Annotated in this window: 58 protein-coding genes and 2 pseudogenes (1 of these 60 running past the window's edge); 32 read left to right on the top strand and 28 right to left on the bottom strand. The window is 68.6% G+C overall.

The features are described from left to right. The 4 genes from EV644_RS39365 to EV644_RS39350 all read left to right on the top strand — a co-directional run. Positions 1-389, top strand: the 3' portion of a protein-coding gene (locus tag EV644_RS39365) for a DUF2267 domain-containing protein (protein WP_199240279.1). Its footprint begins 67 nt before the window's first position; 389 of the gene's 456 nt are visible here — the last part of the coding sequence; the start codon falls outside the window, past its left edge; it ends in the stop codon at positions 387-389. Positions 390-636: 247 nt separating this feature from the next. Next, the gene (locus EV644_RS39360) at positions 637-843 is read left to right on the top strand and encodes a hypothetical protein (RefSeq protein ID WP_132196000.1); all 207 of its coding nucleotides are present in this window, start codon (positions 637-639) and stop codon (positions 841-843) included. 77 nt (positions 844-920) lie between these two features. Next, positions 921-2267 (top strand): nicotinate phosphoribosyltransferase, encoded by a 1347-nt coding sequence (locus EV644_RS39355; RefSeq protein WP_199240278.1) that lies wholly within the window; start codon positions 921-923, stop codon positions 2265-2267. A 329-nt stretch (positions 2268-2596) separates the two neighbouring features. Beyond that, positions 2597-2887 carry a hypothetical protein gene (locus tag EV644_RS39350; protein WP_132195998.1) on the top strand — a complete coding sequence of 97 codons (291 nt, stop codon included), beginning with the start codon at positions 2597-2599 and terminating at the stop codon, positions 2885-2887. 80 nt (positions 2888-2967) lie between these two features. Here EV644_RS39350 and EV644_RS39345 read toward each other — a convergent pair whose 3' ends face one another. From EV644_RS39345 to EV644_RS39335, 3 genes are all read right to left on the bottom strand, one after another. Beyond that, the gene (locus EV644_RS39345; protein WP_132195996.1) at positions 2968-3159 is read right to left on the bottom strand and encodes a hypothetical protein; all 192 of its coding nucleotides are present in this window, start codon (positions 3157-3159) and stop codon (positions 2968-2970) included. After that, entirely contained in the window at positions 3156-4634 is a 1479-nt protein-coding gene (locus tag EV644_RS39340; protein ID WP_132195994.1) for an HAD family hydrolase, read from the bottom strand. The genes EV644_RS39345 and EV644_RS39340 overlap by 4 nt, the downstream gene beginning before the upstream one ends. Positions 4635-5353: 719 nt before the next feature. Next, positions 5354-5785: an archease gene (locus EV644_RS39335; RefSeq protein WP_241999348.1), complete on the bottom strand. Its 432-nt coding sequence runs from the start codon at positions 5783-5785 to the stop codon at positions 5354-5356. A 312-nt stretch (positions 5786-6097) separates the two neighbouring features. Between EV644_RS39335 and EV644_RS46910 the strand changes: the two genes are divergently transcribed. From EV644_RS46910 to EV644_RS39325, 4 genes and pseudogenes are all read left to right on the top strand, one after another. Beyond that, a complete protein-coding gene (locus tag EV644_RS46910; RefSeq protein WP_241999355.1) occupies positions 6098-6376 on the top strand; it encodes an RtcB family protein in 279 nt (92 codons plus the stop codon). Beyond that, on the top strand, positions 6282-6851 hold the full coding sequence (locus EV644_RS47370) for an RtcB family protein (RefSeq protein WP_255511456.1): 570 nt from the start codon (positions 6282-6284) through the stop codon (positions 6849-6851). The genes EV644_RS46910 and EV644_RS47370 overlap by 95 nt, the downstream gene beginning before the upstream one ends. Positions 6852-6861: 10 nt before the next feature. Beyond that, complete coding sequence (locus tag EV644_RS47365) at positions 6862-7515, top strand: RtcB family protein (RefSeq protein WP_255511455.1); 654 nt, start codon at positions 6862-6864, stop codon at positions 7513-7515. A 152-nt stretch (positions 7516-7667) separates the two neighbouring features. Further along, a pseudogene (locus tag EV644_RS39325) lies at positions 7668-8003 on the top strand (CBS domain-containing protein); the annotation flags it as partial. A 92-nt stretch (positions 8004-8095) separates the two neighbouring features. Here the strand turns inward: EV644_RS39325 and EV644_RS39320 are convergent. The 9 genes from EV644_RS39320 to EV644_RS39285 form a co-directional block, all read right to left on the bottom strand. Beyond that, complete coding sequence (locus tag EV644_RS39320; RefSeq protein WP_132195992.1) at positions 8096-9433, bottom strand: phosphoribosyltransferase family protein; 1338 nt, start codon at positions 9431-9433, stop codon at positions 8096-8098. A gap of 145 nt (positions 9434-9578) precedes the next feature. Next, positions 9579-9875, bottom strand: a complete 297-nt coding sequence (locus EV644_RS45730) for a sigma 54 modulation/S30EA ribosomal C-terminal domain-containing protein (protein WP_199240276.1) — start codon at positions 9873-9875, stop codon at positions 9579-9581. After that, a complete protein-coding gene (locus tag EV644_RS45725; RefSeq protein WP_199240274.1) occupies positions 9872-10414 on the bottom strand; it encodes an HPF/RaiA family ribosome-associated protein in 543 nt (180 codons plus the stop codon). Before EV644_RS45725 ends, EV644_RS45730 begins: the two co-directional genes overlap by 4 nt. Positions 10415-10735: 321 nt before the next feature. Beyond that, a complete protein-coding gene (locus EV644_RS39310; RefSeq protein WP_132195990.1) occupies positions 10736-11239 on the bottom strand; it encodes a flavodoxin domain-containing protein in 504 nt (167 codons plus the stop codon). Between the two features lie 21 nt (positions 11240-11260). Further along, entirely contained in the window at positions 11261-12169 is a 909-nt protein-coding gene (locus EV644_RS39305) for a universal stress protein (RefSeq protein WP_132195988.1), read from the bottom strand. Then, positions 12166-12642 (bottom strand): GyrI-like domain-containing protein, encoded by a 477-nt coding sequence (locus EV644_RS39300; protein WP_132195986.1) that lies wholly within the window; start codon positions 12640-12642, stop codon positions 12166-12168. The genes EV644_RS39305 and EV644_RS39300 overlap by 4 nt, the downstream gene beginning before the upstream one ends. 14 nt (positions 12643-12656) lie before the next feature. Continuing rightward, positions 12657-13532: a universal stress protein gene (locus tag EV644_RS39295; RefSeq protein WP_132195984.1), complete on the bottom strand. Its 876-nt coding sequence runs from the start codon at positions 13530-13532 to the stop codon at positions 12657-12659. 115 nt (positions 13533-13647) lie between these two features. Continuing rightward, a complete protein-coding gene (locus tag EV644_RS39290) occupies positions 13648-14448 on the bottom strand; it encodes an ABC transporter permease subunit (protein ID WP_132195982.1) in 801 nt (266 codons plus the stop codon). Positions 14449-14453: 5 nt separating this feature from the next. Then, positions 14454-15344, bottom strand: a complete 891-nt coding sequence (locus EV644_RS39285; protein WP_132195980.1) for an ABC transporter ATP-binding protein — start codon at positions 15342-15344, stop codon at positions 14454-14456. Positions 15345-15698: 354 nt separating this feature from the next. On the opposite strand from EV644_RS39285, the gene EV644_RS39280 reads away from it, so the two are divergent. From EV644_RS39280 to EV644_RS39270, 3 genes are all read left to right on the top strand, one after another. Continuing rightward, positions 15699-17654, top strand: coding sequence for a multicopper oxidase family protein (locus EV644_RS39280; protein WP_199240273.1), 1956 nt, complete (start codon positions 15699-15701; stop codon positions 17652-17654). Between the two features lie 195 nt (positions 17655-17849). Next, complete coding sequence (locus EV644_RS39275; RefSeq protein ID WP_132195978.1) at positions 17850-18440, top strand: 2-oxoacid:acceptor oxidoreductase family protein; 591 nt, start codon at positions 17850-17852, stop codon at positions 18438-18440. Next, complete coding sequence (locus tag EV644_RS39270; protein ID WP_158293068.1) at positions 18424-18963, top strand: hypothetical protein; 540 nt, start codon at positions 18424-18426, stop codon at positions 18961-18963. The genes EV644_RS39275 and EV644_RS39270 overlap by 17 nt, the downstream gene beginning before the upstream one ends. Here EV644_RS39270 and EV644_RS39265 read toward each other — a convergent pair. The 3 genes from EV644_RS39265 to EV644_RS39255 all read right to left on the bottom strand — a co-directional run bounded on the left by EV644_RS39265 (position 18956) and on the right by EV644_RS39255 (position 21387). After that, the gene (locus EV644_RS39265) at positions 18956-19576 is read right to left on the bottom strand and encodes a glycerophosphodiester phosphodiesterase (RefSeq protein ID WP_199240268.1); all 621 of its coding nucleotides are present in this window, start codon (positions 19574-19576) and stop codon (positions 18956-18958) included. The genes EV644_RS39270 and EV644_RS39265 overlap by 8 nt on opposite strands. Further along, positions 19573-20478 carry a lysylphosphatidylglycerol synthase domain-containing protein gene (locus EV644_RS39260; RefSeq protein WP_132195974.1) on the bottom strand — a complete coding sequence of 302 codons (906 nt, stop codon included), beginning with the start codon at positions 20476-20478 and terminating at the stop codon, positions 19573-19575. The genes EV644_RS39265 and EV644_RS39260 overlap by 4 nt, the downstream gene beginning before the upstream one ends. 84 nt (positions 20479-20562) lie before the next feature. Further along, positions 20563-21387 (bottom strand): phosphatase PAP2 family protein, encoded by an 825-nt coding sequence (locus EV644_RS39255; protein WP_132195972.1) that lies wholly within the window; start codon positions 21385-21387, stop codon positions 20563-20565. A gap of 154 nt (positions 21388-21541) precedes the next feature. Here EV644_RS39255 and EV644_RS39250 point away from each other — a divergent pair, with 154 nt between their 5' ends. From EV644_RS39250 to EV644_RS39240, 3 genes are all read left to right on the top strand, one after another. Further along, on the top strand, positions 21542-21925 hold the full coding sequence (locus EV644_RS39250; RefSeq protein WP_132195970.1) for a VOC family protein: 384 nt from the start codon (positions 21542-21544) through the stop codon (positions 21923-21925). Positions 21926-22188: 263 nt separating this feature from the next. Continuing rightward, on the top strand, positions 22189-22566 hold the full coding sequence (locus EV644_RS39245) for a hypothetical protein (protein WP_132195968.1): 378 nt from the start codon (positions 22189-22191) through the stop codon (positions 22564-22566). Positions 22567-22570: 4 nt separating this feature from the next. Then, positions 22571-23752 (top strand): acyltransferase family protein, encoded by a 1182-nt coding sequence (locus EV644_RS39240; RefSeq protein ID WP_132195966.1) that lies wholly within the window; start codon positions 22571-22573, stop codon positions 23750-23752. A 127-nt stretch (positions 23753-23879) separates the two neighbouring features. Here the strand turns inward: EV644_RS39240 and EV644_RS39235 are convergent, their stop codons facing one another. Together EV644_RS39235 and EV644_RS39230 are read right to left on the bottom strand one after the other, a co-directional pair. Continuing rightward, entirely contained in the window at positions 23880-24752 is an 873-nt protein-coding gene (locus tag EV644_RS39235) for a universal stress protein (RefSeq protein ID WP_132195964.1), read from the bottom strand. A gap of 281 nt (positions 24753-25033) precedes the next feature. Next, on the bottom strand, positions 25034-25570 hold the full coding sequence (locus EV644_RS39230; protein WP_132195962.1) for a flavodoxin domain-containing protein: 537 nt from the start codon (positions 25568-25570) through the stop codon (positions 25034-25036). A 151-nt stretch (positions 25571-25721) separates the two neighbouring features. Here EV644_RS39230 and EV644_RS39225 point away from each other — a divergent pair, with 151 nt between their 5' ends. The 7 genes from EV644_RS39225 (at position 25722) to EV644_RS39195 (ending at position 34770) form a co-directional block, all read left to right on the top strand. Further along, positions 25722-28472, top strand: a complete 2751-nt coding sequence (locus EV644_RS39225; protein WP_132195960.1) for a bifunctional acetate--CoA ligase family protein/GNAT family N-acetyltransferase — start codon at positions 25722-25724, stop codon at positions 28470-28472. A gap of 24 nt (positions 28473-28496) precedes the next feature. After that, on the top strand, positions 28497-29561 hold the full coding sequence (locus EV644_RS39220; RefSeq protein ID WP_132195958.1) for a zinc-dependent alcohol dehydrogenase family protein: 1065 nt from the start codon (positions 28497-28499) through the stop codon (positions 29559-29561). Continuing rightward, positions 29558-30586, top strand: a complete 1029-nt coding sequence (locus EV644_RS39215; RefSeq protein WP_132195956.1) for an Acg family FMN-binding oxidoreductase — start codon at positions 29558-29560, stop codon at positions 30584-30586. Before EV644_RS39220 ends, EV644_RS39215 begins: the two co-directional genes overlap by 4 nt. Before the next feature lie 58 nt (positions 30587-30644). Continuing rightward, positions 30645-31214 (top strand): Rv1733c family protein, encoded by a 570-nt coding sequence (locus EV644_RS39210; RefSeq protein WP_132333457.1) that lies wholly within the window; start codon positions 30645-30647, stop codon positions 31212-31214. A gap of 391 nt (positions 31215-31605) precedes the next feature. Then, positions 31606-32529: a universal stress protein gene (locus EV644_RS39205; protein ID WP_132195952.1), complete on the top strand. Its 924-nt coding sequence runs from the start codon at positions 31606-31608 to the stop codon at positions 32527-32529. Position 32530: 1 nt separating this feature from the next. Beyond that, a complete protein-coding gene (locus EV644_RS39200) occupies positions 32531-34207 on the top strand; it encodes a SulP family inorganic anion transporter (RefSeq protein WP_132195950.1) in 1677 nt (558 codons plus the stop codon). A gap of 2 nt (positions 34208-34209) precedes the next feature. Continuing rightward, a complete protein-coding gene (locus EV644_RS39195) occupies positions 34210-34770 on the top strand; it encodes a flavodoxin family protein (protein ID WP_199240267.1) in 561 nt (186 codons plus the stop codon). Positions 34771-34871: 101 nt separating this feature from the next. Here EV644_RS39195 and EV644_RS47360 read toward each other — a convergent pair whose 3' ends face one another. Both EV644_RS47360 and EV644_RS39185 read right to left on the bottom strand, forming a co-directional pair. After that, positions 34872-35609: a glycosyl hydrolase family 65 domain-containing protein gene (locus EV644_RS47360; RefSeq protein WP_255511457.1), complete on the bottom strand. Its 738-nt coding sequence runs from the start codon at positions 35607-35609 to the stop codon at positions 34872-34874. A 127-nt stretch (positions 35610-35736) separates the two neighbouring features. Then, a pseudogene (locus tag EV644_RS39185) lies at positions 35737-37272 on the bottom strand (glycoside hydrolase family 65 protein); the annotation flags it as partial. A gap of 158 nt (positions 37273-37430) precedes the next feature. On the opposite strand from EV644_RS39185, the gene EV644_RS39180 reads away from it, so the two are divergent. Next, positions 37431-38303 carry a hypothetical protein gene (locus tag EV644_RS39180; protein ID WP_132195944.1) on the top strand — a complete coding sequence of 291 codons (873 nt, stop codon included), beginning with the start codon at positions 37431-37433 and terminating at the stop codon, positions 38301-38303. Between the two features lie 61 nt (positions 38304-38364). Then, the gene (locus EV644_RS39175; RefSeq protein WP_132195942.1) at positions 38365-38640 is read left to right on the top strand and encodes a DUF1876 domain-containing protein; all 276 of its coding nucleotides are present in this window, start codon (positions 38365-38367) and stop codon (positions 38638-38640) included. A gap of 49 nt (positions 38641-38689) precedes the next feature. Here the strand turns inward: EV644_RS39175 and EV644_RS39170 are convergent, their stop codons facing one another. Together EV644_RS39170 and EV644_RS39165 are read right to left on the bottom strand one after the other, a co-directional pair. Then, positions 38690-39664, bottom strand: a complete 975-nt coding sequence (locus tag EV644_RS39170) for an Acg family FMN-binding oxidoreductase (protein ID WP_132195940.1) — start codon at positions 39662-39664, stop codon at positions 38690-38692. A gap of 23 nt (positions 39665-39687) precedes the next feature. Further along, complete coding sequence (locus EV644_RS39165; protein WP_132195938.1) at positions 39688-41070, bottom strand: MBL fold metallo-hydrolase RNA specificity domain-containing protein; 1383 nt, start codon at positions 41068-41070, stop codon at positions 39688-39690. A gap of 189 nt (positions 41071-41259) precedes the next feature. Here EV644_RS39165 and EV644_RS39160 point away from each other — a divergent pair, with 189 nt between their 5' ends. From EV644_RS39160 to EV644_RS39140, 5 genes are read left to right on the top strand one after another with little or no spacing between them, the layout of a single operon-like run. Further along, the gene (locus tag EV644_RS39160) at positions 41260-41820 is read left to right on the top strand and encodes a hypothetical protein (protein ID WP_241999346.1); all 561 of its coding nucleotides are present in this window, start codon (positions 41260-41262) and stop codon (positions 41818-41820) included. A 4-nt stretch (positions 41821-41824) separates the two neighbouring features. After that, a complete protein-coding gene (sqr, locus tag EV644_RS39155; RefSeq protein ID WP_132195936.1) occupies positions 41825-43069 on the top strand; it encodes a type III sulfide quinone reductase, selenoprotein subtype in 1245 nt (414 codons plus the stop codon). 2 nt (positions 43070-43071) lie between these two features. After that, positions 43072-43386, top strand: coding sequence for a TusE/DsrC/DsvC family sulfur relay protein (locus EV644_RS39150; RefSeq protein ID WP_132195934.1), 315 nt, complete (start codon positions 43072-43074; stop codon positions 43384-43386). Between the two features lie 11 nt (positions 43387-43397). Beyond that, positions 43398-43901, top strand: coding sequence for a DsrE/DsrF/DrsH-like family protein (locus EV644_RS39145; RefSeq protein WP_132195932.1), 504 nt, complete (start codon positions 43398-43400; stop codon positions 43899-43901). A 48-nt stretch (positions 43902-43949) separates the two neighbouring features. Next, a complete protein-coding gene (locus EV644_RS39140; protein ID WP_132195930.1) occupies positions 43950-44390 on the top strand; it encodes an SRPBCC family protein in 441 nt (146 codons plus the stop codon). 336 nt (positions 44391-44726) lie between these two features. Here EV644_RS39140 and EV644_RS39130 read toward each other — a convergent pair whose 3' ends face one another. The 3 genes from EV644_RS39130 to EV644_RS39120 form a co-directional block, all read right to left on the bottom strand. Next, entirely contained in the window at positions 44727-45566 is an 840-nt protein-coding gene (locus EV644_RS39130) for a DUF2157 domain-containing protein (protein ID WP_132195926.1), read from the bottom strand. A gap of 97 nt (positions 45567-45663) precedes the next feature. Then, positions 45664-45963 (bottom strand): 2TM domain-containing protein, encoded by a 300-nt coding sequence (locus EV644_RS39125; protein WP_132195924.1) that lies wholly within the window; start codon positions 45961-45963, stop codon positions 45664-45666. 169 nt (positions 45964-46132) lie between these two features. Beyond that, a complete protein-coding gene (locus tag EV644_RS39120; RefSeq protein ID WP_132195922.1) occupies positions 46133-47146 on the bottom strand; it encodes a zinc-dependent alcohol dehydrogenase in 1014 nt (337 codons plus the stop codon). Positions 47147-47378: 232 nt separating this feature from the next. On the opposite strand from EV644_RS39120, the gene gap reads away from it, so the two are divergent. Genes gap through EV644_RS39105 form a run of 3 tightly spaced genes read left to right on the top strand, consistent with a single transcriptional unit; the run spans position 47379 to position 50213 of the window. After that, complete coding sequence (gene gap, locus EV644_RS39115; protein ID WP_132195920.1) at positions 47379-48386, top strand: type I glyceraldehyde-3-phosphate dehydrogenase; 1008 nt, start codon at positions 47379-47381, stop codon at positions 48384-48386. Positions 48387-48415: 29 nt separating this feature from the next. Continuing rightward, positions 48416-49309 carry a class I fructose-bisphosphate aldolase gene (locus tag EV644_RS39110; RefSeq protein ID WP_132195918.1) on the top strand — a complete coding sequence of 298 codons (894 nt, stop codon included), beginning with the start codon at positions 48416-48418 and terminating at the stop codon, positions 49307-49309. 25 nt (positions 49310-49334) lie between these two features. Continuing rightward, positions 49335-50213, top strand: coding sequence for a universal stress protein (locus EV644_RS39105; RefSeq protein ID WP_132195916.1), 879 nt, complete (start codon positions 49335-49337; stop codon positions 50211-50213). A gap of 5 nt (positions 50214-50218) precedes the next feature. On the opposite strand, the gene EV644_RS39100 is transcribed toward EV644_RS39105, so the two are convergent. Then, positions 50219-50998, bottom strand: coding sequence for a 2-oxo acid dehydrogenase subunit E2 (locus EV644_RS39100; RefSeq protein ID WP_132195914.1), 780 nt, complete (start codon positions 50996-50998; stop codon positions 50219-50221). A gap of 265 nt (positions 50999-51263) precedes the next feature. Between EV644_RS39100 and EV644_RS39095 the strand changes: the two genes are divergently transcribed. After that, complete coding sequence (locus EV644_RS39095) at positions 51264-52124, top strand: universal stress protein (RefSeq protein WP_158293067.1); 861 nt, start codon at positions 51264-51266, stop codon at positions 52122-52124. Positions 52125-52202: 78 nt separating this feature from the next. Here the strand turns inward: EV644_RS39095 and EV644_RS39090 are convergent, their stop codons facing one another. The 3 genes from EV644_RS39090 to EV644_RS39080 form a co-directional block, all read right to left on the bottom strand. Next, on the bottom strand, positions 52203-52850 hold the full coding sequence (locus EV644_RS39090) for a hypothetical protein (RefSeq protein WP_132195910.1): 648 nt from the start codon (positions 52848-52850) through the stop codon (positions 52203-52205). Positions 52851-53032: 182 nt separating this feature from the next. Next, positions 53033-53794 (bottom strand): ABC transporter permease, encoded by a 762-nt coding sequence (locus tag EV644_RS39085; protein WP_132195908.1) that lies wholly within the window; start codon positions 53792-53794, stop codon positions 53033-53035. Further along, entirely contained in the window at positions 53791-54693 is a 903-nt protein-coding gene (locus EV644_RS39080; RefSeq protein ID WP_132195906.1) for an ABC transporter ATP-binding protein, read from the bottom strand. Before EV644_RS39080 ends, EV644_RS39085 begins: the two co-directional genes overlap by 4 nt. Between the last annotated feature and the right edge of the window lie 233 nt (positions 54694-54926).

Here is a 54926-nt window from a genome sequence, read left to right as displayed (position 1 = left end):
TGGCGAAAGAGTTCGGCACCGAGGACCTGCAGTTCGCCTACCGGGTACTGCGGGCATGGCTGCACACGCTGAGAGACCGTCTGACCGTGGAGGCCACCGCTCAGTTCGCGGCACAGCTACCCGAATTGCTGCGTGGCGTCTACTACGACGGTTGGGATCCGCACCGGGTCCCGGTGAAGTACGGCGTCGAGGAGTACCAGCGGCGGTTCGCCGCCGAGGCGATCATCTCGCTGCCGGAGGTACGACGAGCCGCCGCCACGGTCACCGCGGCCATTCACAACCTTGTGTCACCCGGGCAGCTGACACATGTACTGGAGCAACTTCCGCACACACTGCGGCCAGTCCTTGTCGGGCAGGACTGGCCGGGCGGAAGAATGACCCTGGGCTGACGACACCGAGCGCCGGACTGCGGCGCGCGTGCCCGATGACGTGATTCGCCATCAACGAATGATGGCCCGTGAATTGATTTCCAGGGGCCGCTCCATGATGAAGCGTCCGCGCCATGGGTGCCGGGGACGGGGGCTACGGCCCGCGCCGGGTCTGCGCAACGTCTGAGCTGGGTAGCTCGATGCGGGGCTGGTTGGCCGGTTGAGTGACCGAGAGGTCGATGAGAAGGGCGACTGTTAGGGGGTTGCCGTGGATGATCTGCACGGCATGACGACTGAGGAGCTGATCAAGGAGCTGAGCGAGATCGAGGATGCCCTGCGCGAGCAGCGTTCCAGACCAGCGGGCGCACCACTGGATCTCAAGCTGGCTGTCCGGGAAGACCGCATTGTGCAAGAACTGGCGCGTCGCCGCGCCAGCCGTTCGCGAGCACACCCGCCTGGCGATAGGGAGCAGTGAACACGACCGCGCCGGGTGCCGAGCTACAAAGTGGCAGAGCCACCCCACGCCGGGAGCCCGGCAGAAGAATCAGCTCGATGCCGAGGTTTGATCGGGAGGCCACGATGTCCGACGTACTGATCACCGACCTGTACGAGGCCAACATGGCCCTGGCCTATCTCGGCGAGCACATGACCGACCCGGCCACCTTCAGCCTCTTCGTCCGGAACCTGCCCGCTGAGCGCGGCTACCTGGTCGCAGCCGGCCTCGAGCAGGCGCTGTCGTATCTCGAACGGTTCCGGGTCAACGACTCGGATCTGTTGCAGCTCGGATACGCATTCAGCCGTCCAGACGGACTGCTCGGGCGCCTCCGCGACTTGTCCTTCACTGGCGACGTGCTGGCCGTTCCCGAAGGCCGCATCGTGTTCGCGGGCGAGCCGCTCCTGGAGGTCACCGCTCCGCTGCCGCAGGCGCAGCTCGTGGAGTCCTATCTGCTCAACCAGGTCAGCTTCGCAACGGCGCTGGCGTCGAAGGCGGCGCGGAGCATCGTGGCGGCCGGCCAGATCCCCGTCGTCGACTTCTCGTTGCGCCGCGCCCAGGGCGTCGAGGCCGGCATGCAGGCGGTCCGCTCCGGCGCGATCGTTGGGTTCAGCGGGACCAGCAACGTGGCCGCTGCCGCTGCCTATGGAATGCCGGCGGTCGGCACCATGGCGCACTCGTTCGTGGAGGCGTTCGCAGACGAATCGGCTGCCTTCCGTGCGTTCGCCCGGAACGCGTCCGGCCCCGTGATTCTGCTGGTCGACACCTATGACACCGAGCAGGGCGTCCGGCTGGCGGCTGAGGTGCTCCGGCAGTTGCCCGGCGGCCGCGACATCGGTATCAGGCTGGACAGCGGCGATCTGGCCGAGCTGTCCGACACGGCCAGGCGGATCCTTGACGACGCAGGTCTCGAGCGGGCGCGGATCGTGGTGAGCGGAGGTCTTGACGAGTACGCCGTCGAGCGGCTGGTGGTGGCACACGCGCCGATCGATGTCTTCGCTGTGGGCACCTCGGCGGACACGCCTTACCTTGACACGGCGTACAAGCTCGTCGAGTACGCGGGCCGGCCGGTGATGAAGCTGTCGGCGGGCAAAGTCACGTTGCCTGGCCGCAAGCAGGTCTTCCGCGAACCCGAATGGCGGGACGTGATCGCGTGCCGCGATGAGCCGCGTCCGGCGGAGGCCGAACCACTGCTGGAGCCGCAGATGCTCAACGGGGTCCGGGTCGTTCCCGCGCTCGCACCGGATGCTGCGGTGGCCGCAGCCCGGCGGCGATTCCGCCACGACCTCGACCAGTTGCCCGCCCCAGTGCGTCGCATCCAGCGACCCTCGACCGTCGTACCTGTCGTATCTGCGGAACTCGGGCGCCTGACCAACCAGGTCCGGAACCGCCTCACCACCCGCTGAGCGCGGAATACAGCCGGAGGGTCATGACCCCCACGAAGCTTGGTCACCGCCGGTGGAGCCTGCCACGACCGAGCCGCGCTGACCTTGGGACTGATGACCTGACCGGCCGAGGACCTTCGGCCCAAGTGCTCGGGCTGTGCGGGTGATGCAGTGTGGCACTGAGGCCCTGTCGATTCCGGATGGCCAGGTCTGGGGGTGTGCCAGAGGCAGCGGGCCCACGATCCCGCCGGTGAACGGGGGCTGCCGGAGGATGGTGAGGTGCTGCGTTCCGTTCTCGCAGAGCCCAGCAGCGATCCGGGCGGACCGGGCCGAGTGGGAGGGCAGCCCCGATGACGACACGCACCGACAACGCATCCGACACCGCAGTCGAGCTCCACGCCGATGTGGAGACTTACTACGACAACGGCACCTGGCACACCCGGCGTTGCGACAGCGCCGAGCCGTTCGCGTCCGGAGCCAGCCGAGTACGGCTGATCGCGATCGGGGTCGAGGTCGCCCGCTGGAACGGTCTGCGCCACATCATCCGAGACACCGACGGCAACATCGTCGAGGTCAACAGGTACGTGACCGGCCCGTACCCGAGCCGGTCACCCGTCACGCGCGAGCGCATCGGGCGGTGACTGGCACTGTCCGGACGCGGAGCGTGCGGACTGGGCCACAATCCGCCCGCCTGCCTATTCGCGGCCGCCGCATGATTGGCTCACGCGCCGCCGAGACGGTAGCTGGCCTCGATGTAGTCCACCAGGCGGTCTCGCGCGTGGTCGATGTCCAGGGCCCGGTGCCTCAAGAGATTCCGCTCGAGGGCGGCCGCGAGGTCGGCAAGGCGGCGGTCCTGGATCGTGCCGGTGAACCATCGGGAGAAGTCGCCGCGGGTGAGGTGGAACTCGATCACCTTCGGGTCGGCCTTGGCGAGGCGGCGGGCGAAGTCCTCGACATTGGCGGCCGCACCGGCTGGCCCCTTCTCGGGGAGTAGAACCAGCGATGGCTCGGCAAGGGCTCGGTGACGTACTTGTGCCAGTGCCGCCGGTGCGGCGTGCGCCGGGCAGCGACCACGAACGGCCGCTCCAGGCCACCGGCCTCCCGCAGCGTCGCCGTCGCGGGCTCCTGCTCATACTGGCCCGCGACGACGCGATCCGCCCCAGTGACCGCCAAGGTGAAGTCCACCGCTGCCAGCACGGACGGTGTCAGCTGATCGGGCCGGTACGTGACCAGGCAGTAGCCGCGGTCTTGCGGGCGGAACACGTCGGCTGTGGTGCCGCCCTCGGCGAGCGCCACCTGAGCCTCGTCGACAACGATCCAGTGCGGCAGGCCCGACGTCGCGCGAACCTCGTCGATGACGGCCGCCAGCGTCCGCAGGTAGTCGAACTTCGCCGGCTCGCTGACTCCGGACAGGTCCACGACCACCGACAGCGCGTGCTGACGTACGATGGTCAGCAGCTCGGGAACACTCGGCAGCCCGTGCTCCCCGATGACGACGGTGTTGTGCAGCCGATCGAGCCCGATGTGATCGCCCTCCATGTCCAGCACCATCACGGTGTACCCGGCCGACACCCACTGCTCCACGAGCAGGCCAGCCAGATGCGACTTGCCGGCCCCGGTGGGTCCGCAGACCAGGATGTTCGCTTGTGCTCCCGGCACGGTCGCCGGGCTGCCGTCGGAGAACCGGCCGATCGCGACCCGGCGCCGCGCCGGCCGGATCAAGAGTTCTCCGGTGACCAGCGGGCCGGTGAGCAGCGACACCACACCGCAGCCGTCCGGTTCATCGAGCACCAGGTCGGCGTGCTGGCGCAGCGACGGCACCGCGTTCGCCACCGCGACACCGACCTCCGCCGCCTCGAGCAGCGCCAGGTCGTTCTCGGCGTCGCCCACCGCGATCGCGTTGTGGGGTGAGATGCCGAGCTCACCCAGGGCGGCCAGCAGGCCCGTTCCCTTGGAGACGCCCGCGGGCAGCACCATCAACGCCGACCGGTTACGCAGCAGCTGGCAGTCCAGCCCGAGCTCGTCGACCGCGTGATGCACCGCGTCCGCATCGGCAGCCTCGCACGCCAGCACCACCCGGCCACGTCGCACCGGCACGCCTCGCTTCGCCAACCAGTCGGCGAGCAACACGTCGACCGGCCGGGCAAGCTCGCGAACCTCGTCACCAATCAGCAACACCGCACCGTTCTCAGCGACAACAGCATCGAACTCACAGGCCACCTTGCCGAACTCGTCCTCGAGCTCTGCCTGGATCCGCCCCGTGACCAGCACCATCGCCAGCCCGCCGTCGCGTCCGTCACGAACCGCGGCCATTGCTTCGGACGACAGCCCACCATCGGCAACCGTTCCGTCCAGATCGAGCGCCACCGCCTGCACAAAGCCCCCCATCACAGCTCACCGTGCCCAACACCCGATGCCCCCAGCGACATCGGCAAATGCGCAATCACAGCTCGCGGTTGCCGCCACATGATTGCCTCCCTCGGTGCCGGGCCCCCCACCTCTCCCAGCCCACCGTCGCTCGACTGAACAGGACAGGGCCAAGTGGGAGCGAGGAGGGGGGACCTTCGACCTGACCGCCCAGTCGACAAGCGCGGAGTCGGACCTCGAGATGGTCACCAGGATCGCCCGGGCAGATGGTCGGTCGCTTGGGGCATATCCGCGCAGCTCGGCCCCGCTCACCGTGTTGCCGCCACCTGAGCACGAACAGGTCCCGGGTGGACGGCACCGGCCGTCGCCGGCCACCCGGGAGCTGGTCGACTCCGAGGCACGCCGGCTCGTCGGCGGGCTCCCGAACCCGTGACGAACACCAAGCACATGCCGCAGCCAGACTCCCGGAGGCTCTTGTGGCGGGTCGCAGCGGCGACGCGCTGCCGACGCCGGAGGGCCTGCCCGATTAGGGACTTTGGTGCCTGTCGGCGACGGTGCGGCTCGACCACGATAAGTATTGCCTGCGGGGCGCGCGAGGGAGTCGAAAGACTGAGAGGCCGGACGGTTGAAAGATCGACGGCGACCTCCAGCCACCTGATCCGGACAATACCGGCGAAGGGAAAACGTCTCGCAGGTTTCTCGTTGTGTCCATGTCGATGACGCGTCGTCAGTTGGTCCGCTCAGACATCGAGCGTCACTGAGCAGAACCATCCGCCCGGTGAGGCGGCGAGTGTCAGTTCATGCAACGACACGGCCGTCGGCACCGCGCCGACCTGCGGCAGCGCTTCGGCGCCGATCGTGGCGAACCGGACGCCGACAGTCGCGTCCAGCGGCACGAGCTCGACATCGACTGGCACCTCCCCGCTGGTCTCCATCAGGTAGACGACCTCCTCCAGCACGGCGACCAGGAGGTCGACGTCGCTGCTAGCCGTCAGCTGGAAGTGGTGCGTCCCGGTTGGGTGTGCGGCGGAGACGTCCAAGAAGCTCTCGACAGTACCGAGCACCGCCTCGGCGATGCACCGCTCACGACTGCCCGCCCAGGCATCGACCCGCAGGTCGGCGGTATGCGGCATTGTCCGATGTCCCGCCATCTGCGTCCTCGGCTGGTCCATCCGCATTCCTCTCGTGGCCATCCATTCATCTCACCGTCTCGTATGTACCGGGATGATGAAAGGCTCCCCAGACCAGGACGTCCGGCCCCGAACTGCGGCCGCGATCGCGACTGGAATCGCGCGAGTGAGGCCAGGTCGGTGGCAATGGAGTGGCGGTGCAGCATGCATTTCGAACCGCCGCACACGTCTGGCAGCCACGCCAGCTCGCGGCAGTCGAGCTTGGGTCAAGCGAGGGTTCGATTCCCTCGGCGGCAGCAGTCCACCGGCGCTGTGGCGCCGTCCGTCTGGTGAACGGCTCGAGGGGGGACGGAGATGAGGATTGTCGAGGAGACGCCGTATCGGTTGCGGATCGAGCCGGAGGGCCGGATGCGGGTGGCCGGCATCGTCTTCGCCTCTCGAACCCTGCTACCGCACGCGGAGCAGGACAAGGCGCTGCAGCAGGTCTGCAACGTCGCGACGCTGCCTGGGATTGTGGTTGCCTCGTTCGCGATGCCCGATGTGCATTTGGGGGTACGGATTTTCGATCGGAGGTGTGGCCGCCACAGACGTTGCACAGGGTGGCGTGGTGTCGCCTGGAGGGGTCGGTTTTGACATCTGGTGCGGGGTCAGGCTGCTGGCGGCCCGTGACTTGAACCGGTGCGAGGTTGCGTCGCACCTGAGTACCATCATGGACAAGCTGGACCGGGCCACGCCGCGCGGCGTCGGCCGTGGTGCAGTGTGGCGGCTGCAGGGCCGCGACGAGCTCGAGCAGGTGCTTCGGGGTGGGGCCCGGTATGCCGTGGCGCAAGGAGACGGCGGACTGCGGGATCTCGAACGCTGCGAGGACAGTGGTGCGGTCTCCGACGCGGATCCGGGCCAGGTCAGCGACCGGGCGTTCGAGCGTGGCCTGGAGCAGGTCGGCAGTCTCGGCTCCGGCAACCACTTCCTCGAGGTTCAGGTCGTCGACGAGGTGTACGACGAGGTCGCCGCCGAGACGATGGGCCTGGCACGGGACCAGGTCTGCGTGATGATTCACTGCGTTCGCGTGGTCTCGGCCATCAGATCTGCACCGACCATGTCCGGCTGATGTGCAAGCGATGAACAGGTACGGCATCTGGGTGCCCGACCGCCAGCTCGCGTGTGCCCCTGTCGACTCGCCGGAGGGCCGGGCCTACCTCGGCGCGATGGCCGCATCGGCCAACTACGGCCGGGCCAACCGGCAACTGCTGAGCCAGGCGGTACGCCGCGTGTTCGCCACCGAAACCGGTGCGTCGCTCGACCTCGTCTACGACGTCTCGCACAACCTGGCCAAGCTCGAGGAACACGACCTCGACGGTGTGCCCCGGACGCTGTGCGTGCACCGCAAGGGTGCGACTCGCGCCCTGCCGCCCGGGCACCCCGACCTTCCGGAGCCGCTGCGGGCCGTCGGCCAGCCGGTGCTGATCCCAGGCACCATGGGCACCGCGTCGTATGTTCTGACCGGTGTGCCGGGCGGTCCGCGTTCGCTCCACCGCCCACGGTGCGGGCCGCGTCGCCAGCCGGCACCAGGCGGCGCGATCGGTAACGGGCAGCAGTTGCGCGACGACCTCGAGAAGCGCGGCATCATGGTCCGCGGTTCGTCGTGGCGCGGCCTCGCCGAGGAAGCACCGACGGCGTACAAGGACGTCACCGAGGTCGTCGCTACCAGCCACCGCGCCGGGCTCGCCCGTCCAGTCGCCCGCCTCGTGCCCATCGGCGTGGTCAAGGGCTGAGCGAGAGTGGGCGGGATCGGGCGGCGTGACGTTCGTGGAGTGCGGCCGCTCCGTCGATCGGGGACCTTCGGCCCTGACGGTGACGGCGTGTGGACCGCAGCCTGGAGGTCTAGGACTCGACACCGGAATGGAGGACCACCGCGCGAGACATCATGCATGTCGGTGCCACCTGCATCGGCGAACACGACAGCCTGGAAGTGGCTGCACAGCGGATGCGAGAGCTGGAAGTCGGCGCGCTCCCGATCTGCGGAGACGACGATCGCCTGCATGGCATCATCACCGACCGCGACATCGTAACGAAGTGCGTCGCCCTCGGCGGTGACCCTCGTACGACGACCGCCGGTGAGCTGGCCCAGGGCGTGCCCTACCTCGTTCGTTCCGACACCGGGATCGAGTACGTGCTCGAGGTGATGGATGAGCATCGGGTCCGCCGGGTGCAGGTCCTGGAGGACGACCGGCTGGTTGGCATGATCAGCGAAGCCGACCTGGCCCGCCATCTCCCCCGACGCCACGGTGGCCGCTTCGTCGAGGCGATCTGCGCGAGGGGCTGGCGTCGGCTGAGGCTCGGCCGGCAGGTCGCTCAACTCGTCGAGCTCGACGGCGCGTTGGTCAGGTGCGACGCGAACCAGTCGCGGGCCATCGCCGCGACCTGCTGGAGTGCACCCGGCTCCTCGAACAGGTGGGTTGCTCCCGCAACGACCGCGAGCTCGCTCTCGCACGGCATGGCCGCCTGCGCGCGGCGGTTGAGCTGGAGGACGAGATCGTCGTGACCGCCAACGATGAGCAACGTCGGCGTCATCACCGCATCCAGCCGCTGGCCGGCGAGATCGGGTCTGCCTCCACGCGAGACCACCGACCGGACATCGGCGCGTGGGTCGGTCGAAGCCCACAGCGCCGCCGCCGCACCGGTGCTCGCCCCGAAGTACCCGATCGGGAGCCCGGCGGTCTCCGGCCGGGTACTCAGCCAGGAGGTGACATCGACGAGCCGGTGCGCGAGCAGTCCGATGTCGAAGACGCGGTCCCGGTCGAGTTCCTCGTCCGGGGTGAGCAGGTCGAACAACAGCGTGCCGAGGCGGGCCTCGTTCAGAACCGAGGCGACGTAGCGATTGCGGGGGCTGTGCCGGCTGCTGCCGCTGCCGTGTGCGAAGACGACCACGCCGACGGGCTCCTCGGGGACGAACAGATGCCCGGACAGCCGGACGCGGTCCGCGACGACGGTGACGTCCTTGTCGCACAACGGCGGGTCGGATCCGCCGACGGCGGCGACCGCCGGCTCCGGGCGCTGTTGTGCCGCCCGGTGCAGCAACTCGGTGACCTCCTGGTCGGAGGTCTGCGGGAACTGGCGATACCACTGTCCTACTGAGGCGAACCAGGCTGGCGTCTCCAGGCAGACCACCTCGTCCGCGTCCTCGCGGAGGGCGGTGAGAGCGTCGGCAGCACCCACCGGCACCGCGATGACAACTCTCGCGGCGCCTTGCGCCCGCGCGACCTGACACGCGGCCCGGGCGGTGGATCCGGTGGCTACGCCGTCGTCGACGATCAGCGCGGTCCGGCCGGTCAGTGGGATCCGGTCGCGCCCGGCGCGGAACCTGGTCACCCGGCACCGCAGCTCGGCCCGCTCGGAGCGTTCGAGTGCGCTCAGCTCCGCCGAGGTCACCCGCGCCTCACCTCTGATCCGTTCGTTGATCACCCGCACGTCGCCCTCGCCGATCGCTCCCAACGCAAGCTCGGGCTGGTGGGGCACGCCGAGCTTGCGCACCACGATCACGTCCAGGGGCGCCGCCAGAGCGCGGGCGACCTCGAACGCGACCGGTACACCGCCCCGCGGCAGCCCCACAACCACCACGTCCTCACCACGCAGCGAGTCCAGTCGCCGAGCCAGCCGACGTCCCGCCTCCGTGCGGTCGATGAATGGCATCGTCTGCCTCCTTCCGGCATCCCGATCCCGGTCGCGCAGGACCACGAATGACAGCGTGCAACTCCGGGCCCACCCGCGGATAGGGGCGCTGGTCACCTGAGGCCAAGTCCTGGGTCCATCCGGCGGTGGCCGTCGAGATCGTGCATCAGCTCACAGGGGACGGACCGGGTCGGCTATCTTCTGGTTCGTCCGCCGGAATGATGAGCCCATAGTGACCGTCATCGCGGTGGTAGAGCACGGCGCAACGGTTCCTGTCGGCGTCGCGGAAGAACAGGATTGGCAGGTCCAGCAGATTGAGCCGCGCCACGGCGTCGGCGACGGTCAGCGACGGCGCGGGCTGCGTGCTGATGGTCAACGGCAGCCGGAAGGTCGCCAGTTGGTGCGGTCCTGGGGGCGTCATCATCGCGAGCCGGTAACCAGTCTCGCCGCCGCGATAGATCACCGCGCGTCCTGGCCGGTTCCGGACTCGGTGAAGAGGTGGAAGTCGTAGCCGAGCATCTCCATCTCGCGCGCCGCGTCGTCGATCGTGCAGCGATGCAAAGTGAAGGACTTGTGCCGGACGATCTCGCGCTCTTGTGCAGGACGCGGGTACCAGTGATGACGGTGGGCGTGCTCGGACTCGTGCCGCCACTCGTGTGGCTCGGTCGACGGCATCCCGCCGCGCCGGGCTTCCCAGTGCTGGGCGATCCGTTCCACCCGGTGCCGCAGCCGGTCCTCGAGCCGGTCGATCGCTTCCTGTGCGGTCGCGCCCTCCGCCCGCGCACGTACCAGTCGGCCGCTGAAATCGAGATTCGCCTGCGCCACTACCGGGTGCTGCACCACCGGATCGCCGTGCCGGGTCACCCGGACCCGCGCCGCCAGCACCGGCCGATGCGTCAGGCGGAGCACGGCACGGATCTTCGCGCGGGCATAGTCGGCCGTGCCCGGCGGCACGTGCCCATCGGTCGACACCTGGATCTGAACTTCGGTGGATGCGGCCATACGCCTGTGATACGACGAGGCGGACCGGCCCCGACAGTGCCGAAAGACCCCGAGCATGATCCCGTTCCGACTCGCACACCTGACCGCAAAGACCAGTACCTCAGCAAGACCCAGCAATCACTGGCGTGGGCGCTGTCGGCCCCTCGCCAGCCACCTGGAGCAACTCGCCACTACCGGCACCCCAAACGACTGACCCACCCCGCGTCACGCGAAGGCCTGGCCGACGTTTGGCACCGTCCTGCGCTGTTGTCCGGAAGTCATCAACGGACGATGAAGTGGCGTCCAGCGCACCGAAATCGCGGCCGTCGTGTTCTCACCTCGTCAAGTTCCCGCTCGAACCAATGTGGTTGAGATGTCGTTGGCCCAGTCGGCGATCCGCTGCCAGTCGCGGGAGTCGCCTGCCAGCTCACCTTTCGCCAGCCTGCGGGCCAGGAATCCTCTCGCCGAGTCCGGATCGAGCCGGCCGGCGAAGGTCATCGCGGGCGCGGCGCCGATTCGGTCGGCGAGCCGTGCGACGTTAGGTGGCATCGTCTGCGGCTGATCCTTGTCGGGGCCGAGCGGGCCGCTGTGGAACAGCCAGACCCGACGGGTGCGCAGTTGGTCCTCGTGCCGGCGCAGGAACTCGACCGCCTCCGGACGCCAGCGGTGTAGGTAGACGGCGCTGCCGAGCACGACGGCGTCGTACTCGCTGACGGCCTTGACATCGGTGATCTCGTGGACGTCGACCTGGTGGCCGGCTTTGCGCAGTTCGGTGCCGATCGCGGCGGCGATACTGGCAGTCGCTCCCATCTTGGTGGCGTAGGTAACCAGTACCTTCCTGGACATCGAAACCCCTTCTCTCTGCTGTTACCGGCGATCTGCGGTGGTGGGGATCACGGCGACGGGACAGGCCGCTTGCTGGAGTACGGCCTGGCTGACCGAGCCGAGTGGCAGGCCGTTGAAGCCGCCGCGGCCGCGGGATCCCAGTACGACGAGTTCGGCGTCGGCCGAGTGATGCAACAGCTGCTCAGCGGGGTGGCCGTCGCAGTAAAGCAGTTGGGCACAGGCGCCGGCCGGCCGGGTCTTGATCGTTGCGAGCAGGTCCTCGGTCACGTTGTGCCCGTCGGAGTGTGGCGGCCGGACGGTGATCACCTGGAGGGAAAGGTTGTGCCGGTTCGCGTGAGCAAGGGCGAAGTCGAGGGCCGCTTCGCTCGCCGCTGACCCGTCGTACCCGGCGACGACCCGATGGGCGGTCTGCCCGGACTGCTGCGGTCGGATCACGACCACAGGGCAGTAGGCGTGCGCCGCCAGCTCGGCGCTGACGGAACCGATCAGCGGGCCGAGGGTCGAATCGGGACCCCCGCTGCCGACCACCAACAGGTCCGCGGTCCGCGACTCGCCCAGCAGGACCGGGAGCGGGTAGCCGGCGACCTTGCCGCCGTCGGCCGGCACCTCGGCCGCGGCCGTGTGGGCGATCTCCAGGGATTCGCGGACGACGTTGTCGGCCATGACCTTCAGATTGAGGAGCAGCTCGCCACAACCTGGTGGCAGCCGCAGGAGTGGCCAGATGAAGGCGTGCACCAGCTTGAGCCGGGCTCGGCGTACCGCTGCTTCGGCGGCGGCCCAGCGGACCGCGGCCTCGGACATGATCGATCCGTCGACGCCGACAACGATGCTCGTGCCGGCCAGGACATCTTTGCCGTTCGTCGCGCTGCGGCGGCCGGGATGCGGCAGCTCGGTGATGTCTGTCCGCGAGTACTCCTGCATGATCGTCATGAGTCGACTCCGGCGAAGGCGATGGGCTGGACCACTTCGGTCCGCCACTCGGGCTGATCCCGGCTCGACGGGTCGTGGTAGGTCTCCCAGGCATCGCCGGTGCGGTAGCCGCCTTCGTCCTGCAGCCAGTTGTCGATTGCCTGGTAGGTCTGCGCAATGGAGTCGTAGGACCCGGCGTGCCAGGCGACAACGGCCCGGCCGCCGGGCAGCGTCGAGGATCGCACGGAGCCGTTCCCGGCGATCCGCACAGAGATCGGGAACCCGGCCTCGACGGCGTACCGGTGGCCGGGCACGGCGTGGCATCGGGTGAAGGGGTAACCCTTGGGAGCGATGCCGTGGGCGCTCAGGTAGGTGGCCACCTCGCCGAAGGCCTCCGCCAGCCACGGCACCAGCTCGTCGCGAGCGACCACGGCTCGGCGTACGGCGGTCCACTGTTCGGTGGTGTCCCGCAGTTCAGGCTGGTCGAGAGGCATGGTGTTCTCCTGGGTCAGCGGACGATCGCGGTCGGGCAGTGGGCGTGGTGCAGCACGCCCTGGCTGACCGAGCCGAGCAACAGGCCGGTGAAGCCGCCGCGCCCGCGGCTGCCGACCACGACGAGGTCTGCGGATTCAGCGGTGCGCAGGATCGCGCGAGCCGCGGGTCCGTTGACCAACCGGGTCTCCCAGTGGACGTCCGGGTGGTCGGATGCGGCGCCGGCCACCGACTCGGCGACGAGCAACCGGCTGGACCCCTGCACGTGTTCGCCGTCGAACTGCAGGATCGAATGTCCGTCCTCCTCGTAGGTGCGGACGGGGCTGGTCCAGGCGTGGACAGCGACCACTTGAGCTTGGAGTGCCTCGGCCTGGTCGAAGGCGAACTCGATCGCCTTGGCCGACGCCTTCGAGCCGTCGACGCCGACGACCACGGTCGGCACCTCGTGCGCCCTGGGACGCAGGTCAGGTGGGATCACCACGACCGGACAGTGTGCGTGGGTGGTCACCTGGACAGCGACCGAACCGATCATCAGCCCGGTCCAGCCGCCGAGTCCGCGAGATCCCAGCACCAGCAGCTCTGCCCGTTCGGTTTCCTCGACCAGTGCTTCGGCCGCGCCGCTCTCCACAGGCAGCGTCTGGACCGTCAGATCGGGGTGCCGCAGGCGGATTCCGTCCGCCAGCACGTTCAGCCCACTCTCCCGGGCGGTGCGCAGGGCGGCGAGGGGTATCACCTTGCCGGGTGACGGACGCGTGAAGACGACCTCGAACGCCTCGACGATCCGCAGCGGTGCATGAAGCCGAGCGGCCTCGGTCGTGGCCCACTGAAGCGCGGTTTGACTTGCCGGCGAGCCGTCATAACCGACGACGACCGGAGCGGACTGTGACGCCATGGTTTCCTCCTTCGACCTTTCACTTCGACTGTCCCGCCAGGTACGGCGGTCCAGCAGGGGCCAAGGTCCTCTCTTCGAAGGCCCCCTGGCGAAGGTCTCGTCCAACAGGGTCGGGTCAGCTGCCGTGGGCGGTGGCGATGTCGCGGCCGTCGAGCGCCGGCAGGGCGATCGCGGTCAGAGCGATGGCGCCGACGAGGAGCCAGCCGTGGCCGGAGGTGAGCCCGGCGCCGAGCGGACCGTCGTGAAAGGCCTGGTAGAACGGCGAGAACGGCAACCAGGACTCGAATGACGTGAGCAGCATGCCGGCGGCGTACAGGACATAGGCGGCGGTCGCGGCGACGGCGCCGATCGCGATGGCCGTACCCCGACGGCCGGTGATGGTGCCCGCAGCCAGCGCGAGGGCTGCGAACTCGAGGCCGAGCAACGTCATCGCCAAGGCGCCGCTGGCGGCCGCGCCGGCGCTGATGCCGAGGTCGAACAGAGCACTCCCGGCCATCGTGGACGCGAACAGCACCACGCCGAGGATCATCAGAGAGGTCGCGAGTGCGAGCGCCTTCTCCAGCACGATCCGCGCCCCGGACACCGGCGTGACGAGCAGCAGTTCCAGCGTTCCCCGCTCCTCCTCGCCGGCCAGGGCACGGGCGCCACGGCCGATGCCGTAGACGAGGAACAGCGACGGCAGCAGCAGGGTGAACAGCTCGGCGTTCAGGAAGCCCGCACCTGTCGTCATTGCCTCGAGGTCGAAGAACTTCCTCAGCTCCTCTGGGAACGACCCGTAGATCTCGTCGAGGTTCAGGTCCCGGACAGACGGCCAGAGCGCCGACTCGAGCAGGATCAGGAATGCGATCGCGACCGACCAGCCGAACAGGCCGCGCCGGGCGTCGTACAGGGATTTCAGGTAGACGTTGCGGAACATGCCGATCACCTCGGGGCCGCGTAGTAGTCGAGGAAGACCGACTCCAGGTCGGCTTCGTGACTGACCAGATTGGTCACCTCGTACGGCGCGACAGCCTTGACCAGCTCGGCGGTCGAGCCGGTGAGGACAACGTGCGCGGTGCAGCCGTCGGACGAGATGTCCTGTACGCCGGGGACCTGGCGGATCCGGTCCATCGGAGGAGTGGTGGCGAAGGTCAGTTCGAGCCGGCGGCGGGCCTGGGCTTTCAGCGCTTCGACGGACTGGGTGGTCACAAGCTCGCCCCGCCGGAGGATGCCGACGGTGTCGGCGACGGCTTCGACCTCGGCGAGGATGTGCGACGAGAGGAAGACGGTCCGGCCGGCGTCCCGGGTCTCGCGCAGCAGCGCGAGGAACTCGCGTTGCATGATCGGGTCGAGACCGGCGGTCGGTTCGTCGAGGATGAGCAGGTCGGGTTCGTGCATGAACGCCTGAATGATGCCGATCTTCTGCCGATTGCCGTGGGACAGGGTGCCGATCTTGACCGTGACGTCCAGCTCGAACCGCTTGGCCAGTCTGTCCACCCCGGCTGACTCGACGCCGCCACGCAGGTTCGCGAAGTAGCGCAGGTACTGCGCCGCGGTGAGATCGGGGTACGGGGCGAAGTCGCCAGGAAGGTAGCCGATGCGCCGTTGCAGGGCGTCGTACTGATCGGCTGCGTCGAAGCCGAAGACGATCGCGGAGCCGGAGGTCGGCCGGATCAGCCCCGCAAGCAGCCGGATCGTGGTGGTCTTACCCGCGCCGTTGGGACCGAGGTAGCCGAACACCATCCCGGTGGGGACGTCCAGGTTCAGCTCGCTCAGAGCGAGGTGGTGGCGGAACCGCTTGGTCAGCCGCCGGGTCCGGATCGCGAGTTCCATGGCAGGCCCCCTTCGTCCTCCACGCTACGGATCACACGCCGGTCCGATCAGGGCCGAAAGTCCACCGGCCTTGGTCCCCAAGTCCTCTCCCGGGCCCGCCGGAGCAGGTGATGGCTGGCTGATGGAGCTCCGCAAACTGGACCTGAACGCCGCACCCAAGCGGCCGGGTACGCCGTCGAACGAGCCAGGCGCCGCCCACCGCAGTCAACCGATCCCGGGCCGAAAGGCACGGAGGATCGGGACTTCCGGCCCTCCCGGTTCCGGTCGGATCGTGGCGGACAATGACGACAGACCTGGGGCACGGGGATGAGGGTGCCGGCGGTCAGGCCCGGCACAGGGGGCAGGGGGTTTGTGATGCAGGTCTTCACTCGCCGGCGGATGCTGCAGGTCTTCGGCGCCGCGGGAATGACCATGGTGGTCCCGATGCAGTTCCAGGGTTCGGCTCGAGCGGCAGTACGCAGCGCTCAGGCGAACGGGCTGAATCCGCTGACCATCCCGAAGTACGAGTCCTCGCTCGTGATTCCGCCGGCGATGCCGTTCACCACCCGGGGCGCCGTCGAATACTACGAGATCGCGGTGCGGCAGTTCAGCCAGCAGATCCTGCCCGCCGGGCTGCCGGCCACGACCGTGTGGAGCTACGGCTCGGTCAACTATCCGGCGACGTTCAACTATCCGGCCTTCACCATCGAGGCGGCGTACCGCAGACCGGTCCGGGTACGCTGGATCAACGGCCTGATGGATGCCAGCGGCAACTACCTGCCGCACCTGCTGCCAGTCGACCCGACCCTGCACTGGGCCAACCCGGGCGGCGGTACCGCGGGCCGCGACTCGCGACCGGTGTTCGAGGAGCCGCCAGGCTCGTACGGCGGACCGGTGCCGCTGGTCACCCACGTGCACGGCGCGCACACGGCGGCCCACAACGACGGCTTCGCGGAGGCGTGGTACCTCCCGAACGCCACGAACATTCCGGCCGGGTACGCGACGAAGGGCACGTTCTACGACTACTTCGCCGCCAAGTCACCGATCGGGGCGAGCTGGCGTCCGGGCGACGCGGTGTTCGATTACCCGAACGATCAAGCTCCGGCGACGCTCTGGTATCACGATCACACCCTCGGTATGACCCGGTCGAACGTGTACGCCGGACCGGCGGGCTTCTACCTCCTGCGGCGCGGTCCCGGTGATCTCCCGACCGGCGTGATGCCCGGACCGGCTCCGCAGCTCGGCGATCCGGCCGGCACCAAGTACTACGAGATCCCGCTGGCGATCCAGGATCGGTCGTTCACGGAGGACGGTTCGCTCTCGTACCCGGGCAGCCGCGAGTTCTTCGACCAGTTTGCCGGACCCTATGTACCGGACAGCGACGTACCGCCGATCTGGAACCCGGAGTTCTTCGCCAACACAATCGTGGTGAACGGCAAGACCTGGCCGACACTCGAGGTCGAACCGCGGCGGTACCGGTTCCGCTTGCTCAACGGTTGTAACTCGCGGTTCCTGATCCTGGCGTTGTCGTCCGACCCGGTCGCCCGGCCGGTCACGCCGGCGCTGCAGTTCTGGCAGATCGGGACCGAGGGCGGGTTCCTGCCTGCACCGGTCCAGCAACGGCAGCTGCTGATGGCCCCGGCCGAGCGGGTCGACGCGATCGTGGACTTCACCGGACTGGCTCCCGGAACCGAGCTCTACCTAGTCAACCTCGGCCCGGACGAGCCCTTCGGCGAACTCACCGATCCGCCCGAGCCGGTCGCCGATCCGCAGACGACCGGACAGGTGATGAAGCTCGTCGTCGTACCGCTGGCTTCGCGTGACACCAGCATGCCTCCTGGACGGTTGCGGCTGCCCGCGTTCAAGCCGCTCGGCGCGGCGAGCACCACCAGGTCGGTCTCGCTCAACGAGGAGGCGAGCAGTGTGCCCGGCTTCGACGGCCCGATCGCCGCGATGCTCGGCACGATGGGCACGGACGGCGAACCGGTCGCCCTCGGCTGGGACGACGCGATCACGGAGAACCCGAACACCGGTGCGATCGAGATCTGGGAGTTGCACAACTTCACCGAGGACGCGCACCCGATCCACATCCACGAAGTGCAGTTCCAGCTCGTCGACCGGCGGCCGTTCGGCGGCCCGGCCCGCGGACCGGATCCCGGCGAGTCCGGCTTCAAGGACACGGTGATCGCCTACCCGGGCGAGATCACTCGGGTGAAGGCCCTCTTCGACATCCCGGGCCTGTTCGTCTGGCACTGCCACATCGTCGAGCACGAGGACAACGAGATGATGCGCCCGTACTTCGTGGGTCCGATGCCTGCCGATCTGCCCTGAGTCCGCGCTTACCACCACAGAACTGTCCATCGGCCCTGCCGCACTGGCAGGGCCGGGGGGAGCGTGGAAGTGACGGAAGGAAGAGGGCCTCAGCGATCGCACCGGCTGAACCAGGGCTCTAAGGCCTGCCAGGTGTGTGCGGAAGACCCTCGCCGCACCCCATCCGTGCGGCGAGGATCGGACTGAGGTGAGGGCATGTTCCAAGTTCGGATCCATGGTCGCGGTGGTCAGGGTGTGGTGACCACCGCGGAGCTGTTGTCTGTCGCAGCGTTCGCGGAGGGCCGGCATGCCCAGGCATTCCCGACCTTCGGGTCGGAACGCACTGGCGCACCGGTCGTCGGCTTCTGCCGGATCGACGACCAGCCGATCAGGACCCACGAACCCGTCGACCGTCCCGATGCGGTGATCATCCAGGACGCGACGCTCGTGCACCAGGTCGATCTGTTCGAGGGTCTGGCGACCGATGGGTATCTGCTCGTCAACACGTCGTACGGTCTCGCCGAGCTCGGGCTGGACGCGTTCGTCCGGAGGTTCGACCCGGATCGGGTGATGACGATCCCCGCGACCGAGCTCGCACTGATGCATCTGGGCCGCCCGCTGCCGGGGGCGGTACTGCTCGCTGCCTTTGCGGCGCTCACCGGACAGGTGCACCTGTCGTCCGTGCTCGAGGCGATCAAGGAACGATTCGCCGAACCCGTTGCCACCAACAACGTTGCCGCGGCCGAGGACGCGTACGACCGAGTCCGCGCACAGATCAAGGAGACCGCTCGTGCTCAGGCAGATTGAGGGTTCACGTGGCGTGGCGGAGGGGGTCGCGCGCTGCCGCCCGGAGGTGATCTGTGCCTATCCCATCTCGCCGCAGACGCATATCGTCGAGGCACTCAGCACCCTGGTGAAGTCGGGTGAGCTGGCACCGTGCGAGTCGTCAACGTGGAGTCGGAGTTCGCCGCGATGTCGGTGGCGATCGGCGCTCGGCGACGGCGCCTACACGGCGACCGCCAGCCAAGGCCTGCTGTACATGGCCGAGCCGCTGTACAACGCGTCCGGGCTGGGCCTGCCGATCGTGATGACCGTGACCAACCGGGCGATCGGCGCGCCGATCAACGTCTGGAACGACCACAGCGACTCGATCTCCCAGCGTGACTCGGGCTGGATCCAGGAGGACAAGACCAGCTCAGCCGAGATGCTGCCCGCCGACGCGCCCGTGCTCAACCTCAACGCGGCGGCCGTGTTCGGGGGGCTCGCCGTGGCGAACGAGCCAGGCGAAGCCGCCCGCCGGAAGGCCGCGGCCATGGCCGGGGTTATCTGAGCAGGCCCAGGTTCTTGCCGATGACACCGTCGACGCCGAGGTGGCGTGCGTTCCCGAGCTCGTCTTCGGTGTCCACCGGCCAGGTGAAGACAAGCTCGGCGCGGCGGTGGAGTTCGGTGACGAGGTCCGGGGTGAGCAGCCGGCGGTGTACGGAGACTCCGTAGGCCGGCCGCGCGCGCAGGCGGGTCCGCAACCGGCGCAGACCGCGGCGGCTGCCGGCCGACAGCACGAGGCGAACGTGCGGCAGGTCGCGGAAAGCGTCGAGCATCCACCAGTGCTGTGTGCATACGGTCACTGTGCTGTCCGGTAAGACCGCCGCGAGCCTTCTCGCCAGTCGTGGGTGGATCCCCTTCAGGTCGAGGAGCAGGCGAGGGTCACCGTTCAGCGCCGCCAGCAGGTCACCCAACTCGAGCAATCGCGTGTCGCGACGGCGGACGAACTCGCCGCGATCCCAGAGCCACCAGGGTCCGAGGGACTTCAGATGCCGTACTTCGAGGCGCTGCCGGAACGCGTGGACGTCGGCCTCGACCAGATCTGCGCCCGCATCGAGTGCGGCCCGCAGCGTGCCGAGGTCGTTTCCGGCCCGGTGTGCCACGACCAGCTGGGGACTCACGACGTACCTGGTCGCGGCTCGCTGAACCAGCCGCGCCAGCGCAGGAACATACAACTTCCCCCCAGCAGCAGGGCGGGGATCCAGTAGAGCAACGCCGTCAACGCTACCGCGCCGAAGGCGGCCGTCCACGAGACACCGATGGAAGCCAGGCCGGCGACCAGGGCACCTTCGCGAGGGCTCGCGCCATGGACGCCGGGCAGCACTCCGGCGAGCTGACTGGCCCCGAACACCGCGACGAGCTGGAGCGCCGACACCGAATCGCCGACGGCGTGGATCGCCCCGATCAGCAGTCCGAGGATTGTGAGCTGATAGCCGATCGACAGGAGGACCCCGACCGTGAACACCTTCGGTGACGGCCATGGCCAGCGTCCGGCCAGGCCGGGCCGCCGGCGGTGCACGATCAGTGCAACGAGGAGTACGACGGCCGCCGCGCCGAGGGCGACCGCGAGCACGGCCGGGGGCATGGTGACCCCGCAGACCGCGACAGCGACGATCAGCCCGACTGCGCCGACGAAACGGTCGAGTGCGACTTCCGAGACGGCGGGCGTGCGGCGTAGGCCGATGCGCTCCAGCCGGTGAATCCGCCACAGGTCCGCGCCGGCGTGCCAGGGGGAGATGAGGCCGAGAATCTCACTCTCCGCGTACGCGCGGAGGTGCCAGCGTCGCGACTGGCCGCTGGTGGACAGCGCGTGCCAGCGCAACGGGCACAGCACGTACTTCCCGATCGCGAACGGCACCAGGCCTGCGATGGCGGGCAGTACCGCGGTGTGAGGCACGCGGTCGACGTTCCACAGAGAGAGGCCGACGGCGGCCAGCAGTGCTGTGATGCGGGTGACACGGTGGGTGACGATCGCGTGCGCGATTCGCCAGATTTGTGCAATGTGCCCATGACCGAGCTGCACGGACTACTCCTTCCGGGCGCCCGGGACAGCGGAGAGTGAGGGGTTAGATCCGGTCTGCCGGGTGCCTGACGCGTCAGACAATAGCTACGCTTCCCGGCCGCCGCATCTTGAGGTAGGCGTCGTGGACGCCCCGCTGGAGGCTGGCGGCCGTTCTGCTCGGCCTGCGGGTGCCGGCCGTGGGCCGGGTGTCATGGGCGGACGATGGTGCCGTCGGGCCAGGTGGTTGGCCGCGACGAGGGCGAGCAGGGCGATGGCGCCGCCGACCAGGCCGTCAAGCAGGTAGTGGTTCGCGGTCAGCACGATCGATGCCAACATCGCCGGTGGCATCAGCCAGCCGAACAGCCGCGCGATCCAGTGGCCGGCGAGGTTCGCCCAGGCGATGCCGATCAGCAGGTTCCAGCCGAAATGCAGGCTGGGCACTGCGGCGTACTGGTTGACGAAGGCGGGCGGTTGGAGCACGCGGTAGGCCGAGGTCTGCTCGGTGACGGTGTCGACGAAGCCGTATCCAGTCAGGAACCGTGGTGGTGCGACGGGGAAGACCGCGAAAATCAGCAGGCCGATCGCGCCGGAGATGAGCATTGCGTTGCGGAACCGTGAGTACTCGTGACGGTGCCGGATCATCAGCCACAGCAGAGTGACGGAGAGCACCGGCCAGTGCCCGTAAATGTAGAAATTGCTGACCGCGTCCACCAGCCAGCCATGGTCGGCGATCGCGTTCTGCATCTCGGGCTCGGTGAAGATGCCGGCGGACTGTTCGAGCTCGATGATCCGCTCGGCGTTGCGGTATGCCAGGTCGACCCGGGTCTCGATCAGACCGCGGACTCCGAAGTACAGGCCGATCGCGGCGAGGATGACCACAACCTCCCGCGCGACCCGCCGTCGTCTTGCTCCGGCCAACCGCACTGACATGGGTCCACCCCCTCCCAACCACAGTGCCTGACCAGAACCCCGCGGAGAAGGGACCTTGGGTCATCCACCGCGAGCACTTGTGCCCTGGGCGGGAACGCGCCGCGGGCGTTCGGTGGAGCTGTAATCACCGAGGCACGCACAGGAGGCGAGCGCGATGACGAAGCCCGTGATCCATTTCGAGATCGGCGGCCGGAGTCTGGGTCGGATGACGTCATTCTACAGCGAGTTGTTCGGCTGGCAGTTGCAGCCAGCAGGGCCGGAATACTCTCTGGTACCGGCCGGTGAGGACGGCGTCGGCATCGGCGGCGGTCTGCTGCAGACCGTGGGCGAGATGCCCCCGTACGTGACCGTTTACGTCGCGGTCGACGACCTTGCGGCGATGCTCGGCCGGGCCGGCGAGCTCGGCGGGAAGACCGTCGTCGAGCCGACCACCATCCCCGGCGTCGGGCAGTTCGCCATGTTCGCCGACCCAGACGGCAACATCATCGGCCTGCTCCACCAGGTAGCGGAGACGCCATCGGCAGAAGCGGCGCGATGAGGGCATGTCACCGCTGCCGCCCTTGCTGCGGTTGAACCTCGATCGGCCGATGGCCCAACTGTGCCGGGGCAGCTGTGCAGGCTGAGCATTGTGCAGGCGGTGCTGCGCGAGGTGGTGCGCGGTGTCGGAGTGCGTCGCTCAAAGTCCTTCGAGAACGGGCCGTACGACTCATGACCGCCGCACCCATCGAGCCGATCCTGGAGTCGACGGGAGGCGTTCGTGGGACGTGCCGCCGCCTCCTGGCCCAGGCGGAAGGGGGCATCATGTCCAGTTACCTCTCGAAGTCCGGCAAGCCCGCCGGCGTAGTCGAGGATGGAGCCAGCCGGCCCGACAGCCGCCGTAGCCGGACAGGCTCGAGGCTGTGGTTCCTCTGGATGGTCGGGATGTGGGTGGCTTTCTATGTCCTGCTGCGATCCGACCGCCTCGAGGAGGTGGCGACCTGGATCCGGGACCTGCCTCTGGTCGTCGAGCTCGGCGCCTGGCTACTGTTCTTCCCCTGGGTGCTGGCTACTGCGGTCTGGACCAGTGACTGGTCCGAATGGCTGCGGGTCGTCCTCGTCGTGATCTTCACCGCCGGCTGGACGATCGTCTCGATCCCGCGCCGTAAGACAACCAGGACTGCCGCACCATCCGGACCGTGAACTCATGGCCGCTCACATCTCTGGCCGCACGTCCTTCTCGCTCGAGGGGTGGGCCTCGACGCGTCGGCCCTACCTGGACAACCTGAAGGTCGTCCTGATCACGGCTGTCATCGTGCTGCACGGCGTTCTCGGCTATGCCTCGACCGTGGAGGTGTGGACGTACACCGAGCTGCGCGAAGTCACCCTGGCGCCGGTGACCGAGATCGTGCTGTTCGTGCTGGTGAGCCCGTTCGGGTTCTTCCTGATGGCCCTGCTGTTCCTCGTCGCTGGGCTCCTCACACCGTCGTCGCTCGAACGCAAGGGCACGGCCCGCTTCCTCCGCGACCGGTCGTTGCGCCTCGGCATTCCGTTCGTGCTCTACGTTCTTGTCGTCCAGCCGACCATGACGTATGCGCTGGAACATCCCTTGGGGGATGCGCCCGGGTCCTACTGGGCGGAGTACCTGGGCGCCGAGCGGCGACTCGACACTGGCCCGCTATGGTTCGTTGGCGTCCTCCTGATCTTCTCGATGGGGTACGCCGGCTGGACCGCGTGGGCCCATGCCACGCCTTCGAGGGACCTCCCGACTCGCCGAATCACCCTGCGGACCCTGGTGCTTGCGGCAGTCGTCGTAGCTCCGGCCTCGTTCACAATCAGGCTGGTCTATCCCTATGGATCGGAGAGCGGCATCACCGACCTCAACTTCTGGGAGTGGCCAGTCTGCATCACGGCGTTCGCACTTGGCATCACCGCGGCACGCCAGGGCTGGGTGAGCGCGGTTCCGGTTCGCCTCGCACGACAGTGCCGAGATGTCACTCTGCTGGGCGCACTGGCGATGATGACCCTGCTGATCATCGTGGGCTCCCTCGAGCTCGTCGATGACGCGATGGGCGGCTGGCACTGGGCCGCGGTGGCCTTCGCTGTCGTTGATGCCGTGCTGACCATCTTCGGGGCGGTGTGGCTGCTGAGCGTCGCGCAGCACCGATTGGACCGGAGATACCGCTGGGGACCGCGGCTTAGTCGCAGTGCCTATGGCGCCTTCATGCTGCAAACCCTGTTCCTGCTCGGGTTGGCGATCGCCCTTCGCCCACTTGACCTTCCCGCGGAGGTCAAGGCCGTGGTCGTCGCGCTCGGCGGCGTGATGAGTTCGTACGCCGCCTCCTGGCTTCTGATCACCCGAGTGCCCGGGGTCGCCCGGATCCTCTGAGAGCCGCGGCCGCACGGCCGCGGCCCACCTGATCGCGGCTTCCGCTGCAGGCGAACCATCGATGCCGGCCAATACGGCGGGGGTACCACTCGCAGAGGCGAAGGTCCCAGCCCTCACCGGCCTTCCGTCAGGCGGTCGCTTCTGTGTGGACGATCGCCACCGGGCACTGCGTGTGGTGGAGCAGCCCACGCGATACCGAGCCGAGTCGCAGCGGTGTGAACCTCGAGCGACCGACACCACCGACGACGACCAGGTCGGCAGCCTTGGAGTGCTGTGCCAGCACCTGGACGGGATGTCCAGGGCGGTAATGGGTGCGGAACACCACCTCGGGGTACTTGTCCGGCCAGCCGGCCACCGATTCAGTGATCAGTCGACGGGCATCGTGCTGCCAGGGAGTGTCCTCAGGGTTGATCCAGACGCCGGGCGGTGGAAAGTCCTCTGGCTCTCGCGGTACGTGGACGATGACGACTTCGGCGCCCCGCTCCGCGGCCATCTCGAACGCGAACCCCAGGGCGGCCTGGCAGGCGTGCGACCCGTCGACTCCGACGACGATCATGCCGAGCTCGACCTCTTCGCGCTTCCAGCTGTCCGGTACGACGACCAGCGACGTCTGGGCGAGCGCCGTACACACCTGTGAGGTGGAACCGAGAGTCAGCTCGGCGAAGCCGCCGCCGCCGCGGCGGCCGATCACCAGCAGTTCGGCCGTGCGGGAGAGGTCGAGCAGGACCTCAGCGGGATGACCATGGCGGACCTCCAGGGTCGCGTCGGTGAATCCGAGCCGGGTCAGTTCGTCCGCGGCGTCCTCCAGTACCTCGGCGCCGTCCTCGATGTCCGGCGCGGCCACGAGGGGACGGGCCGGCCGGTCCTCGTCGGCGACGTGCACTGCGCGGACCGCCCAGTGCCTCCGGGCGGCCAGGTCCGCGGCCCAGTCCAGGGCGAGCAAACCGTCGCGCGACCCGTCGATCCCGACCACGATCGTGGGGCGAACCTGTGCGGACATGGCAGCCACCTCCCTGTGTGTGCTTCCAGAAGACGCCAGCGCACGCGGCAGAGGGCAGAGTCGGAGGCCATCGCCGCAGGGGACCAATGACCCACAGGGCCGTTGCGGGTCACGCCCACCAGGAGGTGTTCCGCGATGTCAGGACGAACGTCCGACGTACTCGCGGCCTGCAAGCGGTGCTTCCCGGCGCCCTTCACCGATGAGGCGATCAGTGATCGCCGCCGGCCGTGTGGGCACTGGCGCTCGAGCGCAACCACAGCCGGCGCAGGAGCTGAGCCCCTTCAGTAGGCTTCTTCGTCGTCCGGGTGCTGGTCTGCGATCTCGGTGGCGGACATGGCGATGGCGATCTCGTCGGCCCAGGCGGCGATCTTGTCCCAGTCGCGCGAGTCGGCGGCCATGTCGCCGCGTGCCAGCCGGCGTGCCAGCCAGCCCTTGGCGGTCGCGGGCTCCAGGCGGCCGGCGAACGTCGTCGCCGGCGACGTGCCGATCTTCTCGGCGAGCCGGGCCACTTTGGGTGGCATCGTCTGGGCCTCGTCCTTGTCCGGTCCGACCGGGCCGCTGTGGAACAGCCAAACGTGCCGCTCGCGCAGCTCCTCGACGTGTCGCCGCAGGAACCGGACCGCGTCGGGTCGCCACCGCCGGGCGTAGATCGCACTCCCGAGGACGACGGCGTCGTACGACGTGATCGACCGAATCTCGGCCGCGTCGCGGACTGTCACGTCGTGCCCGGCCGCGCGCAGCTCGGCGCCGATCGCTGCCGCGATCTCGGCCGTTGAACCCATCTTGCTGGCGTAGGCCACCAGCACCTTCCTGGACATCAGGACCTGCTCTCGACGAGTGGCTGTGGTGCGAGCGTCCCGCGCCTTCGTTCGGGAGATCAGGGCCGAAGGTCCGTCGGGTCCGGTCCTAAGGCCCCTGTCCGCGGGTGGCGCCGGCCGGTGTGCTGGACATGACAACCGAAGGAGCGAGATGACGACATCCGTGACTGACCCGGCCGGCGGCGTATCCGATCCAGGCCAGGGCCCCGTTGCAGCGGCGTCCGCGTTCCACCCGGCTTTCCCCAACGCTGGGTGGGACGCTCTTGCCTCCGACGGATCGGTGGTCCGCATCCGGCCGATGCGGGCCGAGGACGAAGCCGCGCTCAAGGCGATGAACCAGCGGCTCTCGGACCGAACCGTGTACCTGCGGTTCTTCAGCCTCGATCGCCGCGGTGCCGACGAGCACGCGCACCATCTCGCCGACGAGAGCCCCGGGCATCAGGCGCTGGTCGCGGAGTGCGCCGGCCGCGTGATCGGAGTCGCGAGTTACGAAGTGATCCGCCCCGGCGAGGCCGAGATGGCGTTCCTGCTGGACGATGCCGTGCAGGGCCGTGGGATCGGCACGCTACTGCTGGAGCAGTTGGCCGCGGCCGCCCGCGAGGCCGGCATCGACCGCCTCCGCGCCGACACTCTGGCGGAGAACGCTCCGATGCTGCGGGTCTTCGCCGATTCGGGCTTCGAGCAGACGCACCGCCTCGACCGCGGTGTGGTCGAGCTGATGCTCGATACGTCGTACTCCGCGCAGACCCTGGACCGGATGGCCGAGCGAGAACGGCAGGCCGAGGATCGGTCCCTGCGACCGCTGTTCTCACCGTCCGCGGTCGCGGTGATCGGCGCCGGCCGCACCCCGGGTGGCGTCGGCCACGAAGTACTGCGCGCCCTCGCCGCGGGTGGCTATCGCGGCGAGCTGTACGCCGTGAACCCGCAAGCCGACCGGATCGGCGGCGTGACGGCGTACCCGTCCGTCCTGGCGGTGCCGGGACCCGTGGACCTCGCGGTTATCGCGGTCCCCGCTGTGCAGGTGACGAGCGTTCTCGCCGAGTGCGGCCACAAGGGCGTCGCGGGCGCGGTCATCCTCACCTCCGGGTTCTCCGAGCTCGGTGCGAACGAGCTGCAGCAGGAGATTCTCGCGATCGCCCGCCGGCACAGCATCCGGTTGATCGGGCCTAACTGCCTCGGCATCGTGAACACCGCACCCGAGGTCGCCCTCAACGCCACCTTCGCGGACATGACTCCGGTCGCCGGTTCGCTCGCGATCGCCGCGCAGTCCGGTGCGGTCGGCATCGCGGTGCTGGACCATGCGAGCCGGATCGGACTGGGCATCTCGGAGTTCGTTTCCCTCGGCAACAAGGTCGATGTCAGCGGCAACGACCTGCTCCTGCACTGGTGGGACGACCCGCGCACAGACGTGATCGCGTTGTATCTGGAGTCGTTCGGCAACCCGGTCAAGTTCGCCCGGCTCGCCCGGCTGGTCGGCCGGACGAAACCGGTCCTGGTGGTCAAGGGCGGCCGCTCGACCGGTGGCCGGCGAGCAGGCACCTCGCACACCGCGGCCGCGGCCACCCCGGACACCGCGGTCGACGCGCTCTTCGAACAGTCCGGCGTACTGCGGATGGACACGGTCGAGGAACTCATCGAGACCGCGCGCGTGCTGGCCGGACGGCCGCTGCCGAAGGGCAATCGGCTGGCCGTGATCGGGAACGCGGGTGGAGCGGGTGTGCTGGCGGCGGACGCCGCCGGGCGGCTCGGTCTCGAGGTGCCCGAACTGAGTGCGGCGACCCAGCAGGAGCTGACGGAGGCGACCGGTGCGGTCGGCGCGGGGAACCCGGTCGACCTCGGCGCCGCGGCGTCGCCTCAGACTCTCGAGCGCGCGCTTCGCGTGGTGCTCGACAGTGGAGAGGCCGATTCTGTCCTGGTCTGCTACGCCGCGACCCGGGCCGGCAGCGTTCCCGACACCTGCGCGGCGATCGCGGCCGCCGCAGCGGGTTCGGAGGTGCCGATCCTGGTCACCTGCATCGGTGCGCCGGACGCGGAGCCGCGGATTGCGCTGGCCAACGGGTCGTACTTGCCGGTGTTCCCGTTCCCGGAAAGCGCCGTTCGTGCGCTCGCGCACGCTGCCCGGTACGCCGCTTGGCGGTCGCGGCCGCAGGGCGTCGTACCGACTCTGGACCGCGTCGACGCGGAGGGCGCACGGACCGTCGTACGACATTTCCTGCAGCGGCGGCCGGAGGGGGGCTGGCTCGATCCGGAGGATGCCGAGCAGCTGCTGCAATGTGCTGGAATCCCTGTGGTCCATGCGATCCGGGCAAGCGACCGGGAGCAGGTGCTGGCCGCGGCCGGGCTGGTCGGCTACCCCGTCGTAGTCAAGACGGCCGCCGAGGGGATCGTCCACAAGACCGACGTCGGGGGAGTGCGCGTCGGCCTGGTGGACGAGCGCGCGGTCGAATCGGCGTACGACGAGATCGTCGCGGCGACCGGTGATCGGCGCGTCGTCGTGCAGGCGATGGCGCCGGCCTGGACCGAGATGGTCATCGGCATGGTCCGCGACGCGTTGTTCGGTCCGATCGTGATGGCCGGAAGCGGTGGGGTGCTCACGGACCTGATGGCCGATCGCCGCTGGCGGGGCCTGCCACTCACCGATCTCGACGCTACCGAAATGGTGCGATCACTGCGTTGTGCGCCGTTGCTGGCCGGCTACCGCGGTGCCGAACCCGCAGATGAAGCGGCCGTGCTGGACGTGCTCCACCGGGTCGCCTGGCTGGCCGAGACGCTGCCGGAGATCGCGGAGCTCGACATCAACCCACTCACGGCGGCTCCGTCCGGCGCCTTCGCCATCGACGCGAAGCTGCACATCACCCCGGCCGGCCCGGCGCACGACTGGTACTCACGACATCTGCGCTGAGCAACTACGAAGAGGAGGATTGTCATGAAGGCGTTGGTCTACCACGGGCCTGGGCAACGGACCTGGCAGGACGTGCCGGATCCGGTGATCGAGGACCCCGAGGACGCGATCATCCGCGTCGACGCGGTCACCATCTGTGGCACCGACCTGCACATCCTGAAGGGCGACGTACCGACGGTGCAACCCGGGCGGATCCTCGGCCACGAGGCAGTGGGCACCGTCCTTGACATCGGAGCCGGAGTACGGGGACTGACTCCCGGCGACCGGGTGCTCGTCTCCTGCATCACGTCCTGCGGGCGCTGTGCGTACTGCCGCGAAGGCCACTACGGGCAGTGCCTCGGTGGCGGTGGCTGGATCCTTGGCCACTTGATCGACGGGACGCAGGCCGAGCAGGTGCGGGTGCCGTTCGCGGATGGTTCGGTGCACAAGTTGCCGGACAACGTCACCGACGAGGCCGCACTGCTGCTGGCCGACATCCTGCCGACCTCGTTCGAAGTCGGCGTTCTCAACGGGCGGGTATCGCCTGGCGACACGGTTGTGATCGTCGGTGCCGGGCCGATCGGCCTGGCCGCGATCGCCACCAGCAAGCTGTTCAGCCCGTCCCGGATCATCGTCGTCGATCTGGCCGATGCCCGCCGGAAGGCCGCGCTCGAACGTGGCGCCGACCTGGCCTTGAGTCCGGACGAGGACGTCGTCGGCGCCGTCCGGGAGCTCACCGGTGGCCTTGGCGCGGACGTCGCGATCGAGGCCGTCGGCATCCCGGCGACCTTCGAGCTGTGCACCCAGGTGGTCCGCCCCGGCGGGACGGTCGCCAACATCGGTGTGCACGGCGCCCCGGCGACGCTGCACCTCGAGGATCTGTGGATCAAGAACGTCACCATCACGACCGGCCTGGTCGACACGGTGACGACGCCGCGGCTGCTGGCCATGCTCGCAGCCGGCCGGCTGCCGTTGCCCGGGCTCATCACCCACCGCTTCGGCCTGGACGAGATGCAGGACGCGTACGACATCTTCGCCCGCGCCGGCGAGACGGGCGCGCTGAAGGTCGCGCTCTTCACCATGGAGGGTGCGGAGCAGGACACCCGGTGAGTACGACGCCGGCCGGGGACGTCCGTGACGAGCTGCTCCGGGCAGCCGTCGCGGCGCCCTCGGTGCACAACACCCAGCCGTGGCAGTTCCGCTTCCGCGGTTGGGTGGTGGAGGTCCATCGGGACCGCACGCGGGAGTTGCCGGCCGAGGACCCCGACCGGAGGATGCTGTTCCTGTCGCTCGGCGCCGCGGCGCTCAACCTACGGGTCGCCGCTGCTCGGCTCGGCTACGGCACCGACACCAGGACTGTGCTCGACCGGTCCCGGCCGGATCTCGTCGCGGAAGTCGAGTTGCTGGCGCCCGGACCGGAGACCGAGGAGCTGCGGGCACTGGCGCCGTACCTGCACCTGCGCCGGACCAACCGGCAGCCCTACGGTGACCGTCGCGTCCCGCCGGAGATCAGGTCGTTGCTCGAACTCACCGCCCGGGTGGAGGGCGCCGAGCTGGAGTGGGCGGAAGCACCGGCCCGCCGCAGATGGCTGCAGCTGGCAAGCAGCGATGCCGGTGTGCTCGACGACCTGGACCCGGCCAGGAGTGCTGAGCGGCGCCGCTGGGTCGGTGGGGCCCGCGCCGGTGACGGTGTTCCCCGCAGCGCGCTGGGGCCGCGGAGCGAGCGCGGCGCGGCTGCGGTCCGGGACATGGCCGCAACCCCCGAGGACGAGAACCGGGCGGTCGCGACCTTTGAACCGCAACCACAACTGGCCGTGTTGTCGACCCGCCACGACGGCCGGGTCGACTGGCTCCGGGCCGGGCAGGCGATGGAGCGGGTCCTGCTCGAAGCGACCGCGCAGGGACTGTCGACGTCGTTGCTGAATCAGGCGATCGAGCACGACGAACTGCGCTGGCTGATCAACGATCCGCTCGGCCCCTGGCGCCGCCCACAGACCATCATCCGCTTCGGGTACGGCCCACTCGTTCCACCAACCCCGCGCCGCCCGATCGCCGACGTACTGCTCGCGTGTCCCGAGCCAGAGGTCCCGCCGAAACAGGGCAGTGACGGCAGGGGCACGGAGGGCGCAAGCTAGGTGTTAGGGGAACGTGATGAGTGCCAACCAGCAGCGGCGCGGTGAGATGTGGGTCCTGATGCAGGCCCGCCGGCTCGGTCTCGGCCGCAATACGCTCCGTCGCCAGGTCGATCGCGTGGAGGCGATACTGCGGCTCGGTGCGGTCGTGGTCGCATTGCTCATGATTCCCGCCGCAGCCGTTCTGGGCACGGCGGTCCGCGACGCCAGTGAACGCGCGGCGGCCGTAGAGCGCGCTGAGCTCCAGCAGGTCCGTGCGCAAGCGCTCGAGGACGCCTTCGCGGGGACGGGCGTCGCACCAGGTCAGGTGAGTTGGCCGATCCGGGTCGGCTGGCAGGATGCACAGGGCGTCGAGCGTGAGGGCATTGCCGACGGCCTCATCGGTACCAAGGCGGGTGCGGACGTGATGATCTGGCTGGACCGATCCGGCAGCATTGCGTCGCCGCCGCGACAGCCCGCCGACAGCGCAGCGTTCGGTGCGTCGGCAGGCCTCAGCATGGTCATGCTGTCCTGGCTGCTGCTGAGCGGACTCTTCGTCCTCGCGCAGAGATCGCTGGACCGGCGCCGCGCGGACATCTGGGAGCGTGAGTGGGCCGAAGTGTCCCGGCGGTGGACCCGCTGGGAGAAATGACCCTCGGTCACACGTGGTCGAGGCGCTGTGCGACCCGGGTCAGGGTGTGGAGGATTGCGAGGGTTTCGCTCACCTGTATCTGTAGCTTGACGGTCGAGCCGGCGGGGACGAGTTCCCGCCGCGATGTGGTGCCCATTCGGATGACCGCGAGGCTGTTGGGTTCCGTTGCCCGAGGCATCCTTCACCACGCGACCTGCCCGATCGCCGTCGTTCACATCCATCCGGACAACGCCTGAGCCGCCCGATACGTCCGGGCAAGGCAAGTAACCGGCAGGGGACCTTGGTCCCGCCGCCGGTTGCCGTCCGGCCCGGAGGTGTGGGTACCGCGCCTCTTCCGTCCAGGGATGCGTACGCGCGACGCTCGGAATGAGCGAGTCATTGGAGGCGCGAGATGAACGGCTGGGTGCGAAGCGGACCTGATGTCGTTGAGGTGGACGGCACGGCCGAGGGGCTGCGCGTGATCGACTATGCGTGCGTGGAGGCGCTTCGGTCTGGTGCCGAGCTGGTACTGGCCGCTTCCTACGGTGCGCACAGCACTTTCTCCCGGATGCGGCCGAGTGACTTGCCGAAGCCACCTGGTGAGCTGGCGGATGCGTGGCTGCGGGTGGCCGTCGGACATGTCAGGCATCGGTATGGCTACGGCCTGCAGTTGGAGGCGGTGTCGAAGGAAGGCGCGCGGGCGAGAGTGCTCGCGGAGGTGGCCCGGCATGCGCGGATGCTGATCATCGGCCGGACCCCCAAGCGCGGTCCACAGCGGTTGCTGGCCGCTCAGACGAATCTGAACCTGGCTGCCCGGGTAGGCTGCCCGGTCCTCGTCGTACCCCTGTCGTGGCGGCCGTCCGCGGTGGATCGCAAGGTCGCCGTCGGAGTCGACGGGTCCCCGTTGTCGACCGAGGCGATGGAGTTCGCGTTCCGGGCCGCGGCCGACCGCGAGGGCGACCTGATCGTCGTCCGGGCCGGCCTGCCACCGGATCACGCCTGGAACGACGACGACGTCGAACACTCGTGGATCAGCCGGGCCGACCAAACGATCAGCGAGGCGGTGGCTGCTTGGACCAGCGAGTTCCCTCAGGTGAGGGTGACGCGGTTCCTCAGCAGCCGGCCGGCTGCGGAGGCGATTCTGCACGAGAGCGAAGACGTCGGGCTGATCGTCGTGGGTGCGCACGGCTCCGTGCCGGCCCCGGACCCCGTCGCACGGCGTTGTGTCGCGGCGATGACGTGTCCGGTGGCGATCGTTCCGCATCACTTGATCGCGGCCGAGCGGGAGCAGCTCCTGGTGCACCGCCGGGCCGATGTCATGACACCGATGTACTGAGATGGCCACGACCGGGATCGCCACGCTCCGCCACTACCAGGTCGGGTGGCTGCGAACCGATGTGCTCGCGGGCGTGACCGTGGCGGCGTACCTGGTCCCGCAGGTGATGGCATACGCGCAGGTGGCGGGCCTTCCCGCCGTCACCGGGCTGTGGGCGGCACTCGGTCCTTTGCTGGTGTACTTCCTGCTCGGTTCCTCGAGGTTGCTGTCCATGGGCCCCGAGTCGACGACGGCGTTGATGACTGCTGCGGCGATCGGGCCTCTTGCGGCCGGGGATCCGACCCGGTACGCGATGCTCGCGGCCGTGCTGGCGCTGCTCGTCGGTGGGGTCTTCCTCGTCGCGTGGCTGGCCAGGCTGGGGTTCCTGGCGGATCTGCTGTCCAAGCCCGTGCTGGTCGGCTACATGGCCGGCATCGCAGTCATCATGGTGACGGGGCAGCTGGGGCGGCTGACCGGCGTGAAGGTCACCGGCGACTCGTCGCTCGAGGAAATCGCCTCGGTCGCGCGGCAGATCGGCTCGTGGCATGCGCCGACGGTCGCCCTGTCAGTGGCGGTGTTGGCTCTGCTGCTGGTCGCCGCGCGGTGGCTGCCGCGTCTGCCCGGGCCACTGATCGTAGTGGTGCTGGCATCGGTCCTGGTGTGGGCAACCGGCTTGGACGTTAAGCTCGTCGGGGCAGTACCTTCCGGAATCCCCGTCCCCGAACTTCCGCAGCCGGCCGCCGGCGATCTGCGCCTGCTGCTGCTTCCGGCGCTGGGTGTCGCACTGGTCGGTTACACCGACACGGTGCTGACCGGACGCGCCTTCGCACTGCGGCACCGGGAACGGATCAATCCGGATCGTGAGTTGCTGGCGATGGGAGTCGGCAACCTGTCGTCCGGTCTGCTCCGCGGGTTCCCGATCAGCAGCAGTGGCAGCCGGACCGCGATCGCCGACGCGACCCGTGCGAAGACCCAGGTCTATTCGCTGGTGACCGCGGCGGTCGTGATGATGACCTTGCTGTTCGCCGGGCCTTTGTTGTCGACGTTCCCCTCGGCGGCGCTGGGTGCCCTGGTCGTCTTCGCGGGACTGCGGCTGATCGATCTGCCCGAGTTCCGCCGGTTCGCCGCCTTCCGCCGTACCGAACTGCTCATCGCTCTGGCCACCACGGCCGGCGTGGTCGCGCTCGACGTCCTGTACGGCGTACTCGTCGCGGTCGCGTTGTCCGTGCTCGACGTACTGCGCCGGGTCGCCCGGCCGCACGACGGGATCCTCGGCATCGTCCCCGGAATCGCCGGCATGCATGACGTCGACGACTACCCGGACGCTCGCCCGATTCCAGGGCTGGTCGTCTACCGCTACGACTCACCACTGTTCTTCGCGAACGCGGAGGACTTCCGACGACGTGCGCTGGCCGCGGTCGACAGCGCCGAGCAGCCGGTGCGCTGGCTGCTGCTCAACGCCGAGGCGAACGTCGAGATCGACATCACCGCGATCGACGCGCTCGACGCACTGCGACAGGAGCTGGCCGACCGCGGCGTCGTGCTCGCGATGGCCCGGGTCAAGCAGGACCTGGCCGACGACCTCGCGGCCGCGAGGTTCCTCGACCGGCTCGGCCGCGACCAGGTGTTCTTCACACTACCCACCGCCGTACAAGCCTTTCGGGACCGTACGGCGACCACCAACGAAGCAAGGAGCTGACCATGTCCGACACGCCACGCGCCCTCATCGTGTACGAATCGATGTTCGGCAACACCTGGAAGGTCGCGGCCGCGATCCGGGACGGACTCGGCACCGTGATCGACACCGACCTGGTCCGCGTCGACCTGGCGCCGGCCGAGATTCCCGCGGACGTCCGGCTGCTCGTCGTCGGCGGACCGACCCACGCGTTCAGCATGAGCCGGCCCTCGACGCGGGCGGACGCGGCAAAGCAGGGCGATGTCGTGATGCCACTGGAGACGGGGATCCGGGAGTGGCTCGGCGCCCTTCCGAACCGCACGACCCCGACGCTGACCGTCACCTTCGACACGCGCATCACCAAGGTCCGGCGGCTGCCGGGCTCGGCTGCCCGGTCGGCCGCCAAGCTTCTGCGCCGACGGGGCTTCCGTGCGATGGTGCCACCGACAACCTTCTTCGTCGAAGACACCACCGGACCGATCGAAGGGCGAGAGCTGGCGCGAGCCCGGCAATGGGGCGTGGACCTGGGCCGGGAGCTCGGCTCGGTGCTCGGCCCCAGCCGCCGCGGAACGAGGCGATCCGCATGATGCACGATACGTCGGCCCAAACCTGGGCTGGATCGTGCTCGGGTTGACAGTCTGGCTCGCGGCGATCGGCGGCGCGGTCGCCGTCGCGGGGCGCTCGGAAATCACGTGCCGCGGGTCGGCCACGTGCAGGACTCGCCGGGCTTCACTAGCCGGGTACGGCCGGAGCAGCGGACGGCGATCGCAGGACCCGGGCCAGGGTCGACCGTGAGGGTCACCCCGGTGGCGGATACCTCGGCTACGATGCGGTGGCCGCGGTAGCGCATCACCATCCGGAGGGTGCCGAGTTTGCCCGGCCAGTGCGGGCCGAACCGCAGTACGTCGTTCGTCGCGCCCAACCCGGTGAAGCAGCGCTGAATCAGATCGGCGCTGCCCGCCATCGCGCCCAGGTGGATGCCCTCCGCGGTGGTGCCGGTCCGGCTGGGATCGCCCGCGTCGCTGTGCAGGGCCTGCTCGAGGAAACCCAGCGCCCGATCCGGATCCAGCATCGCCAGTCCCCAGGCGTGCACGACCGCGCTGAGCGAGGAGCCGTGGCAGGTGCGGGCCAGGTAGTACTCGATGGTGGCGCGGATGGTCTCGGCGGAGAGCCGGTAGCCGAGACGCTCCATCAGCTCCTGCAACTCACGGCGGCGGAGCAGATACAGCAGCATCAGTACATCGGCCTGTTTGGAGACCTGGTAGGCCGTGACGTCGAGTCCCTCGGCTTCCAGGATCCGGTCGAGCCGGCGAATGTCGCCGTACTTGGTCCGGTACTTCTGCCAGTCGAGCTCGGTCAACTGCTCGTATCCCTCGAACTGGCTGATCACGCCGTCGTGGAACGGGACGAACGTGCGGCGGGTCAGTTCGTCCCAGTGGCTCAGCTCTTCCGGTCGGAGGCCGAGCGACTCGGTCAGTTCCGTCCGTCCGCCGCCAGGCCGGCAGCCGCTGCAGAGCCTTCGCGGCCACTCCGAACAGCCAGACGGCCATCACGTTCGTGTAGGCGTTGTTGTCGATCCCGCCGGCCGGCCGGTCAGGATAGCCGGTATGGAACTCGTCCGGTCCGACCACACCGCGGATCACATAACGATCGCGACCCTGGTCGTACTCGGCGAGCCCGGCGAAGAACCGGGCCACCTCGACGATGACCTCGGCGCCGCGATCGCCGAGGAACTCCAGGTCGCCGGTCATCTCGACGTACTGCCACACGGTGTACGCGATCGCCAGCCCGACATGCCGCTGCCGGAAGGTCGCATCCTCGGTCCATCGGCCGGACAGCGGATTGAGATGCAGCCGCTGGCTCTCCTCCCGACCGTCGCTGCCCGATTGCCACGGAAACATGGCTCCGGGGTAGCCGGCCTGTCGAGCCGCCCGCCGGGCGGCCGGCAACCGTCGATGCCGATAGCGCAACAGCGAACGGGTCAGGGCCGGCATCCGCAGCGTCAGCACCGGGAAGACGAACAACTCGTCCCAGAAGACGTGACCGCGGTACGCCTCGCCGTGCAGACCACGTGCGGGTACGCCGGCATCGGTGTCGCCGCTGTGCGTCGAGACCGACTGCAGTAGGTGGAAGAGGTTCAGCCGGACAGCAGCCAGGGTGCCGTCGAAGGGCTCCTCGAGCTCGATCGAGAACCGCTGCCAGAGGTGTGACCAGGCGAGTACGTGGGCCTCGCGCAGTTCGTCGAAGCTGGGTGCCTCGGCCAGCGCGGTGCGCGTGGCCAGCAGGGGTTCGGTGATCCCCGCGTCCCGCGAGCCGTGAATCGCCGCCACTTTCTCGGCGGTGACGAGGTCCCCGGCCTCGACGGGTACGACGATCTCGGCGTACGCGGACGTCGAGTCCGTCCGGGTGGTCCAGCCGGCGATCGGCGAGCCGTTGTGGGTGGCAACGGTCCGGGTGCCGACGGCGATCCGGTGGCGTGACTGTGACGTGCTCACCGCCACCATGAGGGCACCGTCAGCAACCGTTGGGGCGAGGTCGGTCAGATGCCGGCCGGACAGCTTCCGGTAGCGCTCGACGCCGCTGTTGCGGACCGCTCCGTTGACCGCCGTCCCGAGCCGGAGGTGGCCGGACCAGTTGACCACTGTGATGGCCAGCGTCTGGCCGGCCAGGTGGGGCTCTGCCATGCTGGCGAATCGCCGCTCAACTCCGCTCACCTCCCGGCCGAGTGGATCGCGAAGCCGGAAACGCCGGGTCAGTACGCCGCGCAGAAGGTCCAGTTCCTGGTCGTGTTCGATGACCTCGCAGGTGTCCGGCGTGATCCAGTCGCCGTCGTCGATGGCGACCGTCAGTGGCAGCCAGTCGGGCAGGTTCACCAGACTCTCGTTCTCGACTGTGTGGCCGTCGACCTCGTCGGTCAGCCGGTTGTAGTAGCCGGCCAGGTAGGTCCCGGGGTAATGGTGGTCCGTGGCCGACGAGCCCGCCCATGCTCCTCGGGTGGCGAAGTACCCGTTGCCGACGGTGCAGAGCGCCTCACGCCGCCGCTCGTCCGGCGGATCGTAGCCGGCGAACCGATGGATCCAGTCCTTCATGGTTCGACTGTCCGCCCGTCGCCCTGGTCCCGGCCAGGGCCCAAGGTCCCGTGCTGTGAGAAACGGTCCCGAATCCCTTCCTTTCCGGGACCTACGGCCCTGACGAGCATCCAGGTCCGGGGAGGAGCGTCGAAGCAGCGCGACGTTTGGAGGCGGCGATGCGAATGACGCACACGGTGGCCATCGGCGCGACCGAGGAGCTGAGCCGCCGAACGCGGATCCTGTGCAGTGTCCTGGGCGTACTGGTCGTGGTCGCGGCCGTCCCCACGTTCTTCGTCGACGGGATCCTGAACGGGACACCAGTGATGAACGGATCGGCGCGGGGAACAGCTCTCACCATGTTCGCCCTGGCGCTGCCGGTGCTGGTGGTCGGCCTGATCACGTCGGCGAGAGGGTCGGTCCGGGGGAGGGCCGCGCTGATCGGGGCGATCGCCTACCTGACCTACAACGCCGCGCTGCTGGTGTACGCCACCCCGTTCAATGAGCTGTTCCTTGCCTACGTCGCCCTGCACGGACTGGCGTTCTGGTCCCTGGTCAGGGCGCTGCTCGACCCGCTGCCTGCGATGGTGTCGGACGGCCGGCTGCCCGTCCGAGGCATCGCCGGGTTCATCCTGACCGTGGTCGCTCTCAACGCGATCGGTTGGCTGGGGTTCGTCGTACCGGATCTGGGTCAGGACCCGCCCGGCTTCCTGAACGGGACCGGATTGACCACCAACCCGATCTACGCCCAGGACCTCGCGATCTGGCTGCCCGCCCTGGCGATCGTCGCCGTACTGATGTGGCGACAGCGGCCGGCCGGCATCTTTCTCGGCGGCGCCGGCCTCGTGTTCTGGATGATCGAGGCAATCGGTGTCGCGACAGACCAGTGGCTCGGCCACCGCGCCGCTCCGTCCTCGGACGTTGCGACCCTGGGTGGCGCGGTCCTGTTCGTCGTACTCGCGGCAGTCACGCTGGTGCCGCTCACCCTGTGGCTCCGTGCCGCACCCTCCGGACCGGCCGGAGCTTCGCAAGCTAGGGACCTTCGGCCCTGACGGTACGCCGGCCACGGTCGCAGTCTGAGGGCACGGGACGTCGCACAGAAAGGAAACACCGATGGCGATGACGCACCGGTGGAGCGTGGACATCTACATCGACGAGCACGAGGAGACCGGGCTGATCCACGCCGAGGCCCGGCTGCACACGAACGACAAGACCCAGTTGATCGGCCATGGGAGTGCACATCGCCACCCGAAGGACACCCAGGTCGCCGAGATCGGCGACGAGTTGGCGGTGGCACGAGCGTTGTCCGAGCTGTCCCACCACCTGGTCCACGCGGTCGCCCGCGACCTCGAGGACGTGAACAAGCGGTTCCACTCCGCGGACCGCTGACCCCGGCACACGAAGGCCCGGTCCGGACGGACCGGGCTTTCGCCGTACGTCAGAACCAGCGATCCAGAGTGTCCCGCCAGGGGAGCCGGCCGGTACCCGCCTCGGCCTCGGTCGGGTAGCCGATCCGGAGGATCATCTGCGGCCAGGCGTGCCCGCCGACCAGCTGCCTGATCTGCCCGCGCAGCGCCGGGTACTCCAGTGCCTGGTTGAGGAAGGAGACGGCGAGCACCGAGGAAGTTGCTGTCAGCAACACCCGCTGCAGCGCCAGGCCGGCCCGGACCCACGCGTGTTCGTCCTCGTCCTCGGTGCTGAGGACGGCGATCACCGGATGCTCCTCGAAAGCCGCCTGATCGCGGCCCGGAGTGACGAAGCCTGCCGAAAGGTCCCGGACCATGGCCGGTCGGGTCGGCACAGGTCCGAGCGCGGTGTCCGGAACACCGTCGTCCGGCCGCTTCCCGCCGATCCACTCGGCCCGCTCATGGAGGCGATCCTCGTCGTGCAGGTCCAGGTCGTCGGCTTCACGCAGTACTTGGGCGAGCTGCCGTTTGGCGTCCTCGTCCAGCCAGTGCAGCACCGCGCCCTCGGCCTCGGCGGCGCCCGTCAGTGCACCGACCACAATCGGTGGGATCGCCTGCTCGACCATCGGGCCGCGATACGTGTGCCGTCGCGTGATCTCGCCGTACAGCGCGGACAGGCCCGGCACCGGCCCGTTGCGCTCGGACAGGAAGATCCGGGCGACCACGGCCGGGTCGGCGGGATCCGGCGCGATGGTGAAGGCCGACTCGTGCCCCAGCATGGCGGCCGCCACCCGGAGGTTGAACGCCGCCGCGCCAAGTCCGATCCGCATCGCCCGGCCGGCCGGGTCGGCGGCGGGCAGCAACCGCTCCTCGTCGAGCCGGACGTCGATCACCGGCCCGGCCACCTCGAACCGCCATGGTTGGGTGTTGTCCATCGATGGCGCATGGACGGCAGCGGTGAGCAGAATGCCCACCTCGTCGTCGGTCAGTGGTGCGGCGGTGCTCATGGTGTCCTCCTTGGTACGGCCCGCTACAACCGGACGCGCTCGAGGTGACGAGGTGTCACCGCGGTCCAGCCGAGTTCGTCGTCGATCCGCTCGGCCAGGGCCTGCCGGGCGTCGTCCTCGCCGTGTACGACGTACACGGCCTCGGGCGGTTCGGGGGTGCTCGACAGCCAGTCGACGAGTTCGTCGGCGTCGGCATGGGCGGAGAACTCCGGCAGGTCGGCGATCCTGGCGCGGACGGGGATGTAGTGCCCGTGGATCTTGACCGCCCGGGCGCCGTCGAGCAACTGCCGGCCGCGGGTCCCGGCGACCTGGAAGCCGGGCAGCAGGATCGTGTTCTTTGCCTGGGGCAAGAGACGCTCCAGGTGATAGAGGACCCGGCCGCCGGTGGCCATCCCCGAGGCGGACAGGATGATGCAGGGCCGGCCGGGGTTGTTGATCCGGATCGACTCGTCGACCGAGTGCACCAGCCGCAGGTCGCCGGGATCGAACGGGTCGTCGCCGCCGAGGATCTCCGGTCGCAGCTCGGCCGATTTCTGCGAGATCGCGGTCCGGTAGACGCTCAGCGCCGCCAGCGCCATCGGGCTGTTGACGTAGACCGGAAGGTGCGGGATCAGTTCGTGGCGGGTCAGCTCGGTGAGCTCGCGCAGGACCACGGCGGTGCGGTCGACGGCGAAGGCGGGAATCAGGACGACGCCGCCGCGGTCGACCGTCGAGGTGATCAGCCGGGCCAGCCGGGCGTGGTCCAGCGGCTGGTGCAGCCGGTTCCCGTAAGTCGACTCGATCACGACCGCGTCGGCGCCGGGAAGGGGCTCGGGTGGCAGCAGAAGCGGATGGTCCGGCCGGCCCAGATCGCCGCTCACAGCCAACCGCCGGCCGCCCAGTTCGACGACGGCGAAGGTGGAGCCGAGGATGTGGCCGGCCCGGTGCAGGGTCACGGCCCCACCGCCGGGTAAGTCGGCCCGGCCGGACTCCGGCACCGGCCGGAAGAGCTTGATCGCCCGCTCGGCGTCCTCGGTGTCGAACAGCGGCAACGGTGGATCGTGGCGGGAGTAACCTCCGGTGCCGGCGTGGACCGCGTCCTCCATCTGCAGGTGCGCGGCGTCACGGAGCACGATCGCGGCGACCTGCGCGGTCGCGGCCGAGCAGATCACCGGGCCGTGGAAACCCTGCCGGACCAGGGCCGGCAGGTAACCGCAGTGGTCGAGGTGCGCGTGGGTCAGGACGACGGCACCGAGCGTACGTGGCTCGATCGGGAAGGTGTCCCAGTTCCGGCGCCGCCAGCGCGCCTCCCCCTGGAACATCCCGCAGTCGATCAGCGTCCGGTGGTTCTCGTACTCGAGCAGGAACTTGCTGCCCGTCACCGTCCCGGCCGCGCCGAGGAATGTCAGCACAGGGCTACCACTCATCGCGTGCTCCCTTCACAGCGCCGAACCACTGCCGTCTCTTCAGCTTGGTCCGTGGGGCGCGGCTGGGCTGCGGGCAACGGTCCTGAGGTGGAGGGGTCCTTCGGCACTTCGGCCGGTGACCACGGCCTCTGCCTACGGATCTGCGGGAAAGCGGATGCTCGAAGTACAGAACGAGGAAAGGACGAGATCATGACCACCACCCCGAACCGGCGCGACATTCCGGTCCCTGTGATGGCACCTGACGGTGACCGGCAACAGGTCATCACCACTGCGGCCGGGCGGGCTCTGGCCGTACTGCGGATCGCCTTCGGCTTCACGTTCCTCTGGGCGTTCGTGGACAAGCTGTTCGGTCTTGGTTACGCGACCCCGGAGGGCAAAGGCTGGATCGACGGCGGCGACCCGACCGCAGGGTTCCTCGGCAAGGGAACCAGCGGTCCGTTCGCGGACTTCTACCAGTCCCTGGTCGGTGACTGGTGGGTCACCCCGCTGTTCATGGTCGGCCTGGCCGGAATCGGTCTGGCGCTCACGTTGGGCATCGGGATGCGGATCGCGGCAGTCTCTGGAGCGTTGCTGTACCTGCTGATGTGGACCGCGAACCTGCCGCCGGAGAACAACCCGGTCATCGATGACCACATCCTCGGCGCGATCACGCTGGTCGTCCTGGCACTCGTTGCTGCTGGCACCTGGTGGGGTCTCGGCCGGTGGTGGGGCAAGCTCGACATCGTCCGCCGGTACCCCTGGCTGCGGTGATGTCGTGAAGCGCTTGGTCATCCTGGGCGCAGGGACCGCGGGCACGATGGCGGCGAACAAGCTTCGCCGCCGTCTGCCCATGCGGGACTGGCAGATCACTGTCGTCGACCGTGACAACGTCCATCTTTACCAGCCCGGACTGTTGTTCCTTCCGTTCGGGCAGCACCGTCCCGAGCACCTCCGCAAATCCCGGCGGCGTTTCCTGCGGCCCGGGATCCGGCTCGAGCTCGCCGCGGTCGACCGGATCGATCCGGCCGACAAGGTCGTTCGGCTCACCGATGGTCAGGCGCTCGGCTACGACTACCTGGTGATCGCGACCGGGACCTCGCCCCGGCCGGATCAGACACCCGGCATGCTGGGCACCGAGTGGCGGCGGAGCATCTTCGACTTCTACACCTACGACGGCGCGTCCGCGCTGGCCGGAGCGCTGGAGTCGTTCCGTGGCGGGCGGTTGGTCGTGCACATCGTCGATCAGCCGATCAAGTGCCCGGTCGCGCCACTGGAGTTCACGTTCCTGGCCGAGGCCTGGTTCCGGCAGCAGGGACGACGAGACCAGGTGGAGATCGTGTACGTGACCCCGCTGTCCGGTGCTTTCACCAAGCCGATCGCCTCCGAGCGACTGGGTGGCATGCTCGAGGATCGCAAGATCGCGCTGGAGACCGACTTCCTGGTCGAGCGGATCGACCCCGAGCGCAAGGTGCTGGTGTCGTACGACGAGCGCGAGATCCCGTTCGACCTGCTCGTCACGGTTCCGCTGAACATGGGCGCCGACTTCGTCGCCCGGTCCGGGCTCGGCGACGAGCTGAACTACGTCCCGGTCGATCGCCGGACGATGCAGTCGAGGGCGTACCCGGACATCTTCGCGATCGGCGACGCGAACGACCTGCCGACGTCGAAGGCCGGCTCGGTGGCGCACTTCTCGGTCGAGGTGTTCACCGAGAACTTCTGTGAGTACGTCGAAGGCACGGCGATGACCGAGCAGTTCGACGGACACGCCAACTGCTTCGTCGAGTCCGGAGACGGCAGGGGACTGCTGATCGACTTCAACTACGACACCGAGCCGTTGCCCGGCGAGTACCCGCTGCCGCGGCTCGGCCCGTTCGGGTTGCTCCGGGAGACGGCCAGGAACCACTGGGGCAAGTTGGCGTTCCGGTGGATCTATTGGCACCTGCTGCTGCCCGGCCGGTGGCTGCCGCTGCCGAGCCAAATGTCCATGACCGGCAAACATCGACCCGGCAAGGAGAACTGATCATGCCTGTCCTCACCATCGGCACAGCCGACGTCCACGTCGACGCCGAGGGTTTCCTGACCGAGTACGACGAATGGACCGAGCCGCTCGCGGCACAACTGGCCGCCCAGATCGGCATCGAGCTGACCGACGAGCACTGGAAGGCGATCAGGTTCCTCCGGTCCGACTACCCCACGCACGGCGAGACCGCGACGCTGCGCCGGGTGTCCACGCTGGCCGGGATCCCGATCAAGCAGCTGTTCGTCCTGTTCCCGGGCAAGCCGGCCAAGAAGATGGCGTACGTCGCGGGTCTGCCCAAGCCACGCGGTTGCGTGTGAAGGAGAAAGCGATGACCGAGACACTGACCTTGGTTCCCGACTTCGGTGACCAGGCCGAGGGACGCAAGCTGGCCATCATCTGTTCCAAGGGCAACCTGGACATGGCCTACCCGGGCCTGATCCTGGCGAACGCGGCCCTGGGCGAAGGCGTGGAGACGCATCTGTTCTTCACCTTCTGGGGCTTCGACATGATCACCAAGTCGCGGATGCACGATCTGAAGTTCACCATGCTCGGCAACACCGCCACCCACCTGCCGCAAGGACTCGGTGGCCTGCCCGGCATGACCGCACTGGCCACCCATCAGATGAAGAAGCAGATCGAGCAGGTAGGAGTGCCCGACGTACCGGAGTTCCTCGAACAGATCGTCGCCTCCGGTGGCCACCTGTGGGCCTGCCGGATGTCCGCGGACATGATGCAGCTTGACGAGAACGACCTGTACGACGACGTCGAGGGCATCATCAGCGCATCCGACTTCATCGAGAAAACCGAAGGCGCCCAACTGCTGTTCATCTGAAGCCGCATCGCGCCGCTGTCCAAGTCTCGAGGCCCGGAGGGAGTAGCGATGACCCACATCGCCGGGGAGATCCTGATCGATGCCCCGATCGACGAGGTGTTCGACATGGTCGCCGATGAGCGGAACGAGCCGAGGTACAACCCTCGGATCGTCCGCGCTGAGAAGCTGAGCGAGGGACCAGTCGGCGCCGGTGCCCGATTCGTGGCCGAGCCGAAGGGCATGGGTGCCAGGGGTGAGATCACGCTGACGATCTTGGAGTACGACCGACCACGCCGTCTCCACACCGGGGTGCGCTCGTCGTACCTGCAGGTTGACGGCACCGTGACCTTCGAGGACGACGAGGGCGGGACGCGCCTGAGGTGGGACTGGGACATGGGTTTGGTCGGACCGATGCGGGTGTTGTCGCCGGTGCTGTCCTTCATCGGACCGGCCTGGGAGCGCCGCAACTGGGTCGGCCTCAAGAAGCACCTGGAGTCTGGCCGCCAGTGAGCTGATCGCTCCAATGAACACGGGCTCGACCTCGTCGAGAACCGAAGCCGCACGGCTGATCATCAGGCCAGGATCAGCACGGCAACGGTGACAGCGAGCGAGGTGACTACCGCGGCCGGCACGGCGACACGTGGAGTGCCGACCGCGTAGTCGTGCGTTCGCGGGGGGGGGTGTCAGGCTTGATCCGGCGCTGCTGGGCAGTGTAGATGGCAGCGGCGACCAGTAGTCCGCCGAACGCGAACAGGACCAGCGGCGCCGCCAGTTCGCCGGGGAACCATTCAGAGATCGCAGGCGGCAGGATGTTGAGGGCGCCGAGAGCTCCGATGGCGAGCAGCATCAGGTCCCGGAACAGGACGGCGACGGCGACGATCGTCGCGACGGTTGCGAGCCCCAGGACGATGCCGGCGTCGCTGGGGAGGGTGAAGACCGCACCGAACAGCATGCCGACCGCCCCAGGACGTAGACCTCGCTGCGGGGCGTGATGACCCCACCCCAGCCGAGGAGGAACCACACCACGCCCGCACCCCAGATCGCCAGTCCCGGCAGGTTGGAGTTGTCAGTGAACTGCGCGACGGTCGCGCCTGTAGCAACCAGCAAACTCGCGAGCAGCGCCACGTGCTGCAGGACCGTCCGCAGCTGCCACCAGAGTGCGGCAGCCAGCGCGGTTGTTCCGGCAGCGGACAGCAGAGTGATGTCCTCGCCGTGCAGGTCCAGCTTCTTGGCGGCGAGCAGTGCGAGGAAGATGGCTGTGGCAACAGTGGAGAGCAGCCACAGGACTGCGCGCAGACGGACGCTTGCACCGGCTGCCTGCAGCGGCATCGCGAGCCCGGCAAACAGCAGCAGTACCGCCGCTCCGGCGACGATGCCCAGCTGTGTCGAGTCGGACAGGTTCGCCCAGTACTGCGCAGTGAGAAGCCCGGTGGCAATCAGGAGAATCACACCGCCGAGGTAGCCGAGCGCCTCGATCACCAGGGACGTACGCTCGCTTCGAGCCGGGGGTGGCGGTTGAGTCCTCCGTGGCACTGGCGCTGGTGACAGCTGCGACGGCTGGTCCGTGTGCTGGCCGAGGTCAATTCGCATCCGCTCGGCCTGGGACAGGGTGATCACTCCTTCGGTCACCCAGTGGTCGATCAGTGCCGGCAAGTCGAGCCGTTGCCGCCAAACTCCGCGCTTCACACCTTCACCGTCGAACGGCGTGCCGGAGGAGGGCAGAGGCCAAGGTCACCTCATCGGGGGACCCTTACGACCGCCCGTCAGCCGAAGGGGCAGGTGATCACCTGCGCCGCGCGATCCGGTCCATCGTGGTGCGGACCGCCGCCTCGCTCGGTTGTGGCGTGAGCACATCCCAGGCGTGGAGGACCACGCCGATGCCCCAGCCGAAGATCGGGAACGCCGGCCAGAAGAAGCCCGCACCGGTCAGGTACCAGATGACCACCAGGAAGGTGTTCACCGTCAGGTAGGTGAGGATGTGGCCGACCAGCTCGCGGCGCTTGCGCAGCTCCGCGATCGCCTGCTCACGGAGTTCCTTGTCGACGTCGGTCCCAGCCTGGTCGACAACTGCCTTGTCATTCATCGCCGTCTCCTCTCTCCGTCCTTCAGCTCCAGCATCGTCACGGCCGGCTGCGTCGTGACAGAGGCTCAAGTCCCCTTTGTGGGCGGCACTTCGGCGCGGCTCGCTCTGAGGTTCCTGACACACGCTGCCCCTCGGTCGCCGCACGACCGAGGGGCTCTGCGTGTCGTGGTCAGAACTGGAACACCAGGCGGCCTGGTACCTGGCCGGCGAGGACGTCGGCGAAGCAGGTGTTGACGTCGGTGAGTTTGCGGGGCTCGGCGACGACCTTGGTGCGTCCGGCCGCGTGCAGGGCGAAGACCTCGGCCAGGTCCTGGCGGGTGCCGACGATGGAGCCGATCACGGAGATGCCGCCGAGGACGGTCTCGAAGATCGGTACGTCGATGCTCGCGTTGTCCGCGGGCAGGGCGACCATCACGAGCCGGCCACCGCGGCGCAGCGAGCGGTAGGCCTGCTGGAAGACCTTCGGCGAGGCAGCCAGGACGATCGCGACATCGGCGCCGCCGATCTTCTGGATCTCCTCCGCCGGGTCGGTCTCGGCCGCGTTGACCAGGTGGTCCGCGCCGAGTTCCTCGGCCAGGTCGAGCTTGCTCTGCTCGATGTCGACCGCGGTGACGAGGCCACCGACGAGCCGCGCGTACTGCACGGCTAGGTGGCCGAGCCCGCCGATCCCGAAGACCGCGATGCGCTCTGACGGGGTGACGGTAGCAACCTTGATCGCCTTGTACGTCGTGACTCCGGCGCACGTCAGCGGTGCCGCGTCGAACGACGACACTCCGTCCGGGACTTCGACGATGCCGTGCGCGAAGGCGACGGCGTACTCGGCGTACGCGCCATCCACGGAGTAGCCGCTGTTCAGCTGGCTCTCGCACAACGCTTCGCGGCCCGAGACGCAGTACCGGCAGTTCCCGCACGAGGTGGCCAGCCAGGGGATGGCGACGCGCTTGCCGATCAGGTCGACCGGTACTCCGTCGCCGACGGCCTCAACCGGGCCGACGCCTTCGTGGCCCGGGGTGAAGGGAAGGCCAGGCTTGACCGGCCAGTCGCCGTGGGCGGCGTGGATGTCTGTGTGGCAAAGGCCCGAGGCCTCGATCCGGACCAGGACTTGTCCAGGGCCGGGTTCGGGGATCGGCAGGTCCTTGATCTCCAGGGGTTCCGTGAAGGTGTTGACCACCGCGGCTTTCATCGTCGTTTCTCCGCCTTCTCGTCGTTCCGGTCCACGGTCTGTGGATCGTCGGCACCAGCACACGGCAGCAGGCGCTCGGTCAGCAGGGCCGAAGGTCATCAACCGGGCGGGCCCATCGCCGTACCCGCGGCTGCCGGGTCCAGTGGCGTCGCGACCGGGGACCTTTGGCCCTGCTGACCACTCCGGCCGGCTCGTGGAATAGAAGGCAGTGAATCCACGGAAAGGGGACGTCGTGAGTGTCAAGGTCGGGATCAACGGGTTCGGGCGGATCGGACGGGACTTCCTGCGCTGTGTGCTGGAGCGGGAGTCAGACGCGATCGAGGTGGTCGCGATCAACGACATCGCCTCGCCGGCGACGCTGGCGCATCTGCTGAAGTACGACTCCACCTATGGTCCGTTGAAGGAGCACGTCGGCCACACCGACGACACGATCACCGTCGATGGCCGGACCTTCCGGGTGACCGCCGAACGTGATCCGGCCGCACTCGGCTGGGGCGAGATCGGTGTCGACCTGGTGATCGAGTCGACCGGAAAGTTCCGCACCCGCGAAGCGGCCGGAGCGCACTTGACCGCTGGCGCCAGGAAGGTGTTGCTGTCCGTCCCGGGCAAGGATGTCGACGCCACCATCGTGCTCGGCGTGAACGACGACGCCTACGACCCGGCCACACACGACATCGTCTCGAACGCCTCCTGCACGACGAACTGCGTCGCTCCGATGGTGTCGGTACTGCACCGGGCGTTCGGGATCGAGCGTGGTCTGATGACCACGATCCACAGCTACACCAATGACCAGGTGCTGTTGGACTCCCCGCACAAGGACTTGCGCCGCGGACGGTCCGGTGCGGCCAACCTGATCCCGACGAGTACCGGCGCTGCCCGAGCGGTCGGGCTGGTGATTCCGGAGCTTGCGGGCAAGATCGACGGTGTCGCGGTCCGGGTGCCGGTCGAGGACGGTTCCCTGACCGATCTGTGCGTCGAGCTGTCCCAGCCGGCGACCGTCGAGCAGGTGAACCAGGCGTTCGCCGAAGCAGCCGACGGACCGTTGAAGGGCCTGCTGCGCTACACCGAGGATCCGATCGTCTCGCGCGACATTGTCGGAGACCCGTCCTCGTGCATCTTCGACTCGCAGCTCACCCAGGCCAACGGTCACCTGATCAAGGTCTTCGGCTGGTACGACAACGAATGGGGCTACGCCAGCCGCCTGCTCGACCTGGCCGAGCGCATCGCCCGGTCACTCTGACCCCGCCCCGGAAGACAGAAGTGTTGACCATGCAAACTCGACCACCGTTGCGTGAGCTGGGCTTGAACAGTGGGAAGAAGACGCGGTTGCGGCGGATCTTGTTCGATCACGGTCTGCGCAACGGTACGGCGTTCTTCCTGCCGTACGACCAGGGGCTGGAGCACGGCCCGCGGGACTTCTTCGCCAACCCGCAGGCGTCCGACCCGGCGTACATCGTGAAACTGGCCATCGCGGGCGGCTTCAACGGGATCGCGGTCCAGATCGGGCTGGCGGAGAAGTTCTACTGGGACTACGCCGGCGAGGTGCCGTTGATCCTGAAGCTGAACGGCAAGACCGACATCCCGGCCGACGCCCAGGCCCTGTCGCCGGTGCACGCGAGCGTCGAGGACGCGGTCCGGCTGGGCGCCGACGCGGTCGGCTACACCCTGTACGTCGGATCGCCCGCACAGGAAGCGGATTTCGCCCAGTACCGGCAGATCAGGGCGGACGCGCACCGCTTCGGGATGCCGCTGATCGTCTGGGCGTACCCGCGTGGGGCGGCCATCGAGGCGAAGGGTGGCAAGGACTCGTTCTACGCGGTCGACTACGCGGCCCGGGTGGCCAGCGAGCTCGGCGCCGACGTGGTGAAGGTGAACTTCCCGCACCCGGAGAAGCAGGACAGCGTGAAACCGGCGTACCGGGCCGAGTTCAGCTCGCAGCAGGCGATCGAAGCCGTGGTGCGGTCGGCGAACCGGACTCTGGTGCTGGTGTCCGGCGGAGAGAAGTCCGGCGACGAGGCGATGCTCGCCAAGGCGCGGCAGGCGATGGACGCGGGTGGCCTCGGCTTGATCTTCGGCCGCAACGTCTGGCAGCGCGGCTACGACGAGTCGCTGCGCTTCGTCGAGTCTCTGCGCGAGATCCTCGCGGCTCACCCGAGCGAGTGAAGGACCGAAACGAGAGGAACCGATCATGACGCAGCAAGCCACCATCGCCGTCGGGGTCGACGGCAGCTGGGCCGACAACGGTGCCGTCGACTGGGCGCTGCAGGAGTCCCGGCTCAGCTCCGATCCGGTTCGTGTTCTGCACGTGATCGACAACATGCTGCCGGCTGGGCCGTTCGTCGACATGGCGCGCGCGGACGAGGCGGCCAAGCGGTTGGTGGCCGATGCCCGCGACTATCTGCACCGCAACGACGCAGAGGCGGAACATACGGCCGTTGTGTTGTCCGGCGCGCCGGCGCACACGCTGGCGGGAGCCACCGCCGGCGACCGGATGCTCGTCGTCGGACGCCATGGTCGCGGCGTGCTCGGCCGGCTGCTGATCGGCTCCACGGCCGAGGCGGTGGCGCACTTCGGCGGTACGGCGTTGGTCGTCGTTCCGCCGAAGTGGCGCCCGGGGGATCAGGTGGCGCCCGTCGCAGTCGGCGTGGACGAGCTCGAGCGCTGCGAGGCGGCAGTCGCGTTCGCGGTCGGCCTGGCCGCCGAACGTGGGGTGCGGATCCGACTGGTGCACGTCTGGGACGTCGCCAAGATGTACACCGGAGATACGGCTGCGACCGCGGGAACTGTCGAGTTGGCACGTCGTCACCACAACGAGCAGCTGGATGCGATCGCGCAGCAGTGCCGGGACAAGTACCCCAACATCACCTTCGAGACCGAACTCAGGCATAGCCACCCGGTGGCCGGGCTGACTGACGCCACGCAGGAGGCGGACGCCCAGCTGCTCGTCATCGGAGGCCGCAGCCACCGTCGGCTCACGGCGATCCTGCTCGGATCGACGGCCCGTGGCGTGCTTCAGCATGCCGCCGGCCCGATTGCGATCGTCCACCAGCCCCTCGCCGACCACTGACCTTCCTACCGGCGCCGGAGGTCTCCGGCGCCCGGCAGTCCGTCGGCGGTCATCAGGAAGCTGCGCAGTCTGCTGACAAACCGCGCCGTGGGTGCGCCGTCGACGACGACGTGGTCGACGCTGACGGTGAGCTGCAACCATTCCTGCTCGACGAGTTGTCCTGCGCGGAGGGCGGGTCGGACCGTGATGCCGCCGATGACGATGCTGAGCGTGTGCAGCTGGAACGCGATGCCCCAGCCACCGCCGGCGCCGAACATACCGACGGCGGTGACTCCGACGGTGCCGGCGAGTGCGCGCTGCTGGTTCGGCCAGCGGTGCAGCGCACCGAGGAGACCGATGCGGACGGCGGCGGGGAGCAACAGGTAGGCCCGCGCCCAGGATTCCTTGCGGACCGATGGACTACGCGCCGGATCGGCCTGGATCTCACGGATCTCGCGGTGGATGTCCTCGACGGTCCGCGAGCCGGCGTCCCGGATGACGTGAGTGAACGCGAACGGCGCGCCGTCGACCGTCACCTCGATCGGGAGGCCGACGTCGACATTGTCGAAGATCACCTCCCGGCCACGGAGGTCCCGGTACGCCTGGACACCGGGCTCCGCGGCGACGGCGCGCGCCACGCAGGCGATCACGAACGCGGTGAACGACAGCTCCGTACCAGTGGCAAGCCGGCGCGCCTGCAACAACTGCCTGGCGGAGGTGACATCGACCTCGAACAGTCCGTGAATCGCATGCCGCCGCCTCGAAGCCCGGCCGGCATCGATCACCAGCCGCCGCACCCAAGGCACCGGCACAACGTGTGCGTTATGGCGATACACAAAGTCACCTCCGCTGTGATTCTGGCTCGGTCCAGCTGTCGGCCGCGGACTCCTCCTCGAGCCGGGCGCGTGGATGCTGTGATCTCAGCCTGTCGGGTTCCAGAGGTTGCGGGCAGCGGCATCGGTCCCCAGCAGCCGGGTCCTTCGGCACGTCGGTCGATGGCCAGGGCCCTTGCCCGGACCGCCTGTTCAGCCGGACGATCGAGTCGGAGAACGAGTGGAAAGGACAAGACCTGTGATCTACGTCGGGATCGACAGCTCGTGGCATCACTCCGGTGCCCTGGAGTGGGCGGTGCGGGGAGCAGACCTTCGGCATGAACCCCTCCGGGCGGTCTACGTGGTCGACCAGACGGTACGTCGTGCGCCGTACTCGGAACCGACCATCGTGGACGAGGCGGCGGTCGACCTCGTCGACGAGGTCCAGAAGCATCTGGACGCCAGACGCGATCGGCTGGACCTCGACGCAGACCTGATGGGCGGCCGGCCGGCCACAACGCTGGTGGAGGCGGCGGCCGGAAGCACGATGCTCGTCGTCGGCCGGCGGGGGACGGGCGCATTCAAGCGACTGCTCATCGGCTCGACGTCGGAAGAGGTCGTCAACGTGGCGACCGTGCCGGTGGTCGTTGTTCCGGACAGGTGGAAGCCAGGCGATCACTCCGGTCCGGTCGTCGTCGCGGTGGGTGGGTCCGACGCGGACCAGGGGTCGATCGAGTTCGCGGTCACCGCGGTGACGGAGCGAGGGGTGCCGTTGAGATTGGTCCACGTCTGGGAGCTGCCGAGCGTCCACAGCCGGGACGCGGCCGCGATCGCCCGCGCCGAGCAGGAATGGGACGACAACGCCCGGCGGTGGGGGGAAGCCGTCGCCGGCGAGTGGCAACCGAGGTATCCCGAGCTGGTCATCCAGGTCGACGTCCGCCGCGGCCATGCGGTCGACGGCGTCGTCACCGCCGCGGAGCAGTGTGACGCCCAGCTCCTGGTCGTGGGCGGCCGTCGCCACCACCGGACGACCGCGATGCTGCTCGGCTCCGTCGCCCGCGGAGTCCTCCACCACGCGTCCTGCCCGGTCGCCGTTGTACACGCCGAGCAGACATCCTGATCCGGGGCTCAGCGATGCTGTGGGCGACCGCGCCGACGACCGCGAAGACGAGGAGAAGTCACTTGCTGTTCTTCCAGGTCATCCCACCGCCCGGCCGGCGCGCGGTACCGCCAGGACGAGGGCGACAACGCCCAGCACGAAGAACGCTCCGGCGCTGACCAGCACGACGATCGACAACCAGTCGAGGGCCGGTACGGTGGCGCCGGCGTCCACCTGGACGTCGACCCCGGCGGTGCCGTCGGGCGACATCACCACGATGGTCCAGTCGCCGCTCTCAACTGCCCAGTTGATCGTCTGAACCCCGGTGCCGCTGGCCTGTGTCCGCCAGATCGTCGTGTCGGTGGGTGCTACCGACGGCGCGGTGCCGGCGTGGTCGGTGTAGTGGGTGCCGTTCGGGCCGAGCGACCGCACCGTCGAGTAGTCCACCCCGGCGAGGTAGCCGCGGACATCGCGGGAGCTTGCGATGCCGACGAACACCGGTCCGTCGTCGGCCGACTCCACCCGCACCCGCGTGTCCCCGAAGAGGCGTCGCGGTACGCCGGTCACGGTGCCGGTGTCGACCGTCAGATTGTCGCTGACCAGCGCGTACCCCGCGGTCCGCATCGACACGCTGTCCGACGTCAGGAAGCCCGCAGCGTCACGCTGGGTTTGGTCGAGCCAGAGCATCGTTCCACCGACCACCAGCCCGAATGCTGACGCGAGCGCGACCAGCGTGGCGAAGACCACTGTGATGACTCTCCCCGCAGACCATCGCCTGGCCGAACCTTGCTCCGGTGCCGACGGACCAGATGTAGTGGCCATGATTCCTCCCGATGATTGGTCTCTCACCACCAGCCTCCGCGCGCGGCCGGTCGCCGACAGAGCCGTCAGTCACCGAGCAGGCGGACCTTCGGCCCGCACGATCCGGATCAGGTGATGTCGCGGCGGATGGCGAGGGTGATACCGAGGACGGCGAACACAACGCCGTACGCGACCATCAGCAGGCCGGCCTGCCATGCGGCGAGGAAGGTGACATCGGGCTCGTAGCTGTTGGTCAGCCCGCTGAAGGCGCCGCCCGGGAAGTACTTGAAGTAGTCGCGGATCGTCGGCAGGAGCGAGACGAAGGACTCGACGACGAGCGAATAGACGAGCGTTCCGACCACTGCGGCGACCTGATGGCGAACCAGTGCGCCGATAGCTACGCCGATGACAGTGAAGATCGCGAGACCGAGCAGAACTCCCAGCAGCGTCTGAGGGATTCGGTTCGCGGTGAGCGAGAGGTCGACGTTCTTGGCGTCGAGCCAGGGTACGGCGATCGCCAGGGACACGAGCACGTTGACGGTTCCGAAGGCCAGGCCGACGAGCGCGTAGGCGATGAGCTTGGCGACCACTACCCGACCGCGGCGTGGGGTGACCAGGAAGGTGGGTGTGATGGTCTGGTAGCGGTATTCGCCGGTCATCGCGATGATGCCGAGCACCACGGTGAAGACCGCCGCGCCACCGGCGGAACTGAACAGTGCTTGTTGGCCTTCTGCTGAGCTGAGCGGCGGGCTGGGGTTGTCCTCCCGGCCCTCGAGCCCGATGGTCAGGCTGACGAACAGCGCGGTCAGCCCGGCGGCGCCGACGAGCAGCCACAGCCACAGCTTGGTGGTGAACAGCTTGGTGAACTCGGCGCGGACCAGGTTCGTCATCTGGACGCACCTCCACCGGTGAGGGCGAAGAAGATGTCCTTCAGGTCGCTGCGCTCGGTGGTGAGCTCATGCAGTTCGATCCGCTCGCTGAAGGCGATGTGCCCGACTTCCTCGCGGCGTAACCCCGTCACCACCAGGGCACCGTCGCGGTGCGTCAGGCCGGCTCGGTTGTGGAGGGTGGCCGCCAGCCGGTCGAGGTCAGGGCCACGGACGACCACCGGGCGGCCCTGCCCGTCGGCGAGTTCGGCCAGCCCGCCCTGCCCCACAAGCGAACCCTTGTCGATGATCACGACGTCGTCGACGGTCTGTTCGACCTCACTGAGTACGTGACTGGACAGCAGGATCGTGCGGCCCTCGGACGCCATCCGGCGAAGGAACCTACGCAGCCAGACGATGCCCTCCGGGTCCAGGCCGTTCGCCGGCTCGTCCAGCAGCAGCACCTGCGGGTCGCCGAGCAGTGCGGCCGCCAAGCCGAGACGTTGCCGCATGCCGGCGGAGTACTCGTTCACTTTGCGCCCGGCTGCCGGCGTCAGCCCGACCAGAGTGAGAACCTCATCGCCACGCTGTACCGGGTATCCGTTGGCCGCGCAGAGCACGCGCAGATGGTTCCTGGCCGTCCGCGCCGGGTGGAAGCTGGACGCATCCAGGACGGCGCCAACCGTGCCGGACGGTCGCGGGAGGTCGGCGTACCGCAGACCACCAATGGTGGCCGTGCCCGCGGTCGGGGTAACCAGCCCGAGCAGGCAGCGCAACGTCGTAGTCTTGCCCGCGCCGTTGGGCCCGAGGAAACCGGTGACGGTTCCTGGTGCCACGGTGAAGCTCAGATTGTCGACCGCCCGCACCGATCCGAACACCTTCGTCAGGTCCGCCACGGCGATCCGTCCGGACTCGTCTGTCATGGGATCCACTTCAGAACCGAACTGGGCCGTGCACCAGTGCCGAAGGACCCAGGCCCGGCAGGTCGTCCAGCCTACGCACGGGTCCGGGCGGCCACGAACCCCGAGTCGGGACCTTCGGGCCCTGCTTCAGGTGGTCACGCAGGCGATGAAATGTAGTCTGACGCGTACTGCGCGCACCCGGAACCTGGCGGAGTGAAAGGGCGGATCATGGAGAGTGCACCGAAGTTCATCCT

This window comes from Kribbella orskensis, assembly GCF_004342085.1.
In the GTDB taxonomy this organism is placed as follows: domain Bacteria; phylum Actinomycetota; class Actinomycetes; order Propionibacteriales; family Kribbellaceae; genus Kribbella; species Kribbella orskensis.
Note: the sequence above shows the minus strand (reverse complement) of the source record. Positions and strands in the feature narration are given on the sequence as shown.

What these genes read in the sequence shown, in the direction of transcription:
- EV644_RS39280 (WP_199240273.1), top strand. Translation starts at nt 15,699, where the DNA reads ATGCAGGTCTTCACTCGCCGGCGGATGCTGCAGGTCTTCGGCGCCGCG.
- EV644_RS45725 (WP_199240274.1), bottom strand. Translation starts at nt 10,414, where the DNA reads ATGGCCGCATCCACCGAAGTTCAGATCCAGGTGTCGACCGATGGGCAC.
- EV644_RS39235 (WP_132195964.1), bottom strand. Translation starts at nt 24,752, where the DNA reads ATGTCCGCACAGGTTCGCCCCACGATCGTGGTCGGGATCGACGGGTCG.
- EV644_RS47370 (WP_255511456.1), top strand. Translation starts at nt 6,282, where the DNA reads ATGTGCATTTGGGGGTACGGATTTTCGATCGGAGGTGTGGCCGCCACA.
- EV644_RS39175 (WP_132195942.1), top strand. Translation starts at nt 38,365, where the DNA reads ATGGCGATGACGCACCGGTGGAGCGTGGACATCTACATCGACGAGCAC.
- EV644_RS39165 (WP_132195938.1), bottom strand. Translation starts at nt 41,070, where the DNA reads ATGAGTGGTAGCCCTGTGCTGACATTCCTCGGCGCGGCCGGGACGGTG.
- EV644_RS39285 (WP_132195980.1), bottom strand. Translation starts at nt 15,344, where the DNA reads ATGGAACTCGCGATCCGGACCCGGCGGCTGACCAAGCGGTTCCGCCAC.
- EV644_RS39245 (WP_132195968.1), top strand. Translation starts at nt 22,189, where the DNA reads ATGTCCAGTTACCTCTCGAAGTCCGGCAAGCCCGCCGGCGTAGTCGAG.
- EV644_RS39125 (WP_132195924.1), bottom strand. Translation starts at nt 45,963, where the DNA reads ATGAATGACAAGGCAGTTGTCGACCAGGCTGGGACCGACGTCGACAAG.
- EV644_RS39310 (WP_132195990.1), bottom strand. Translation starts at nt 11,239, where the DNA reads ATGTCCAGGAAGGTACTGGTTACCTACGCCACCAAGATGGGAGCGACT.
- EV644_RS39160 (WP_241999346.1), top strand. Translation starts at nt 41,260, where the DNA reads ATGACCACCACCCCGAACCGGCGCGACATTCCGGTCCCTGTGATGGCA.
- EV644_RS39290 (WP_132195982.1), bottom strand. Translation starts at nt 14,448, where the DNA reads ATGTTCCGCAACGTCTACCTGAAATCCCTGTACGACGCCCGGCGCGGC.
- EV644_RS39295 (WP_132195984.1), bottom strand. Translation starts at nt 13,532, where the DNA reads ATGGCGTCACAGTCCGCTCCGGTCGTCGTCGGTTATGACGGCTCGCCG.
- EV644_RS46910 (WP_241999355.1), top strand. Translation starts at nt 6,098, where the DNA reads ATGAGGATTGTCGAGGAGACGCCGTATCGGTTGCGGATCGAGCCGGAG.
- EV644_RS39150 (WP_132195934.1), top strand. Translation starts at nt 43,072, where the DNA reads ATGCCTGTCCTCACCATCGGCACAGCCGACGTCCACGTCGACGCCGAG.
- EV644_RS39255 (WP_132195972.1), bottom strand. Translation starts at nt 21,387, where the DNA reads ATGTCAGTGCGGTTGGCCGGAGCAAGACGACGGCGGGTCGCGCGGGAG.
- EV644_RS39145 (WP_132195932.1), top strand. Translation starts at nt 43,398, where the DNA reads ATGACCGAGACACTGACCTTGGTTCCCGACTTCGGTGACCAGGCCGAG.
- EV644_RS39355 (WP_199240278.1), top strand. Translation starts at nt 921, where the DNA reads ATGCCGAGGTTTGATCGGGAGGCCACGATGTCCGACGTACTGATCACC.
- EV644_RS39350 (WP_132195998.1), top strand. Translation starts at nt 2,597, where the DNA reads ATGACGACACGCACCGACAACGCATCCGACACCGCAGTCGAGCTCCAC.
- EV644_RS39335 (WP_241999348.1), bottom strand. Translation starts at nt 5,785, where the DNA reads ATGGACCAGCCGAGGACGCAGATGGCGGGACATCGGACAATGCCGCAT.
- EV644_RS39220 (WP_132195958.1), top strand. Translation starts at nt 28,497, where the DNA reads ATGAAGGCGTTGGTCTACCACGGGCCTGGGCAACGGACCTGGCAGGAC.
- EV644_RS39170 (WP_132195940.1), bottom strand. Translation starts at nt 39,664, where the DNA reads ATGAGCACCGCCGCACCACTGACCGACGACGAGGTGGGCATTCTGCTC.
- EV644_RS47365 (WP_255511455.1), top strand. Translation starts at nt 6,862, where the DNA reads ATGAACAGGTACGGCATCTGGGTGCCCGACCGCCAGCTCGCGTGTGCC.
- EV644_RS39200 (WP_132195950.1), top strand. Translation starts at nt 32,531, where the DNA reads ATGGCCACGACCGGGATCGCCACGCTCCGCCACTACCAGGTCGGGTGG.
- EV644_RS39205 (WP_132195952.1), top strand. Translation starts at nt 31,606, where the DNA reads ATGAACGGCTGGGTGCGAAGCGGACCTGATGTCGTTGAGGTGGACGGC.
- EV644_RS39120 (WP_132195922.1), bottom strand. Translation starts at nt 47,146, where the DNA reads ATGAAAGCCGCGGTGGTCAACACCTTCACGGAACCCCTGGAGATCAAG.
- EV644_RS39275 (WP_132195978.1), top strand. Translation starts at nt 17,850, where the DNA reads ATGTTCCAAGTTCGGATCCATGGTCGCGGTGGTCAGGGTGTGGTGACC.
- EV644_RS39250 (WP_132195970.1), top strand. Translation starts at nt 21,542, where the DNA reads ATGACGAAGCCCGTGATCCATTTCGAGATCGGCGGCCGGAGTCTGGGT.
- EV644_RS39080 (WP_132195906.1), bottom strand. Translation starts at nt 54,693, where the DNA reads ATGACAGACGAGTCCGGACGGATCGCCGTGGCGGACCTGACGAAGGTG.
- EV644_RS39340 (WP_132195994.1), bottom strand. Translation starts at nt 4,634, where the DNA reads ATGGGGGGCTTTGTGCAGGCGGTGGCGCTCGATCTGGACGGAACGGTT.
- EV644_RS39300 (WP_132195986.1), bottom strand. Translation starts at nt 12,642, where the DNA reads ATGCCTCTCGACCAGCCTGAACTGCGGGACACCACCGAACAGTGGACC.
- EV644_RS39210 (WP_132333457.1), top strand. Translation starts at nt 30,645, where the DNA reads ATGCAGGCCCGCCGGCTCGGTCTCGGCCGCAATACGCTCCGTCGCCAG.
- EV644_RS39085 (WP_132195908.1), bottom strand. Translation starts at nt 53,794, where the DNA reads ATGACGAACCTGGTCCGCGCCGAGTTCACCAAGCTGTTCACCACCAAG.
- EV644_RS39195 (WP_199240267.1), top strand. Translation starts at nt 34,210, where the DNA reads ATGTCCGACACGCCACGCGCCCTCATCGTGTACGAATCGATGTTCGGC.
- EV644_RS39110 (WP_132195918.1), top strand. Translation starts at nt 48,416, where the DNA reads ATGCAAACTCGACCACCGTTGCGTGAGCTGGGCTTGAACAGTGGGAAG.
- EV644_RS39225 (WP_132195960.1), top strand. Translation starts at nt 25,722, where the DNA reads ATGACGACATCCGTGACTGACCCGGCCGGCGGCGTATCCGATCCAGGC.
- EV644_RS39240 (WP_132195966.1), top strand. Translation starts at nt 22,571, where the DNA reads ATGGCCGCTCACATCTCTGGCCGCACGTCCTTCTCGCTCGAGGGGTGG.
- EV644_RS39105 (WP_132195916.1), top strand. Translation starts at nt 49,335, where the DNA reads ATGACGCAGCAAGCCACCATCGCCGTCGGGGTCGACGGCAGCTGGGCC.
- EV644_RS39140 (WP_132195930.1), top strand. Translation starts at nt 43,950, where the DNA reads ATGACCCACATCGCCGGGGAGATCCTGATCGATGCCCCGATCGACGAG.
- EV644_RS39320 (WP_132195992.1), bottom strand. Translation starts at nt 9,433, where the DNA reads ATGCCATTCATCGACCGCACGGAGGCGGGACGTCGGCTGGCTCGGCGA.
- EV644_RS39230 (WP_132195962.1), bottom strand. Translation starts at nt 25,570, where the DNA reads ATGTCCAGGAAGGTGCTGGTGGCCTACGCCAGCAAGATGGGTTCAACG.
- EV644_RS39180 (WP_132195944.1), top strand. Translation starts at nt 37,431, where the DNA reads ATGCGAATGACGCACACGGTGGCCATCGGCGCGACCGAGGAGCTGAGC.
- EV644_RS39305 (WP_132195988.1), bottom strand. Translation starts at nt 12,169, where the DNA reads ATGACGATCATGCAGGAGTACTCGCGGACAGACATCACCGAGCTGCCG.